The 54266-nt window shown below is 65.8% G+C and carries 55 protein-coding genes (1 of these 55 running past the window's edge); 24 read left to right on the top strand and 31 right to left on the bottom strand.

Annotated elements, in window-relative coordinates:
- From E8E91_RS20795 to E8E91_RS20780, 4 genes are all read right to left on the bottom strand, one after another.
- Positions 1 to 274: the 5' portion of a YbaK/EbsC family protein gene (locus E8E91_RS20795; protein ID WP_280378419.1), read on the bottom strand. The gene continues 194 nt to the left of window position 1, outside the view; only the first 274 of its 468 coding nucleotides appear in the window; its start codon is at positions 272 to 274; the stop codon falls past the left edge of the window.
- Between the two features lie 64 nt (positions 275 to 338).
- Positions 339 to 980 carry an oxidoreductase gene (locus E8E91_RS20790; protein ID WP_280378418.1) on the bottom strand — a complete coding sequence of 214 codons (642 nt, stop codon included), beginning with the start codon at positions 978 to 980 and terminating at the stop codon, positions 339 to 341.
- 28 nt (positions 981 to 1008) lie between these two features.
- Entirely contained in the window at positions 1009 to 2736 is a 1728-nt protein-coding gene (locus tag E8E91_RS20785) for a C13 family peptidase (RefSeq protein WP_280378415.1), read from the bottom strand.
- Positions 2737 to 2820: 84 nt separating this feature from the next.
- Positions 2821 to 3276: a MaoC family dehydratase gene (locus tag E8E91_RS20780; protein WP_151131679.1), complete on the bottom strand. Its 456-nt coding sequence runs from the start codon at positions 3274 to 3276 to the stop codon at positions 2821 to 2823.
- Positions 3277 to 3492: 216 nt separating this feature from the next.
- On the opposite strand from E8E91_RS20780, the gene E8E91_RS20775 reads away from it, so the two are divergent.
- The 3 genes from E8E91_RS20775 to E8E91_RS20765 are packed head-to-tail and all read left to right on the top strand — an operon-like array spanning position 3493 to position 5168.
- Positions 3493 to 3855 (top strand): CidA/LrgA family protein, encoded by a 363-nt coding sequence (locus E8E91_RS20775; RefSeq protein WP_280378412.1) that lies wholly within the window; start codon positions 3493 to 3495, stop codon positions 3853 to 3855.
- The gene (locus tag E8E91_RS20770; protein WP_280378411.1) at positions 3852 to 4568 is read left to right on the top strand and encodes an LrgB family protein; all 717 of its coding nucleotides are present in this window, start codon (positions 3852 to 3854) and stop codon (positions 4566 to 4568) included. Before E8E91_RS20775 ends, E8E91_RS20770 begins: the two co-directional genes overlap by 4 nt.
- Before the next feature lie 9 nt (positions 4569 to 4577).
- Complete coding sequence (locus tag E8E91_RS20765) at positions 4578 to 5168, top strand: LON peptidase substrate-binding domain-containing protein (protein WP_280378409.1); 591 nt, start codon at positions 4578 to 4580, stop codon at positions 5166 to 5168.
- A 16-nt stretch (positions 5169 to 5184) separates the two neighbouring features.
- Here E8E91_RS20765 and E8E91_RS20760 read toward each other — a convergent pair whose 3' ends face one another.
- Positions 5185 to 6501, bottom strand: coding sequence for a bifunctional DedA family/phosphatase PAP2 family protein (locus E8E91_RS20760; protein ID WP_280378406.1), 1317 nt, complete (start codon positions 6499 to 6501; stop codon positions 5185 to 5187).
- Positions 6498 to 7208 (bottom strand): DNA-3-methyladenine glycosylase, encoded by a 711-nt coding sequence (locus E8E91_RS20755; RefSeq protein WP_280378404.1) that lies wholly within the window; start codon positions 7206 to 7208, stop codon positions 6498 to 6500. The genes E8E91_RS20760 and E8E91_RS20755 overlap by 4 nt, the downstream gene beginning before the upstream one ends.
- A 115-nt stretch (positions 7209 to 7323) precedes the next feature.
- On the opposite strand from E8E91_RS20755, the gene E8E91_RS20750 reads away from it, so the two are divergent.
- Positions 7324 to 8169 carry a class I SAM-dependent methyltransferase gene (locus tag E8E91_RS20750; RefSeq protein ID WP_280378401.1) on the top strand — a complete coding sequence of 282 codons (846 nt, stop codon included), beginning with the start codon at positions 7324 to 7326 and terminating at the stop codon, positions 8167 to 8169.
- A gap of 74 nt (positions 8170 to 8243) precedes the next feature.
- Here E8E91_RS20750 and E8E91_RS20745 read toward each other — a convergent pair whose 3' ends face one another.
- Positions 8244 to 9473, bottom strand: coding sequence for an alpha/beta hydrolase (locus E8E91_RS20745; protein ID WP_280378399.1), 1230 nt, complete (start codon positions 9471 to 9473; stop codon positions 8244 to 8246).
- 270 nt (positions 9474 to 9743) lie between these two features.
- Here E8E91_RS20745 and E8E91_RS20740 point away from each other — a divergent pair, with 270 nt between their 5' ends.
- The 11 genes from E8E91_RS20740 to lipB all read left to right on the top strand — a co-directional run bounded on the left by E8E91_RS20740 (position 9744) and on the right by lipB (position 19794).
- Complete coding sequence (locus E8E91_RS20740; protein ID WP_280378396.1) at positions 9744 to 11009, top strand: glutamate-5-semialdehyde dehydrogenase; 1266 nt, start codon at positions 9744 to 9746, stop codon at positions 11007 to 11009.
- Positions 11009 to 11653: a nicotinate-nucleotide adenylyltransferase gene (nadD, locus tag E8E91_RS20735; protein WP_280378395.1), complete on the top strand. Its 645-nt coding sequence runs from the start codon at positions 11009 to 11011 to the stop codon at positions 11651 to 11653. The genes E8E91_RS20740 and nadD overlap by 1 nt, the downstream gene beginning before the upstream one ends.
- A 22-nt stretch (positions 11654 to 11675) precedes the next feature.
- Positions 11676 to 12029 carry a ribosome silencing factor gene (rsfS, locus tag E8E91_RS20730; RefSeq protein WP_280378393.1) on the top strand — a complete coding sequence of 118 codons (354 nt, stop codon included), beginning with the start codon at positions 11676 to 11678 and terminating at the stop codon, positions 12027 to 12029.
- 12 nt (positions 12030 to 12041) lie between these two features.
- The gene (rlmH, locus tag E8E91_RS20725) at positions 12042 to 12509 is read left to right on the top strand and encodes a 23S rRNA (pseudouridine(1915)-N(3))-methyltransferase RlmH (protein WP_044872302.1); all 468 of its coding nucleotides are present in this window, start codon (positions 12042 to 12044) and stop codon (positions 12507 to 12509) included.
- Between the two features lie 9 nt (positions 12510 to 12518).
- Entirely contained in the window at positions 12519 to 14417 is a 1899-nt protein-coding gene (gene mrdA / locus E8E91_RS20720; RefSeq protein WP_280378391.1) for a penicillin-binding protein 2, read from the top strand.
- The gene (gene rodA, locus E8E91_RS20715; protein ID WP_271470062.1) at positions 14414 to 15559 is read left to right on the top strand and encodes a rod shape-determining protein RodA; all 1146 of its coding nucleotides are present in this window, start codon (positions 14414 to 14416) and stop codon (positions 15557 to 15559) included. The genes mrdA and rodA overlap by 4 nt, the downstream gene beginning before the upstream one ends.
- A gap of 35 nt (positions 15560 to 15594) precedes the next feature.
- Positions 15595 to 16584: a lytic murein transglycosylase B gene (gene mltB, locus E8E91_RS20710; protein ID WP_271470116.1), complete on the top strand. Its 990-nt coding sequence runs from the start codon at positions 15595 to 15597 to the stop codon at positions 16582 to 16584.
- Positions 16585 to 16587: 3 nt separating this feature from the next.
- Entirely contained in the window at positions 16588 to 17592 is a 1005-nt protein-coding gene (locus E8E91_RS20705) for a septal ring lytic transglycosylase RlpA family protein (protein WP_280366689.1), read from the top strand.
- Positions 17593 to 17648: 56 nt separating this feature from the next.
- Positions 17649 to 18812, top strand: a complete 1164-nt coding sequence (locus E8E91_RS20700; protein ID WP_190826777.1) for a D-alanyl-D-alanine carboxypeptidase family protein — start codon at positions 17649 to 17651, stop codon at positions 18810 to 18812.
- Between the two features lie 74 nt (positions 18813 to 18886).
- Complete coding sequence (locus E8E91_RS20695; RefSeq protein ID WP_280378389.1) at positions 18887 to 19168, top strand: DUF493 domain-containing protein; 282 nt, start codon at positions 18887 to 18889, stop codon at positions 19166 to 19168.
- Positions 19168 to 19794: a lipoyl(octanoyl) transferase LipB gene (lipB, locus tag E8E91_RS20690; protein ID WP_280378387.1), complete on the top strand. Its 627-nt coding sequence runs from the start codon at positions 19168 to 19170 to the stop codon at positions 19792 to 19794. Before E8E91_RS20695 ends, lipB begins: the two co-directional genes overlap by 1 nt.
- Positions 19795 to 19883: 89 nt before the next feature.
- Here lipB and lipA read toward each other — a convergent pair whose 3' ends face one another.
- The 6 genes from lipA to leuS form a co-directional block, all read right to left on the bottom strand.
- The gene (lipA, locus tag E8E91_RS20685; RefSeq protein WP_280378386.1) at positions 19884 to 20936 is read right to left on the bottom strand and encodes a lipoyl synthase; all 1053 of its coding nucleotides are present in this window, start codon (positions 20934 to 20936) and stop codon (positions 19884 to 19886) included.
- Between the two features lie 139 nt (positions 20937 to 21075).
- Positions 21076 to 22383: a lytic murein transglycosylase gene (locus E8E91_RS20680; protein ID WP_280378382.1), complete on the bottom strand. Its 1308-nt coding sequence runs from the start codon at positions 22381 to 22383 to the stop codon at positions 21076 to 21078.
- Positions 22384 to 22438: 55 nt separating this feature from the next.
- Positions 22439 to 22597 (bottom strand): alternative ribosome rescue factor ArfA, encoded by a 159-nt coding sequence (gene arfA / locus E8E91_RS20675; protein ID WP_190826787.1) that lies wholly within the window; start codon positions 22595 to 22597, stop codon positions 22439 to 22441.
- A 72-nt stretch (positions 22598 to 22669) separates the two neighbouring features.
- Positions 22670 to 23707: a DNA polymerase III subunit delta gene (gene holA, locus E8E91_RS20670; protein ID WP_280366704.1), complete on the bottom strand. Its 1038-nt coding sequence runs from the start codon at positions 23705 to 23707 to the stop codon at positions 22670 to 22672.
- A gap of 39 nt (positions 23708 to 23746) precedes the next feature.
- Positions 23747 to 24355 carry an LPS assembly lipoprotein LptE gene (gene lptE, locus E8E91_RS20665; RefSeq protein ID WP_190826791.1) on the bottom strand — a complete coding sequence of 203 codons (609 nt, stop codon included), beginning with the start codon at positions 24353 to 24355 and terminating at the stop codon, positions 23747 to 23749.
- Between the two features lie 60 nt (positions 24356 to 24415).
- Positions 24416 to 27037 carry a leucine--tRNA ligase gene (gene leuS, locus E8E91_RS20660; protein ID WP_280378380.1) on the bottom strand — a complete coding sequence of 874 codons (2622 nt, stop codon included), beginning with the start codon at positions 27035 to 27037 and terminating at the stop codon, positions 24416 to 24418.
- A 254-nt stretch (positions 27038 to 27291) separates the two neighbouring features.
- On the opposite strand from leuS, the gene E8E91_RS20655 reads away from it, so the two are divergent.
- Both E8E91_RS20655 and E8E91_RS20650 read left to right on the top strand, forming a co-directional pair.
- Positions 27292 to 27729, top strand: a complete 438-nt coding sequence (locus tag E8E91_RS20655) for a hypothetical protein (RefSeq protein WP_280378378.1) — start codon at positions 27292 to 27294, stop codon at positions 27727 to 27729.
- Positions 27730 to 27753: 24 nt separating this feature from the next.
- Positions 27754 to 28515 (top strand): YdcF family protein, encoded by a 762-nt coding sequence (locus E8E91_RS20650; RefSeq protein ID WP_280378376.1) that lies wholly within the window; start codon positions 27754 to 27756, stop codon positions 28513 to 28515.
- Positions 28516 to 28580: 65 nt separating this feature from the next.
- Here E8E91_RS20650 and lnt read toward each other — a convergent pair whose 3' ends face one another.
- The 5 genes from lnt to miaB form a co-directional block, all read right to left on the bottom strand.
- Complete coding sequence (lnt, locus tag E8E91_RS20645; protein ID WP_280378373.1) at positions 28581 to 30101, bottom strand: apolipoprotein N-acyltransferase; 1521 nt, start codon at positions 30099 to 30101, stop codon at positions 28581 to 28583.
- Between the two features lie 115 nt (positions 30102 to 30216).
- Positions 30217 to 31056: an HlyC/CorC family transporter gene (locus E8E91_RS20640; protein ID WP_280378372.1), complete on the bottom strand. Its 840-nt coding sequence runs from the start codon at positions 31054 to 31056 to the stop codon at positions 30217 to 30219.
- A 21-nt stretch (positions 31057 to 31077) separates the two neighbouring features.
- The gene (ybeY, locus tag E8E91_RS20635; RefSeq protein ID WP_280378369.1) at positions 31078 to 31542 is read right to left on the bottom strand and encodes an rRNA maturation RNase YbeY; all 465 of its coding nucleotides are present in this window, start codon (positions 31540 to 31542) and stop codon (positions 31078 to 31080) included.
- A complete protein-coding gene (locus E8E91_RS20630) occupies positions 31535 to 32551 on the bottom strand; it encodes a PhoH family protein (RefSeq protein ID WP_280378368.1) in 1017 nt (338 codons plus the stop codon). Before E8E91_RS20630 ends, ybeY begins: the two co-directional genes overlap by 8 nt.
- 91 nt (positions 32552 to 32642) lie before the next feature.
- Positions 32643 to 33983, bottom strand: coding sequence for a tRNA (N6-isopentenyl adenosine(37)-C2)-methylthiotransferase MiaB (gene miaB / locus E8E91_RS20625; RefSeq protein WP_280378444.1), 1341 nt, complete (start codon positions 33981 to 33983; stop codon positions 32643 to 32645).
- 136 nt (positions 33984 to 34119) lie between these two features.
- Here miaB and E8E91_RS20620 point away from each other — a divergent pair, with 136 nt between their 5' ends.
- Positions 34120 to 34443 carry a DUF1820 family protein gene (locus E8E91_RS20620; RefSeq protein ID WP_151131710.1) on the top strand — a complete coding sequence of 108 codons (324 nt, stop codon included), beginning with the start codon at positions 34120 to 34122 and terminating at the stop codon, positions 34441 to 34443.
- 22 nt (positions 34444 to 34465) lie between these two features.
- On the opposite strand, the gene E8E91_RS20615 is transcribed toward E8E91_RS20620, so the two are convergent.
- The 5 genes from E8E91_RS20615 to E8E91_RS20595 all read right to left on the bottom strand — a co-directional run bounded on the left by E8E91_RS20615 (position 34466) and on the right by E8E91_RS20595 (position 38063).
- Positions 34466 to 35014, bottom strand: a complete 549-nt coding sequence (locus tag E8E91_RS20615) for a tetratricopeptide repeat protein (protein ID WP_151131711.1) — start codon at positions 35012 to 35014, stop codon at positions 34466 to 34468.
- A gap of 93 nt (positions 35015 to 35107) precedes the next feature.
- On the bottom strand, positions 35108 to 35320 hold the full coding sequence (locus tag E8E91_RS20610; protein WP_280378365.1) for a hypothetical protein: 213 nt from the start codon (positions 35318 to 35320) through the stop codon (positions 35108 to 35110).
- Positions 35320 to 36609, bottom strand: coding sequence for a glutamate-1-semialdehyde 2,1-aminomutase (gene hemL / locus E8E91_RS20605; protein WP_280378363.1), 1290 nt, complete (start codon positions 36607 to 36609; stop codon positions 35320 to 35322). Before hemL ends, E8E91_RS20610 begins: the two co-directional genes overlap by 1 nt.
- 30 nt (positions 36610 to 36639) lie before the next feature.
- Positions 36640 to 37269, bottom strand: a complete 630-nt coding sequence (thiE, locus tag E8E91_RS20600) for a thiamine phosphate synthase (protein WP_280378360.1) — start codon at positions 37267 to 37269, stop codon at positions 36640 to 36642.
- Positions 37266 to 38063 carry a hydroxymethylpyrimidine/phosphomethylpyrimidine kinase gene (locus tag E8E91_RS20595; protein WP_280378358.1) on the bottom strand — a complete coding sequence of 266 codons (798 nt, stop codon included), beginning with the start codon at positions 38061 to 38063 and terminating at the stop codon, positions 37266 to 37268. The genes thiE and E8E91_RS20595 overlap by 4 nt, the downstream gene beginning before the upstream one ends.
- A 252-nt stretch (positions 38064 to 38315) precedes the next feature.
- Between E8E91_RS20595 and E8E91_RS20590 the strand changes: the two genes are divergently transcribed.
- The 3 genes from E8E91_RS20590 (at position 38316) to E8E91_RS20580 (ending at position 43136) form a co-directional block, all read left to right on the top strand.
- A complete protein-coding gene (locus E8E91_RS20590; protein ID WP_280378356.1) occupies positions 38316 to 40712 on the top strand; it encodes a hybrid sensor histidine kinase/response regulator in 2397 nt (798 codons plus the stop codon).
- 125 nt (positions 40713 to 40837) lie between these two features.
- A complete protein-coding gene (locus E8E91_RS20585) occupies positions 40838 to 41485 on the top strand; it encodes a TetR/AcrR family transcriptional regulator (protein ID WP_280378353.1) in 648 nt (215 codons plus the stop codon).
- Position 41486: 1 nt separating this feature from the next.
- Entirely contained in the window at positions 41487 to 43136 is a 1650-nt protein-coding gene (locus E8E91_RS20580; RefSeq protein ID WP_280378351.1) for an acyl-CoA dehydrogenase family protein, read from the top strand.
- A 44-nt stretch (positions 43137 to 43180) separates the two neighbouring features.
- On the opposite strand, the gene E8E91_RS20575 is transcribed toward E8E91_RS20580, so the two are convergent.
- Positions 43181 to 44335: an MFS transporter gene (locus tag E8E91_RS20575; RefSeq protein WP_280378349.1), complete on the bottom strand. Its 1155-nt coding sequence runs from the start codon at positions 44333 to 44335 to the stop codon at positions 43181 to 43183.
- Between the two features lie 441 nt (positions 44336 to 44776).
- On the opposite strand from E8E91_RS20575, the gene amn reads away from it, so the two are divergent.
- The gene (amn, locus tag E8E91_RS20570; protein WP_280378347.1) at positions 44777 to 46294 is read left to right on the top strand and encodes an AMP nucleosidase; all 1518 of its coding nucleotides are present in this window, start codon (positions 44777 to 44779) and stop codon (positions 46292 to 46294) included.
- Positions 46295 to 46422: 128 nt separating this feature from the next.
- Here the strand turns inward: amn and E8E91_RS20565 are convergent, their stop codons facing one another.
- Positions 46423 to 47469, bottom strand: a complete 1047-nt coding sequence (locus tag E8E91_RS20565; protein WP_280378345.1) for an MBL fold metallo-hydrolase — start codon at positions 47467 to 47469, stop codon at positions 46423 to 46425.
- A gap of 144 nt (positions 47470 to 47613) precedes the next feature.
- Between E8E91_RS20565 and E8E91_RS20560 the strand changes: the two genes are divergently transcribed.
- Positions 47614 to 48180 carry a pseudouridine synthase gene (locus E8E91_RS20560; RefSeq protein ID WP_190827825.1) on the top strand — a complete coding sequence of 189 codons (567 nt, stop codon included), beginning with the start codon at positions 47614 to 47616 and terminating at the stop codon, positions 48178 to 48180.
- Between the two features lie 46 nt (positions 48181 to 48226).
- Here E8E91_RS20560 and E8E91_RS20555 read toward each other — a convergent pair whose 3' ends face one another.
- From E8E91_RS20555 to E8E91_RS20530, 6 genes are all read right to left on the bottom strand, one after another.
- Entirely contained in the window at positions 48227 to 48430 is a 204-nt protein-coding gene (locus E8E91_RS20555) for a DUF2788 domain-containing protein (RefSeq protein ID WP_190826826.1), read from the bottom strand.
- A gap of 178 nt (positions 48431 to 48608) precedes the next feature.
- A complete protein-coding gene (locus tag E8E91_RS20550; RefSeq protein ID WP_016490763.1) occupies positions 48609 to 49088 on the bottom strand; it encodes an Lrp/AsnC family transcriptional regulator in 480 nt (159 codons plus the stop codon).
- 337 nt (positions 49089 to 49425) lie between these two features.
- Positions 49426 to 49845 (bottom strand): MAPEG family protein, encoded by a 420-nt coding sequence (locus tag E8E91_RS20545; protein ID WP_280378344.1) that lies wholly within the window; start codon positions 49843 to 49845, stop codon positions 49426 to 49428.
- Between the two features lie 59 nt (positions 49846 to 49904).
- On the bottom strand, positions 49905 to 50792 hold the full coding sequence (locus E8E91_RS20540; RefSeq protein ID WP_280378341.1) for a cation diffusion facilitator family transporter: 888 nt from the start codon (positions 50790 to 50792) through the stop codon (positions 49905 to 49907).
- On the bottom strand, positions 50789 to 50971 hold the full coding sequence (locus E8E91_RS20535; protein ID WP_280378338.1) for a hypothetical protein: 183 nt from the start codon (positions 50969 to 50971) through the stop codon (positions 50789 to 50791). Before E8E91_RS20535 ends, E8E91_RS20540 begins: the two co-directional genes overlap by 4 nt.
- A 1-nt stretch (position 50972) precedes the next feature.
- Positions 50973 to 51392, bottom strand: a complete 420-nt coding sequence (locus tag E8E91_RS20530; protein WP_280378336.1) for a polyribonucleotide nucleotidyltransferase — start codon at positions 51390 to 51392, stop codon at positions 50973 to 50975.
- A 127-nt stretch (positions 51393 to 51519) separates the two neighbouring features.
- Here E8E91_RS20530 and hrpB point away from each other — a divergent pair, with 127 nt between their 5' ends.
- The gene (gene hrpB, locus E8E91_RS20525) at positions 51520 to 54042 is read left to right on the top strand and encodes an ATP-dependent helicase HrpB (protein ID WP_280378334.1); all 2523 of its coding nucleotides are present in this window, start codon (positions 51520 to 51522) and stop codon (positions 54040 to 54042) included.
- The last annotated feature ends 224 nt before the right edge of the window (positions 54043 to 54266 follow it).

Raw genomic sequence — 54266 nt, 5'->3', positions numbered from 1 at the left:
TGGTCAGGGATTCCACCGTCTCGGCATCCAGCATCTTGGCCTTGGCGCCGAAGGTTTCCTTGAACTTGCGGTTGTCGATCCGCGCGTCGCCACGGGCCACCACCAGCACGGCGTCCTCACCGACGCGGAAGGCCAGGGTCTTGGCGATGCGGCCAGGCTCGACGCCATGGGCTTCAGCGGCCAGTGCGACGGTGGCGGTGCTGGTGTGCAGTTCGATGATGTCGATTTCCGGCGCCTTCCCGGCAAAGAAGGCGCGGACCGATTCAAGGCTCATGGGCGATCCCTTCTGGTAAAGGTACGAATCCTTGTGCAGGCGCAGGGCCTGCGTCAATCCGGATTCAGCGGCCCAGCCGGCGCAGTTCGTCCGACTCGATGATGCGAATTCCGTCCTGTTCCTCCAGTGCCAGGCGCCAGAGGGCGCGGGCCAGGGTGCAGACGTCGATACCCCGGTACTTGCCTGGCAGCCAGCGCATGACGGCCGCCGCGATGCGCTCGCCGAAGCGGAATTCGTTGCGCGGCCCCATCAGCAGGGAGGGGCGCGCGATGGTCAGCTGCGGCCAGTCCATGGCTTTCAGGGCTTCTTCCATCTCGCCCTTCACCTTGTTGTAGAAGATCGGCGACGACTGGTTGGCGCCGAGGGCGCTGATCACGATGAAGTGCCGTGCGCCCAGTTCGCGGGCACGGCGGGCGGCGGCCAGGACCAGGTCCAGGTCGACCGCGCGGAAGGCTTCCTGGGAGCCGGCCTGGCGGATGGTGCTGCCCAGGCAGCAGAAGGCGACGTCTATCCGGCCTTCCAGTTGCGGCAGCATTTCGACCAGGGGGCCGACGGGATTTTGCAGGTGCGGGTGCTCGGCCAGAGGGCGACGGGTCGGCGCCAGGACCCTGGCGACGGTGGGTTCGTTGAGCAGGCGGTCGAGCAGGTGCTCGCCGGTCAGTCCAGTGGCGCCGGCGAGCAGTATGTGCTGGGGCGTCAAATGCATGTTGTGTCTCCGCTGATACACGCTGAGCTTAGTGGTTGCGCGCGGTTTTGTCGGTGTTTGCGCTGCTCTGCGCGGTCAGGGCCTGCTCCGCCTGGTGTTCGCGAAGCGCCCGCCAGTGAGCGGTCACGGCCTTCGGCGCCCAGATTTGCGGTTCCGACGCTTCGAAATCGTCGGCCTTCTCTCGCTCGGCGACTTTCTCCTTGGCGATGCCGAAGGCGCGTTCCAGGTCATCGGTCTCGCTGAAGGCGTCGGCGAACAGGGCGCGACCGAAGTAGGTGAAGTCGTTCTCTTCGGAGCAACCGAAGGACACGCGATCGGAGCGGGCGGCGGTCATGATCAGGGTCTTCTCATCCTTCAGGGGTGGAATGAAACCACCGGAGAAACAGGCAGAAATCACCAGCACCTTGTACCTGTCCTTGAGAGGGTCGAGCAGGTTCGCGAGTTCCTGTGCCGGCAGGTGGCCCAGCTGCAGGCCGGGCTGCTCCAAGGCCAGTTCGTGGGTTGGCGAGCCGTGGCTGGTGAGGTAGATGAACACCAGGTCTTCCGGACCGCTGCGTCGGGCGACCGCCTGGATGGCTCGGGCAAGGCTTTCGCGGGTGGCCAGGGGGCGGTCGGCCATGTGCTCGCGGTGGTTGACCAGGGTGATCTGGCCATGGGCGCCGAAGCGTTCGGCCAGGAGCCTGGAAACATAGTCTGCTTCGCGCAGGAACACGCTCTGGCGTCCGTCGCCGGCGAGGCTGATGGAGTAGAGCTCCACTTCCGGGGTGGAGGCCGGTACGGCGTCTATGGCCCGTTGGAGCAGGTCGCCCTGGGCCAGCAAGCCAATTTCCAGGGGATCGGGCAGGGCCTTGCCCTGTTCGTCACGGATGCGTGTGCCGTCCTGCCAGACGCCTCCTTCATGCTTGCCGTCCGCCAGCGTCAGCTTGCCGGTGCCGCTGTAGAGGCCGTCGTTGAAGTGCCCCTGGTAGCGGCTGCCGTCTGCCAGGGAAAGCTTGCCTTCACCCTGGTAGCGCCAGTGCTTGAAGTGGCCCTGGTAATGACTGCCGTCAGCGCCGATGAATTCGCCTTCGCCAACCAGATTGCCTTCCTTGAACCGGCCGCTCCAGACATCGCCGTCGGCACTGCTGAAGCGACCCTTGCCATCGAACAGGCTGTCCTTGAACTCGCCGATGTAGTGGGAGCCGTCTTCGCCCTGATAGGCGCCCTGGCCCTGGAGCTGGCCGCGCTTGAATCGACCGCTGAAGCGGTTGCCGGCCTCGTCGGTGCGGACCCCTTCGCCGTCCGGCGCACCGGCACTGAAGAGGCCCTGATAGTTGCTGCCATCGGGCCACTCAAGGCTTCCGAAGCCCTGGTACTTGTCATTGCGGAACTGGCCGCGATAGGTGACGTCGCCCTGGCGCAGGGTGCCTTCGCCATCGAACTGGTTATGGGCGAAGCCGCCCTCGTAGGTGGTGCCATTGCCGTAGGCGAGGCGGCCCTGGCCGTGGAACAGGCCGGCCTTGAATTCGCCGCTGTAGACCAGGCCATTGGGGCCGTGCCATTCGCCCTGGCCGTCGGGTTGGCCATCCTTGAACTGGCCCTCGAACCAGGTGCCGTTGTTGTAGTCCAGACGCCCCGGACCTTGCAGCAGGCCGTCGACCAGATCGCCGCGATAGCGGGAGCCGTCCGGCAGGCGAGCGTCTGGCGGGGTCAGGGGTTCTCCTTCGCCGCAGGCCGCAAGAAGCAGTGCGAGCGTGAGGGGCAGAAGCGGCTTCATCGGGTGTCCTTTTCCTTGCATCTGCCCTTCAGTTTGGCGCAAAAAAGCCCGCTGCTGCGGGCTTTTTTGTGGCCTGGCTACGGCTTAGACGAAGCAGAGGCTCAGGGATTCGGCGATGTAGGCGGGCTTCTGCTGGCCTTCGATTTCCAGGGTGCAGAGGGCCTTGATCAGCCATTGGCCGGGGTTCTTCTCGTTGACGTCGATGACCTTCACGGCCAGGCGCACGCGGGAATCCACCTTCACCGGCTGGATGAAGCGCACGCTGTCGAGGCCGTAGTTGACGACCATCTTCGCGCCTTCAGGCAGAACCAGCAGGCCGTCGATCAGCTTCGGAATCAGCGACAGGCTGAGGAAGCCGTGGGCGATGGTGGAACCGAAGGGGGTCTGCTTGGCGCGCTCAGGGTCGACGTGGATGAACTGGTGGTCTTCGGTGCATTCGGCGAACTGGTTGATGCGGTTCTGGTCGATGCTGATCCAGTCCGAGTGGCCCAATTCCTTGCCAACGTAATTCTTCAGTTCCGCTACTGGTACGTACGCCATACGTCATCCTCCGTGGATGCAGTGTTGTAATTTTTCTGGTCCGGGGGGCTTGGCCCCTCGTTTGCGTGCCCGGCGTAGATCAACACGCCGGAGGAGGTCGGTCAAGACGGCATGCCCCCTGCGAATGGCGGGTTATAGCGCGGCGGCGGGCAAGCCTATAATGCCCCCCGTCCCGGCCGAGGCTCGCCTGGCCGGACCTGACCCGTGGAGAACCTCATGCTGTTGCGCGGACTGACCTGGCTGGTGCTGTTCCAGCTGATCGGTAGCGGGCTCAATGCCCTGTTCCTGTCCATGCTGCCCGGGCCCATCATCGGCCTGGTGCTGCTCTTCCTCTATCTGCTGGTGCGCGGCGAAGTGAGCGAGCCGCTGAGCCTGGCCGCCAGCAGCCTGCTGCGCTACCTGCCGCTGCTGCTGGTGCCGCCAGCGGTGGGTGTGATGGTCTACGCCCAGGCCATCTGGGCGGACTTCTGGGCCATTGTCGGGGTGCTGGTGCTGTCCCTGCTGACCGCTTTCCTTTTCTGTGGCTGGCTGATGCAGAAGCTCATCGATCGTCAGGCGCGCCGTAAGGAGGATGCATGAACCTCGACTGGCAAGCCGCCGTGCAGGCGGTGGTGCATCACCCGCTGTTCGGCTTCGGCGTGACCCTGGCGGCCTACCAGTTGGCCCTGGCCGCCTACGAGAAGACTCGCTGGGTGTTCCTGCAGCCGGTGCTGCTGTCCATGTTGCTGCTGATCGGCGTATTGCTGGCGTTTGGTATCACCTACCAGGAGTACCGCCAGAGTACCCAACTGCTGACGGTATTCCTCGGCCCGGCGACGGTGGCGTTGGCGGTGCCGCTGTTCCTCAACCTGCGACGGATTCGCCAGCTGTTCTGGCCCACCCTGCTGACGCTGGTGTTCGGCGGGCTCTTCGCTACGCTGTCGGTAGCGGCGCTGGGCTGGTGGTTCGGCACTGAGCAGATGGTGCTGATGACCCTCTTGCCGAAGTCGGTGACCTCGCCCATCGCCATGCTGGTGGCCGAGCAGCTCGGTGGGGTGGCCGCCCTGGCGGCGGTGTTCGTGCTGATCACCGGCGTGCTCGGCGCCATACTCGGGCCTGAGCTGCTGCGCCGTTGTGGTGTGCACCATCCGGCCGCCCAAGGCATGGCCCTGGGGCTCACCGCCCACGCCGTGGGTACTGCGCGGGCGTTGCAGGAAGGCGAGGAGTGCGGTGCTTTCGCCGCCCTGGCGATGAGCTTGATGGGCGTTGCCACCGCGGTGCTGCTGCCGCTCGCCGTTGCCATGATTGCTTGAGGTCGATGCATGAAGCTGCCGCTGTTTCCGCTCAACACCGTGTTGTTTCCGGGCTGCACCCTGGATCTGCAGATCTTCGAAGCGCGCTACCTGGACATGATCGGGCGCTGCATGAAGCAGGGCGAAGGCTTCGGTGTGGTGTGCATCCTCGAAGGCCAGGAAGTGGGCGAGGCCGCCAGCCGCTTCGCCGCCATCGGCTGTGAGGCGCTGGTCCGCGATTGGCAGCAACGCCCAAATGGCTTGCTGGGCATTCGCGTGGAGGGCGGCCGGCGCTTCCATGTGAGCAAGGCGGAAGTGCTGCGCGACCAGCTGACTCTGGCCGAAGTGGAGTGGCTGGATGACGAGCCCGAGCGGCCGTTGCGCCCGGACCACGCCGACCTCGCGGCCCTGCTCAATGCCCTGGCCGAGCATCCGATGGTCCAGGGGCTGGGCATGGGTGGCGTGGTGCACGGGCAGCAGGCGCTGGCTAACCAGCTGTCCTATCTGCTGCCCTTCCATATCAAGGAAAAGATTCACCTGCTGACCCTGAGCGATCCGGACGAACGCCTGGATTTCCTCCAGGGGTTGCTGGATCAGCTGCAGGGCGAATCCATCGCCTGATGTGGGATTCAGCAGGTCAGTAGCTGTAGCGCGCCAGGGCCTCGGGCAGCGCCCAGACAGCGGCACCGCCTAACAGGGCCAGGCAGGCCGGCAGTACCACCAACCAGATACGCGGCGCCATTGCAGTGAGCGGTGCGGCACGCTGCATCAGCGCCAGGCCCGCCGCTGCGATGCCACCCGCCAGGAGGGCGCCGGCGAGGATGTCGGTGGGCCAGTGCACGCCGAGGTAGACCCGCGATAGCGCGATGGCCAGGGCCGGCAGGCAAGCCAGCAGCAGCCAGGTCAGGCGCAGGCGTCCCGGCTGCCCGCGACCGGCAAGAATCCCCAGTACCAGGAAGAAGGCGAAGGCCGCCGAGCTGTGCCCGCTGGGGAAGCTGAAGGTGGTCAGGGGCTCGGCGAGCACTTCTGGCCGCGCCCGCGCGAAGAGCTGCTTGAGTCCGGTATTGGCCAGCGCGGTCGCCACCAGGGTGCCGATGGCGAAGCAGGCGGGGCGCCATTGGCGCAGCAGCAACAGCAGACCACCGAGCAGGGCGCCGGCGAGGAGCTGGGTAGTGAAGTCGCCGAGGCGGGTGACCAGCACCATCAACTGGTCGAGGCTGGCGTGGCGCTGTTCCTGAACCAGCGCCATCAGGCCCTGGTCCAGAGCCTGCAGGTGCGGCCAGCCGATCAGCAGGGCGCCCAGCGCCATCAGGCTCAGGCCTGCCGCCAATGGGTTGGCCCAGCGCTTTTCACGCAGCGTGCTGTGGACGATCAGGCCGAGCATGGCCACTACCGCCACTATCACCACCCCGGCTTCGCCCCAGAAGCCTTCCGGCAGCGGCAGGCGCAAGGCGGCGCCGGTGGCCCAGCCGGGGACCAGGTAGGCCACGGCCCATCCGGCGGCGGCCAGCATGCTGACGGCGACGAAACGTGGGAAGGGCATGTCCAGCATGCCGGCTACCATCGGCAGCATGGGCCGCAGCGGGCCGATGTAGCGGCCCACCAGCAGGCTGGCGACGCCGTAGCGCTGGAAGTAGTTCTCGGCGCCGCTGATCCATTCCGGGTGGTCCCGCAGCAGCGGCAGGTTGCGGATGTTCTGGTGGAAGCGACGGCCCAGGCCGTAGGAGATCATGTCGCCCAGCAGTCCGCCGGTGTAGGCCAGCAGCAGGGTTTCCCAGAGCTCCAGCGCGCCGCTGCCGGCCATCACGCCAACGGCGAACAGCAGGGCGACGCCCGGTACCACGATGCCGGCGATGGCCAGGCATTCAATGCAGGCGATCAGGAAGATGGCCAGGCCCAGCCATTCCGGATTGGCGCCGAGCCAGGCGGTGACCTGGTCGAACCATTGACTCATGGGTGAATGTCCTCGATCAGCGTGAAGTCGCGTCCTTCGACCTGCCCGCGGCGCAGCGGATTGCGCGTGCAATGGCGAGCGTAGGCGGCGTCGACGAAGCGGTAGGGCAGGTGTTCGTCGCGGCCGTGGGGAATTCCCAGGCGCGCGGTCTGGATGATGGTGGCGGGGCGCTCGCCGACGTCTTCGACGAACAGGCGCTGCCAGTCGAAGCGCTGACCGTCCCAGTCGGGCACCTTGAGGCCGAGGGAGCGGCACAGCAGGGTCTGGCCGGCGCAGAGGCGTTCGGCCGGGCGCGGCCCGCCCTGGGCGTCGGGGTTGTTGCCTTGCATGGCGGCCAGCGCGTCGGCGGGGGAGATGTTGTCCACCCAGGGGTGGCCGGACTTGATCAGTACTGCATTGCCGGCCCCGTGGGCGCTGAAGTTGAGCGAGTCGCCGCCCCGGGCGTAGTACATATAGATGTGCCCGCCATCGAGAAAGAGTGCGCGGCGCTTGTGGGTGTAACCGAGGGAAGCATGGCTGCCCTTGTCCACCAGGTAGTAGGCCTCGGTCTCGATGATGCGCGCGGACAGCCAGCGACCGTCGACCCGGTGGCGGATGACCTTGCCCAGCAGCTCGCGGGCCACTTGCTGGGCGTCGCGGTCGAAAAAGGCATCGGTCAGCGGGCGGGCACCAGGCCAGGGCAAACTAAGGATGGGATCGCAGGACATGGGGCTGTCGCAGGGTTACGGGTCGGAATAGGCTCGCGATTATACGGAAGCACGCTGAGCCGAAGCTGAATGCCGGCGTCGGAATCGTCACGCAAAATAACAAGAGCCCGTTGCCATGTCCCGAGCCGCTCGCGTCGACAGTGCCCACATCACCCCCAGTGCGCACTACACCGGTTATGTCTGGTATCGCCACCAGCTCGCCGAGGAACCCTTCGTCACCCCCTTCGGACGTTTCGCCCACGGCGTGCTGGCGCCGGTCAGCTGGGGCGCGCGTGTGGCTTTTGGTCTGGATGTTGAGCATTTCCTGTTGCAGCGCCACCTGTTGATCGACGCCCTGTTGCGCGAGGCCATCGAGCAGCGCGGGGTGCGCCAGGTGGTGGAGATCGCCTGCGGCCTGTCGCCCCGGGGGCGGCGTTTCTGTTCCCGTTACCCGCAATTGCGCTACCTGGAAGCCGACCTGCCGCCCATGGCTGCGCGCAAGCGCCTGCTGCTGCATGAAGAGGGCTGGCTGGATGCCCGGCATCAGGTGCGCCCTGTGGATATCCTCGCCGAGCAGTGCGCGAACGACCTGCAGGCGCTGTTCTCCGGGCTGGATCGGGAAGAGCCGGTGCTGGTGATCACCGAAGGGCTGGTGAACTACTTCGAGCTACCGGTAATAGAAGGCTTCTGGGCTCGCCTTGCGGCGCAATTGCGCCAATTCCCGTCCGCCACCTACCTCACTGATCTCTATCCCGACCTGCGCGAGCACCCGCGCTACCGGCAATTGCGCTGGGGCATTGACCTCGTGGGCCGATTGACCCGTGGCCGCTATCACCTGCACTACCGGGGCGACGACGCCATTATCGCGGGCTTCGAAGGTTGCGGCTTCGGCGAAGTCCGGGTGCATGACCCGAAGGAGCTGGAGGCAGCACCGGCGGATGCCTGGCCGGCGCTGGTGCGGGTGGTGGAGGGGCTAACCTGAGGATGGACTTCTGATGTGGGAGCGAATTTATTCGCGAATGAATTCGCTCCCACAATAACGGCGGCAGTCTGTGATCAGGCGTAGGCCACCTCTTGCGGCTCGGCCTGCACCACCTGCGCCGCCAGCGCGTCGCTGGCCTGTGCATCGGTGTGGGGGAAGACCAGCGCGAGGCAATCGCCCTCATGGCGCAAGGGCAGGACATCCAGTTCCGGCAGTTCGCCGGCCTGCAAGCGCCAGCCACGCGAGGGCAGCGCGCGCGGCAGGTTGCCGGCCACCAGGCCGCCGAAGAATCCCAGTTCGCAGACATCCACCGACCATTCGCCCGCTTCAGCGTGCAGCAGCCGGCCTCGTCGGTTCAGCGGGGCCACGCGCGGTTCCTGGCGCCGCTCCAGGCGGTCCAGGCGATTGCGTGCCAGACGCGTGGCACCGGGGCTGACCAGGGGCAGGGCGGTGCCCTGGAGGAAGGGGCGATAGAAGCTGGCGCAGGCTTCGCGCTGCTCGAACTGGGCCAGGTGATCGCCGTTGTGGATAAGCGCGCAATCGGCATCGGCACAGGCGGCGGCGAAGCCCGCGTGCTCCCAGGGCTGGGTGAAATGGTCGTATTCGCCGGCCAGGACCAGGGTCGGGCAGGTCGGATGACGGGTGAATCCCGGGAAGTCGAGCAAACGGCGGCTATTTTGCAGGTATCGCTCGACTTCTTGCGGGGAAAGTCGCTGCATCTGCCGCAGAAGTGCCTTGCGGAAGACCAGCGAGACGCCGGTTTCATCCAGGCGCAGGGGATTGATCAGTCCGGTCAGGGCGCCTTGGGCGAAGCGCAGGACCTGGCCCTCGGTCAGCAGGTCCAGGCCTTCCTCCAGCATGCGCCGGGCGCCGGGCCGGCCGAAGGCGGTGATCCCAGCCAACAGCAGGCGCGCGCAGCGCTGCGGGTGGCGTACGGCGAACAGTGCCGCCAGGGCCGAGCCGTAGGACAGGCCGATGGGCATCAACGGTGGCAGGCGGAGCTCTTCGGCGAACGCGGCGATCAGGTCGGCCAGCTGTTCGAGCGAGAGCTCAGGCGCCAGTTGCAGGTTTGCGCCCTGACTTGGCAGGTCGAGGAGGATCACCGGGTGATGGGGCAGCAGTTCCTGCACCTCCGCGCCGAATGAGCGAAAGCTCTGGAAGGCGCCGCCGAGCATCAGGATCGGCTCGCGATTGTCCTCGGCGTGTCGGGAGAAGGCCTGGTAATGCAGGGTCCAGGCGCCGAGCTGGACGACGCGGGGCACATCGTTCAGGTGCTGTGGGGCGAAGTCGGTCTGGTAACGCATGGCGGGTTCTCCGGCGCCTGGGCGCTTCTTGTTCTTCTGCGACGACTGCGATTGGAAGGTAAACAGCGCGGTCACTTTTGTTTACCCAACCTTCGGGCGGGCGCTGGGGGCGGGTGTCACCGTCCCGGCTGCGGCCCGCCTGGGACTAGGCCCGTGCCGTTACCGGCGGCGCCTGTGGAATGGGCTGTCTACCATCCGCCCGGCGCCGCTGGGCGCGGACGAGCGCGGTCGCTATAATCAGCCGCTTTCCCTTCGCCAGAACACGAGACCATGACCGAGTCCGTTCTCGATTACATGACCCGCCTTGGCCGCGCCGCTCGCGCCGCCTCGCGCGTGGCCGCCCGTGCCAGCACCGCGCAGAAGAACCGCGCCCTGCTGGCTGCCGCCGATGCCCTGGACGCAGCTCGTGCCGAGCTGACCGCCGCCAACGAGCAGGACCTGGCCAATGGCCGGGCCAATGGCCTGGAGCCAGCCATGCTCGACCGCCTGGCGCTGACCCCGGCGCGCATCGACGACATGATCGAGGGCCTGCGTCAGGTCGCCACCCTGCCGGACCCCATCGGCGAAATCCGCGACATGCGCTACCTGCCGTCCGGCATCCAGGTTGGCAAGATGCGCGTGCCGCTGGGCGTGATCGGCATCATCTATGAGTCGCGGCCGAACGTGACCATCGATGCGGCCAGCCTCTGCCTGAAGTCCGGCAACGCCACCATCCTGCGTGGCGGCTCCGAGGCCATCCATTCCAACCAGGCCATCGCCGCCTGCATCCAGAAGGGCCTGGCCGACGCCGGCCTGCCCAGCGAGCTGGTGCAAGTGGTGGAAACCACCGACCGCGCCGCCGTGGGTGCGCTGATCAGCATGCCGGAGTACGTGGACGTGATCGTCCCGCGCGGTGGCAAGGGCCTGATCGAACGCATCAGCCGCGAAGCCAAGGTGCCGGTGATCAAGCACCTGGACGGCATCTGCCACGTCTATATCGACGTCGCCGCCGACCTGGACAAGGCGATCCGTGTGGCAGACAACGCCAAGACCCAGCGTTACGCACCGTGCAACACCATGGAAACCCTGCTGGTGCACGAAGGCATTGCCGCGCGCGTACTGCCGCCGCTGGCCGCCATCTACCGCGACAAGGGCGTGGAGCTGCGCGGCGACGCCGCTACCCGTGCCCTGCTGGGCGCCGATGTGCTGGAGGCGACCGAAGAAGACTGGCGTACCGAGTACAACGCGCCGATCCTCTCGATCCGCATCGTCGACGGCCTGGAGCAGGCCATCGAGCACATCAACACCTACGGCTCGCAGCACACCGACGCGATCATCACCGAGAACTTCAGTGATGCCCGGCGTTTCCTCACCGAAGTGGATTCCGCCTCGGTGATGGTCAATGCCTCGACCCGCTTCGCCGATGGCTTCGAATACGGCCTGGGTGCGGAGATCGGCATTTCCACCGACAAGCTGCACGCCCGCGGCCCAGTCGGTCTGGAAGGCCTGACCAGCGAGAAGTACGTGGTCTTCGGCGACGGTCACGTACGTACCTGATGGGCAAGCGCATCGGCCTCTTCGGCGGCACTTTCGATCCCGTGCATATCGGCCACTTGCGGGGTGCCCTCGAGGTGGCCGAGCAGTTCGGCTTCGATGAGCTGCGCCTGATTCCCAGCGCGCGCCCGCCGCACCGCGAAACCCCGCGGGTTTCGGCGGCTCAGCGCCTGGAAATGGTGCAGCTGGCGGTGGCCGGAGTTGCGCCGCTGGTGGTGGACGATCGCGAACTCAAGCGCGAGCGGCCGTCCTGGACCATCGAAACGCTGGAGTCCCTGCGGACCGAGCTGGCTGCTGATGACCAGTTGTTCCTGCTGGTCGGCTGGGACGCTTTTTGCGGCCTGCCGAGCTGGCACCGCTGGAGCGAGCTGCTGGACCATTGCCACATCCTGGTCCTGCAGCGTCCGGATGCCGACAGCGAGGCACCGGAAGACCTGCGCGACCTGTTGGCGGCGCGCAGCGCGGTCGATCCGCAATCGCTGCAGGGGCCGTCCGGGCAGATTGCTTTCGTCTGGCAGACGCCCCTGGCGATTTCCGCCACCCAGATCCGCCAATTGCTGGGGGAGGGGCGCTCGGTGCGCTTTCTCGTGCCCGATGCCGTATTGGCCTATATCCATGCGCACGATCTGTACCGTGCGCCGAACTGATTCACTGAGGTAGTTGAACCCGATGCAAAACGAAGAACTCGTCAAGGTCGCCATCGCGGCCCTGGAAGACCTGAAAGGTCAGGAAATCACCACCATCGACGTACGTGGCAAGACCAGCATCACCGATTTCATGGTGATCGCCAGCGGCACCTCCGGTCGTCACGTCAAGTCCCTGGCCGAGAACGTCCTGGAAAAGGCCAAGGAACAAGGCGTGCGCGCCCTGGGTAGCGAAGGTCTGGACGGCGGCGAGTGGGCCCTGCTGGACCTGGGCGATGTGGTGGTGCATGTGATGCAGGTCGCCACCCGCCAGTTCTATGACCTGGAGCGCCTGTGGCAAGGCGCCGAGCAGAGCCGTGCCCACCACAGCCACGAGTAAGCGGGGCGTCCCTTGCGTCTACGTCTGATCGCCGTTGGCACTCGGATGCCGCGTTGGGTGGAAGAGGGCTGGCACGAGTACGTCAAGCGCCTGCCTTCTGAGCTCAGCCTGGAACTGGTGGAAATTCCCCTGACCACGCGCGGCAAGAACGCCGACGTGGCGCGGATGATCCGCCAGGAAGGTGAGGCCATGCTGGCCAAGGTCCAGCCGGGGGAACGCATCGTCACCCTGGAAGTCCAAGGTCGGCCCTGGAGCACCGAGCAACTGGCGGCCGAACTGGACCGCTGGCGCCTGGATTCGCGCACCGTCAACCTCATGGTCGGTGGTCCGGAAGGGCTGGCGCCGGAGGTTTGTGCCCGTAGCGAGCAGCGCTGGTCGCTGTCGCCTCTGACGCTGCCGCATCCGTTGGTCCGCATCCTCATTGGCGAGCAGATCTACCGCGCCTGGACGGTGTTGTCCGGCCACCCCTACCACAAGTAAGCCCCGTCCATGCCGCAACCGATTCGCCTCAAAGATCACGAGAAGGACGCCCGTCTGGTACGCCGGCGCGTGATCGTGGGCGCGGCGGCGGTATTGATGCTGACCTGCGTGCTGATTACCCGCCTCTATTACCTGCAGGTGATCCAGTACGACTACCACTCGACCCTGTCGGAGAACAATCGCGTCCACGTGCAGCCGATTCCGCCCACCCGAGGGCTGATCTTCGACCGCAATGGTGTGATCATCGCCGACAACCGGCCCAGCTTCAGTCTCAGCGTGACCCGTGAGCGCGCCGGCGACTGGGAGCAGACCCTCGACGTGATAGTCGAAGTGTTGCAGCTGACCCCCGATGATCGTGCGTTGTTCGAAAAACGCATGAAGCAGGGGAGGCGCCCGTTCGAGCCAGTGCCCATCCTCTTCGAGCTGACCGAGGAGCAGATCGCCCGCATCGCGGTGAACCAGTTCCGCCTGCCCGGCGTCGAGGTGGTGGCGCAACTGGTGCGCCACTATCCGCAGGGCGCGCATTTCGCCCATTCCGTGGGCTACGTCGGCCGGATCAACGAGAAGGAACTCAAGCAGCTCGATCCGGTGAACTACAGCGGCACCCATCACATCGGCAAGACCGGCATCGAGCGCTTCTACGAAGACCAGTTGCACGGCGAGGTGGGTTACGAGGAAGTCGAGACCAACGCCCGCGGCCGCGTATTGCGTGTGCTCAAGCGCACCGACCCGAAACCCGGCAAGGATCTGGTGCTGACCCTCGATGTGCGTCTGCAAGAGGCTGCCGAACAGGCTCTGGCCGGCCGTCGTGGCGCTATCGTCGCTATCGAGCCGTCCAGCGGTGATGTGCTGGCCATGGTCAGCCAGCCGAGTTTCGACCCCAACCCCTTCGTTACCGGCATCAGCTTCAAGGCCTATGCCGAGCTGCGCGATTCCATCGACCGGCCGCTGTACAACCGCGTATTGCGTGGCCTGTATCCGCCGGGTTCGACCATCAAGCCGATGGTGGCCGTGTCCGGCCTGGATTCCGGTGTGGTGACGCCGGCCTCGCGGGTTTTCGATCCCGGCTTCTACCAACTGCCCAATTACGATCACAAGTACCGCAACTGGAACCGTTCCGGTGACGGCTGGGTGAACATGGAAACCGCGATCATGCGGTCAAATGACACCTACTTCTACGATCTTGCCCACAAGATGGGCATCGATCGACTTCATGACTACATGAGCCGCTTTGGCTTCGGTCAGCGCGTGGCCCTGGACATGTTCGAGGAGTCCTCCGGCCTGATGCCGTCTCGCGAGTGGAAGCGCGCGCGTTACCGTCAGGCCTGGTTCCCGGGGGAAACGCTGATCCTCGGTATCGGCCAGGGCTACATGCAGGCCACCCCGCTGCAACTCGCCCAGGCGGTTGCGCTCATGGCCAACCGTGGCAAGTGGATTCGCCCGCACCTGGCCAAGACCATCGAAGGCCAGCCGCCGCTGGACCCGAACCCGATGCCGGACATCGTCCTGCGTGACCCGAAATACTGGGATGCCGGCCGCAACGGCATGGAGCAGGTGGTCCACGGTGCCCGGGGTACGGCGCACAAGGTTGGCGCGAGCTCCGTCTACCGTATCGCCGGCAAGTCCGGTACCGCCCAGGTGGTGGCCATCAAGCAGGGCGAGAAGTACGACCGCTCCAAGGTGCAGGAGCGCCACCGTGACCATGCCCTGTTCGTCGCCTTCGCCCCGGCGGAAGACCCGAAGATCGCCGTAGCAGTGATGGTGGAGAACGGCGAATCCGGTTCGGGCGTTGCCGCGCCGGTGGTCAAGCAGGTCATGGATGCCTGGCTGCTCGGTGAAGACGGCCAGCTGAAACCCGAGTTCCGACCGCCGCAGCCGCTGGCGGAACAGCAGAGCGCCAATCGATGAACAGCAACTTCGACCGCACCATCTCCCAGGAGGACGTGCTCAAGCGCCGCGCCACGCTGCTGCAGCGCCTGCACATCGACGGCTGGCTGCTGCTGATCATCCTGATGCTGGCCGCCGGCAGCCTGTTCGTCCTTTATTCGGCGAGCGGCAAGCACTGGGACCTGCTGATGAAGCAGGCCAGCTCCTTCGGTCTGGGCATCGGCGCGATGATCGTCATCGCCCAGTTCGAGCCGCGCTTCATGGCACGCTGGGTGCCGCTCGCCTACGTGGTCGGGGTGGCGTTGCTGATGGTCGTGGAGATCATGGGCCACACGGCCATGGGCGCGACCCGCTGGATCAATATTCCCGGGGTGATCCGCTTCCAGCCCTCGGAGTTCATGAAGATCATCATGCCGGCGACCATCGCCTGGTACCTGTCGCGGCACAACCTGCCGCCGAAACTCAAGCACATCGCCATCAGCCTGGTGCTGATCCTCGTGCCCTTCGTGCTGATCCTGAAGCAGCCCGACCTCGGCACCGCGCTGCTGATCCTGGCCTCCGGCGCCTTCGTGCTGTTCATGGCCGGCCTGCAGTGGCGCTGGATCCTCGGTGCGGTGGCGGCCGTCGTGCCCGTGGCGGTAGCCATGTGGTACTTCGTGCTGCACGACTACCAGAAGCAGCGGGTTCTGACCTTCCTCGACCCGGAAAGCGATCCGCTGGGCACGGGCTGGAACATCATCCAGTCCAAGGCGGCCATCGGCTCTGGCGGGGTGTTCGGCAAGGGCTGGTTGCTGGGCACTCAGTCGCACCTGGATTTTTTGCCCGAAAGCCACACGGACTTTATCATTGCGGTCCTCGGCGAAGAGTTCGGCCTGGTGGGCGCCTGCCTGCTGCTGTTGGTCTACCTGCTCCTGATCGGCCGCGGCCTGGTGATTACCGCCCAGGCCCAGACCCTGTTCGGCAAGCTGCTGGCGGGCAGTCTGACCATGACCTTCTTCGTGTACGTGTTCGTCAATATCGGCATGGTCAGTGGACTCTTGCCGGTCGTGGGGGTGCCCCTGCCCTTCATTAGTTACGGCGGAACCCATCTGGTGACGCTGCTGTCTGGGTTTGGGGTGTTGATGGCGATCCATACCCATCGCAAGTGGATCGCCCAGGTTTGAAACGAGTGAGAGATTTGAAAGCACTGCGCACTTGGATGCGGTTGGGTGCCTCTGGGGCTGCCCTGGTCGGACTGCTGGGAGCAGCCGCACCGGCGCTGTCGGGGGATTACGAGGGATCGCCGCAGGTGGCCGAATTCGTCGCCGAGATGACCCGCGACTACGGCTTCGCCGGCGAGCAATTGGTGGATCTGTTCCGTGAGGTGGAGCGCAAGCAGTCCATTCTCGACGCCATCTCCCGCCCCGCTGAACGGGTCAAGCCGTGGAAGGAATACCGGCCGATCTTCATCACGCCGGCACGCATCCAGAAAGGCGTGACCTTCTGGAACCAGCACGCCGATGCGCTGGCCCGCGCCGAGAAAGAGTACGGCGTACCGGCCCAGGTGATCGTCGCGATCATCGGTGTCGAGACCTTCTATGGTGGCAATACCGGCAACTTTCGTGTGATCGATGCCTTGTCCACTCTGGGCTTCGATTACCCGCCGCGTGCCGACTTCTTCCGCAAGCAGCTCAAGGAATTCCTCCTGCTGGCCCGTGAGGAGCAGGTCGATCCGCTGATGCTCAAGGGCTCCTATGCCGGCGCCATGGGACTGCCGCAGTTCATGCCGAGCAGCTTCCGCGCCTATGCGGTGGATTTCGACGGCGACGGCCATATCGACATCTGGAACAACCCGGTGGATGCCATCGGCAGCGTCGCCAGCTACTTCAAGCGCCACGGCTGGGTGCATGGCGCCCCGGTGGTCAGTCGTGCCCAGGTTCGCGGCGAACGAATCGACGAAGGGTTGACCCAGGGACTGGACCCGGTGAAGAACGTCGGCGATCTTAGGACGCTGGGCTGGGCAAGCGGTGATGCACTGCGCGATGATGTGCCGGTTACGGCCTTCAGGCTGGAGGGTGATGAGGGGGCGGAGTACTGGATGGGACTGCCGAACTTCTACGTCATTACCCGCTACAATCGCAGCGCGATGTACGCCATGGCCGTGCATCAGCTTTCCGAACTGCTGGTCAACGCAAGGGGCGGGCGTTAACCGATGCCACAACCGATAAGAGTCGCCGTCTACGGCGCCGTAGCATTGTTGCTGGCCAGCTGCTCGAGCAGCCGCGCGCCGGAACCGATCCAGCCCGGCGGGCCGATCTCAGGCCCCGGCGACTACTCGCGTCCGCACAGGGACGGCGCTCCCTGGTGGGATGTCGACGTCTCGCGCATTCCCGATGCCGTACCCATGCCGCACTACGGCTCGGTGAAGGCCAATCCCTACACCGTGCTGGGCAAGACCTACTACCCGATGAACGATGCGCGCCGTTACCAGGCGGTGGGCACCGCGTCCTGGTATGGCACCAAGTTCCACGGCCAGGCCACCGCCAACGGCGAGGCCTATGACCTCTACGGCATGACCGCCGCGCACAAGACCTTGCCGCTGCCGAGCTACGTCCGGGTGACCAACCTGGACAACGGCCGTAGCGTGATCCTGCGGGTCAACGACCGTGGCCCGTTCTATTCCGACCGCATCATCGACCTCTCCTTCGCCGCCGCGAAGAAGCTCGGCTATGCCGAGTCCGGCACCGCCCGGGTCAAGGTCGAGGGTATCGATCCCCATGAGTGGTGGGCGGCCCAGGGTCGTCCGGTGCCCATGGTCCTGGCGCAGCCGAAGATGGCCGCCCAGCCGCAACCCAAGCCCCAGCCGGTCGCCCAGGTGGCCAGCGCGCCGATCGAGCAGTACACCCCGCCGCCGCAGCAACATGCCGCCGCCGTGCTGCCCGTGCAGATCGACGCAAAAAAAAACGATTCACTCGCAGCGTCTGGCCTGTATCTCCAGGTGGGCGCCTTCGCCAATCCGGACGCTGCGGAACTCCTCAAGGCCAAGCTGAGCGAGACGGTGACTGCCCCGGTCTTCATCAGCTCGGTCGTGCGCAACCAGCAGATACTGCACCGGGTACGCCTGGGGCCGATCGGAACTCAGGGTGAAGCCCAGCAGGTGCAGAACTCGGTTCGCCTGGCCAATCTCGGCCAACCCACCCTCGTGAAGCCGGACTGACGGCTTCGTTTTTGCCCGCAAGGGCCTGTTAGACCATTAGTTACATAGAGAGACGGATGAACATCTTCAGCTTCGCCAAACGCCTTCTACTGCCCGCAGCCCTGCTCATCGTCGCGCCGGTCTCCATGGCGGCCCAGCAGATCATCCCGTCGCCGCCGCAACTGGCCGCCAAGTCCTATGTGCTGATGGACGCCCAGAGCGGCCAGGTGCTGGTGGAAAACAACGGCGATCAGCGCCTGCCTCCGGCAAGTCTGACCAAGCTGATGACCGCCTACATCGCCACCCTGGAAATCCGCAAGGGCCAGATCGGCGAGACCGATCCGGTGACCATCAGTGAGCACGCCTGGCGTACCGGCGGTTCGCGCATGTTCGTCCAGGTCAACACCCAGGTGACCCTGAGCGACCTGCTGCACGGCATCATCATCCAGTCCGGCAACGACGCCAGCGTGGCTGTGGCCGAGCACATCGCCGGCAGCGAAGACGCCTTCGCCGACATGATGAACACCACTGCCGAGAAACTGGGCATGACCGGCAGCCACTTCATGAACGCCACTGGCCTGCCCAACCCGGAGCACTACTCCACCGCTCACGACATGGCGACCCTGGCGCGCGCGATCATCTACGAAGATCCGGCCCACTACGCCATCTACTCCCAGAAGGAATTCTTCTGGAACAACATCAAGCAGCCCAACCGCAACCTGCTGCTGTGGCGTGACAAGACCGTCGACGGCCTGAAGACCGGCCACACCGACGAGGCTGGCTACTGCCTGGTGGCTTCTGCTGTGCGTGACAACATGCGCCTGATCGCCGTGGTGTTCGGCACCAACAGCGAACAGGCCCGCGCCGCCGAAACCCAGAAGCTGCTGACCTACGGCTTCCGCTTCTTCGAAACCCAGACCTTCTACCAGAAGGGCGCGGAGCTGGCCAAAGCCCAGGTTTGGAAGGGCTCGGCCCGTGAGATCAAGGCTGGCCTCGGTCAGGACCTGACCATGACCCTGCCGAAGGGCCAGATCAAGAAGCTGCAGGCCAACATGACCTTGAATCCGCAGCTGATCGCCCCCATCAAGCAAGGCGACGTGATCGGCAAGGTGGAAGTCAAGCTGGAAGACCAGGTAGTCCACAGCGCCGATCTGATCGCCCTGGAGACCGTTGAGGAAGGTGGCTTCTTCCGCCGCCTGTGGGATAGCATCCGACTGTTCTTCTTCGGCCTGTTCAACTGACCTTCTGAGCCGATGCCTCGCGCCTTGCCTGGGCGCGGGGCGTCCGCCTCGCGGATCACGAGTCCGCCGCTGCCATGACTGATACTCCTGACGTACAACCCCCGAAAATCGAATTCCCCTGCGAGCGCTACCCGATCAAGGTGATCGGCGATTCCTTCGATGGTTTCGCCGACCTGGTGATCGAAATCATCCAGCGCCACGCTCCTGATCTCGACGCCACCACCCTGGTGGTGCGCGACAGCCGCAACGGCCGCTTCCTGTCGGTGCAGGTGTTGATCACCGCGACTGGCGTCGACCAGTTGCAGGCCATCCATGTGGACCTGCGCGCTACTGGCCGCGTGCACATGGTGCTCTAGTGGCACCTGCCGAACTCATCGTGCGCCATCTGGGGTTGGTGGATTACCTGCCGACCCTAGAGGCGATGCGCCGTCTGACCGTCGAACGTGACGAAAGGACCCCCGACGAAATCTGGTTGCTGCAGCATCCCCGGGTGTTCACCCAGGGCCAGGCCGGCAAGGCCGAGCACCTGCTGGCGCCGGGGGACATCCCGGTGATCCAGGTGGAACGCGGCGGCCAGGTGACCTACCACGGCCCCGGCCAGTTGGTGGCCTATCTCATGCTGGATCTGCGCCGCCTCGGATTGGGCGTGCGCGATCTGGTCACGGCCATGGAACAAAGCCTGGTCGATGTGATGGCCACCTACGGTGTCGAGGCCGCGCCCAAGGCAGATGCTCCCGGTGTCTATGTCGATGGCGACAAGGTCGCCTCGCTGGGACTGCGGGTCAGCCGCGGCTGCTCCTTCCACGGCCTGGCACTCAATGTGGACATGGACATGTCGCCCTTCTGGCGGATCAATCCCTGCGGCTACGCCGGGCTGAAGATGGTTCAGCTCAAGGACCTGATCGAGACGCCGCCTCAGCTCGATGAGGTGGCGCAGCGCCTGGAGCAGGCTCTTCGTCAGCGGCTGGGCTACACGCAGTAAAGAGACAGACCCGAAAAAGCGACGGCCCCTCTCCCGTTGGGAGAGGGGCCGTTTCGTTTATTCAGATTGCGGCTGAATGCCCGCTGTGATCAACCCAGGTTGAGTGTCGGAATGATGCTTGAGTCGACGGGCTGTCCCGGTACCGGAACTGGTGCGGCCAGGCCCAGGTTGTTCTTCTCGAACACGCGGTCGGCCCTGTAGCTGGAGCGCACCAGCGGACCGGCAGCCACTTCCATGAAGCCTTTCTCAAGGCCGATATCGCGGAAGCGGTTGAATTCCTCCGGGCTGACCCAGCGCTTCACCGGCAGGTGGTTGCGGGTGGGCTGCAAGTACTGGCCGAGGGTGAGGATATCGACACCAATTGCGCGCAGATCGTCCATGGTTTCGATGATTTCCTCGTCGGTCTCGCCCAGACCCAGCATCAGGCTTGTCTTGGTCAGGACGGTCGGGCGGTGGCGCTTGGCGTGCTCCAGTACGCGCAGGGTCTTCTCATAGCCTGCGCGCGGGTCGCGTACGACATGGGTCAGGCGCTTGACCGTCTCGACGTTCTGCGCGAACACCTCAAGGCCGGAGTCCACTACCCGTTCGATGGCTGCGTGGTCGCCGTTGAAGTCGGGCGTCAGGGCTTCCACGACTACCTGGGGAGTGTTTTCCTTGATGGCGCGTACACAGGCGGCGTAGTGGCTGGCGCCGCCATCGTCCAGGTCGTCGCGATCGACGGAGGTCAGCACGATATAGCGCAGAGCCATGAGCTCGACCGACTTGGCGGTGTTCTGCGGCTCTTCCAGATCCAGCCAACCGTTGGGGTTGCCGGTGTCCACGGCGCAGAAGCGGCAGGCGCGGGTGCACACCGAGCCCATCAGCATGATGGTGGCGGTGCCGTTGGACCAGCACTCACCCATGTTCGGGCAGTGGGATTCCTGGCACACGGTACTCAGGCGATGTTCGCCGACGTTGCGCTTGACCGCGTCGAAGCGGCTGCCGCCCGGTGCCTTGACCCGCAGCCACTTGGGCTTGGGCTCGAACACCTGGGGTTCGGCAGAATTGCGGCGCTTCTGGCCATCCTTGATCGCGGTGATGCCCTGCGCAGTACGGAACTTTTCGCCGCTGGCGACGTGTTTGGACGAGTCGATATCGGACATCGGAAATCTGGCTCCGCTGGTGGCTCCGTTGGCTGCCGCAGGGGCAAAAAGGGGTGGCGCAGTTTATCACAAAGGCGTTTGCACGAACCGGCGGCCGTCTGGAGGCGTGAGCCTGTAACGACCGCCGTGCAAGCGGGACTCAGCGTCCTTCACGCAACTGCTCGAGCAGCTTCACATTGGGGTAGCCGTCCGCCGGCCAGCCGAGGCGCTGTTGATAACCACGGATCGCCTTGCGGGTGTTGGCACCGATGATGCCGTCCGCCGTGCCCGGGTTGTAGCCGGCCGCTGTCAGCGACTCCTGCAGCTCCACCCGCTCGGTACGGCTCAGCGGGCGCTCGTCGCGTGGCCAGCTTCCGGTGAGCTGGCCACCGCCGTCGAAGCGTTCGCCCAGCAGGCTGACCGCAAGGGCGTAGGACGAGGAGTTGTTGTACTTGAGGATGGCGCGGAAGTTATCCAGCACCAGGAACGCCGGGCCGCGATGGCCGGCCGGCAGCAGCAGGGACGCGGAGTCGTTGGCGAGGCTCGTGGCCTGTGGTCCGGCCTGCACGCCCATGGCCTGCCACTGAGCTACGGATTTGCGGATATCCCCGTCGGCATGGGCATAGTCGAAGCCGTCGGGCAGCTGGACCTGGATTGCTGCAGGTTGTCCCTTGCGCCAGCCGGAGGCCTGCAGGTAGTGGGCGGCCGAAGCCAGCGCGTCGGCCGAGGAGTTCCAGATGTCGCGGCGGCCGTCGCCGTCGAAGTCCACGGCGTGGGTGTTGTAGGTGGTGGGGATGAACTGGGTCTGGCCCATGGCACCGGCCCAGGAACCGAGCATGCTGCCGGGCTGGATGTCGCCGTGCTGGAGGATCTGCAGGGCGGCCAGCAATTGCGCGTGGGCGAATTCGGGGCGGCGGCCTTCGTAGGCCAGAGTGGCCAGGGAGCGGATAACCGATTTGTCGCCCATGAACTGGCCGAAGCTGCTTTCCATGCCCCAGATGGCCACCAGGGGCTCACGGTCCACACCGAAACGCTGCTCGATGGCGTCCAGGGTTGTCGCGTTTTCCGCGATCAGGGCCTGGCCCTTGCGCACCCGGTACGGCGAGATGGCGCCTTCCAGGTATTCCCACACCGGTCGGGTGAATTCGGGCTGGCTGCGATCAGCGGTGATCACGCTGGCGTCGGGCGTTACGCCGGCGAAGGCTTGGTCGAAGAGGCTGGCGTCTATGCCTTGGGCCAGCGCTTCGCGGCGGAAACCGTCGCGCCACGCGCTGAAGCTGATGGTGGGCATCTGCACAGGAATCTGCGCGGGCGTTGCAGCGGGTTTACTGGCGGGCTGGGTCGCCTGAGGCAGGGGCGCGGTGGAGGGTTTCTGCGCAGGAGCGTCGGCGCAGGAGCTGAGCAGGGTGAGGGCGGAGGCCACGGCCAGGCTGCGGAACATCGGGCCGGGGGCGGGGGCATCGAACATACGCGAGTCTCGAGGCAGACGAATCGAGTCGCGACCTTAACACGTTCGAGCCTTTTCACGCCGCCATAAGCGACGAAGCCTCCCAATCGTGGGAGGCTTCGCGGCGGTAACTTCCTTTGCCTTTCTGGGGCTTCTCCTGGCGGCAGCGGAAGAGGGGTTGGGCTACCAGGGATTTGGCGCGGTTGGGCGCGCCTTGTTTGCGTTTCTTGGCCATGGCCGATCCTCGATTGGCGCCCGCACCAGCGCGGGCGGGCGCATCATCGGCCTGTGCTCAGAAATTGTCCAGTTATTCGGCGGACAACGGCAGGCGCTGGCCGGCCAGCAGCAGGGCAAGGCGTGCGAGGCCATTCCAGGGATCGCCCGGAGCCTGGCCCTTGATTTGCGCGTCGATGCGCTGGGCATCCTGCAGCAACTGGTTCCAGCGCGACGCCGGATGGCGTTGCAGCGCGCGAGTAACCAGCGGACGACGTTTGTCCCAGACCGGCGGGCGGGCTGCGGCAAAGGCCTTTTCCAGTGGCACGCCCTGGCTGTATTGCTGGGCCAGGCCGGCCAGCAGGCGCAGCTCCCTTGCCAGTGCCCAGAGGATCACCGGCGGTTCCACGCCTTCGCCGCGCAGGCCTTCCAGGGTGCGCAGGGTGTGGGCGGGTTCACCGTTGAGGGCGGCGTCGATCAGGCCGAAGACGTCGAAGCGGGCGCTGTCAGCCACTGCTGCCTGGACGGTCGCGGCATCCACCTGACCACCTTCGGCCAGCAGCTTGAGCTTCTCGATCTCCTGGGCGGCGGCCAACAGGTTGCCTTCGACCCGGGCGGCGATCAGGTCCACCGCTTCCTGGTTGGCGGCCAGGCCAGCCTGGGACAGGCGCTGGCGAATCCATTGCGGCAGGTTGTGGGACTCGATGGGCCAGATCTGGATGAACTGTGCATCCGCCCCATCGATCAGTGCCTTGGCCCACTTGGTTTTCTGGGTGCTGCCGTCGAGCTTGGGCAGGCTCAGCAGCAGCACGGTGTCTTCCGGCGGGCGGGAGAGGTATTCGAGCAGCGCGGCAGCGCCCTTGTCCCCCGGCTTTCCAGAAGGCAGGCGCACTTCCAGCAGACGCTTCTCGGCGAACAGCGACAAGCTCGCGCCGGCTTCCAGCAGCAGGCCCCAATCGAAGTTGGTTTCGGCGTTGAACACCTGGCGCTCGCTGAAATCCCGCGCGCGGGCGCTGGCGCGAATGGCGTCGCAGGCTTCCTGGCAGAGCAGAGGCTCGTCGCCACTGACGACGTAGACCGGTGCCAGAGGTCCCTGCAGGTGTTTACCCAGTTGTGCGGGGTTGAGTTTCATAGGCGGAAATGACTGGGGCCGCTGTGCGGCCCCGAGTGCTTACTGGATGGGCAGTTGCAGCGGCGACTGCTGCGGTTGCTGGGCCTTTTCGGCCTGGCGCGCGGCTTCCAGCGCTTCGGCTTCGGCCTTGGCCTTGGCTTCGGCGGTCTGTTGCAGCTGGTCGAGCTGGGCCGGGGTGATCAGCTGCAGGCGCATGATCATCTGCTGGACCATTTCCTGACGCATCTCCTGGCGCAGCTGGGCCGCTTCCTGGTCGGAGCCGATCAGGTTGTTGCTGTCATGCACGTAGTACTTCTGCACGGTCAGCTTGTCGTTCATCAACATCAGGTTGTTGTTGCCGCGGATTTCGTACTGCAGGGTCTGGGTCAGCTCGTACTCGGCGCTGCGCGCACCAGTGGTATAGCTGGCAGTGCGCTGGGTTTCGTCCTCGCGGGCCAGGACCAGGGTGTAAGGCGCGCCGGCATGGACGTTCACGCCATTGTCCACCAGGGCCTGGCGGACGGATTTGACGGTCTGGCCGTACAGGTTACGGGCAGTCACGTCCATTTCGGTCAGGGCGAACTTGGCTTCGCCAGTGCCGCGCAGGTGAAAACCGCACGCGCTCAGCAGCACGGTGAGGCCCAGGACCAGCAGATTCCGTTTCATCATTTCTTGCTTTCCCCTTGCAAACAGTCCGGCGCCACTCCCGGAGGAGGGCGCCGGCTTCGATCAGTTGGCGACGATATTGACCAGTTTGCCTGGCACCACGATGACCTTGCGGATGGTCAGGCCGTCGGTGAAGCGCAGCACGTTCTCGTTGGCGCGTGCGGTGGCTTCCACTGCTTCGCGGCTGGCGTCGGCCGGCACTTCGATATGACCGCGCAGCTTGCCGTTGACCTGTACCACCAGTTGCAGGCTGTCCTGCACCAGGGCGGCTTCGTCCACGGCCGGCCAGGCGGCGTCGATGATGGCGCCGGAGTGGCCCAGCTCGCTCCACAGCACGTGGCTGATGTGCGGGGTGATGGGGGCCAGCAGCAGGGCCACGGCTTCCAGGCCTTCCTGCAGCAGGGCGCGGTCCTCGGCGGTGGCCTGCGGGGCCTTCTCCAGGACGTTCATCAGGGTCATCACGGCAGCGATGGCGGTGTTGAACTTGTGGTACTGGCCGACATCCTGGCTGGCCTGCTTGATGGCCAGGTGGATGGAACGGTGCACAGCCTTCTGCTCGTCGTTCAGCGCGCTGCGGTCCAGGGCTGCCGGCAGGCCAGCGGCGACGTGGGCCTGGGCGAGGCGCCAGACGCGGCGGAGGAAGCGGCTGGCACCCTCGACGCCGGAGTCGGACCACTCGAGGCTCATGTCCGGCGGCGAGGCGAACATCATGAACAGGCGGCAGGTGTCGGCGCCGTAGGCGTCGATCATGGCCTGCGGGTCGACGCCGTTGTTCTTGGACTTCGACATCTTCTCGGTGCCGCCGATTTCCACCGGCAGGCCGTCGGTCTTCAGGCGGGCACCGATGACCTTGGCCTTGGCGTCACGCTCGACTTCGACGTCGGCCGGGTTGAACCAGTCCTTGCCGCCATTGGCTGCAACGCGGTAGTAGGTCTCGGCGACCACCATGCCCTGGGTGAGCAGGTTCTTGAACGGCTCGTCGGAGCTGACCAGTCCTTCGTCACGCATCAGTTTGTGGAAGAAGCGCGCGTAGAGCAGGTGCAGGATCGCGTGTTCGATACCGCCGATGTACTGATCCACGGGCAGCCAGTGGTTGGCTGCGGCCGGGTCGACCATGCCCTGGTCGTAGTTCGGCGAGGCGTAGCGGGCGAAGTACCAGGAACTCTCCACGAAGGTGTCCATGGTGTCGGTTTCGCGCTTGGCCGCGGTGCCGCACTTCGGGCAGATGCAGGAGTAGAACTCGGGCATCTTCGCCAGCGGGCTACCGGCGCCATCCGGCACCACGTCTTCGGGCAGGACGACCGGCAGTTGGTCTTCCGGCACCGGCACGTCGCCGCAACTCGGGCAGTGGATGATCGGGATCGGGCAGCCCCAGTAGCGCTGGCGGCTGATGCCCCAGTCGCGCAGGCGGAACTGGGTGCGGGCCTGGCCCAGGCCTTTCTTCTGCAGGGCCACTTCGATGGCGTCGAAGGCACCCTGGTAGTCCAGGCCGTCGAATTCGCCGGAGTTGATCAGTTGGCCGTGCTCGCCGTAGGCGTCCTGCCACGGGGCAGGGGTTTCGTCGCCAGCAGAGGTGCGGACCACTGCCTTCATCGGCAGGTCGTACTTGTGGGCGAAGGCGAAGTCGCGCTCGTCGTGGGCCGGCACGGCCATCACAGCGCCTTCGCCGTAGTTCATCAGCACGTAGTTGGCGACCCAGACCGGGAGCTTGTCGCCGGTCAGCGGGTGCTCGACGAACAGGGGAGTGGGCAGGCCCTTCTTCTCCTGGGTGGCGATGTCGGCTTCGGCGACGCCGCCGCGCTTGCATTCGTCGATGAAGGCCTGCAGTTCAGCGGCCTTGTCAGCCGGCAGCTTCTGCACCGCGAGGGCCGCCAGCGGGTGCTCGGCGGCGACGGCCACGTAAGTGGCGCCCATCAGGGTATCCGGACGGGTGGTGAAGACCTTCATTGCGCCGGCCTGGCCGATGCTGGCCTGGTCGTAGGGGAAGCTGACTTCCATGCCGCGGGATTTGCCGATCCAGTTGCGCTGCATGGTCTTGACCTGTTCGGGCCAGCCGTCCAGGTCGTCGAGGCTGCTCAAGAGTTCATCCGCGTAGGCGGTGATCTTGAAGTAGTACATCGGGATCTCGCGCTTCTCAACCAGCGCGCCGGAGCGCCAGCCGCGGCCGTCGATGACCTGCTCGTTGGCGAGGACCGTCTGGTCTGCCGGGTCCCAGTTGACGGTGCCGTTCTTGCGGTAGATCACGCCTTTTTCGAACAGTTTGGTGAACAGCCACTGCTCCCAGCGGTAGTAGTCGGGCTTGCAGGTGGTGACTTCACGAGACCAGTCGATGGCAAGACCCAGGCTCTTCAGCTGGGTCTTCATGTAGTCGATGTTTTCGTAGGTCCACTTGGCCGGCGCGACGTTGTTCTTCATCGCGGCGTTTTCCGCCGGCATGCCGAAGGCGTCCCAGCCCATGGGCTGCAGCACGTTCTTGCCGAGCATGCGCTGGTAGCGGGCGATCACGTCGCCGATGGTGTAGTTGCGCACGTGCCCCATGTGTAGCTTGCCGCTCGGGTAGGGGAACATCGACAGGCAATAGAAGGTGTCCTTGCCGGGCTGCTCACTCACTTCAAAGGATTTATGCGCGTCCCAGTGGGCTTGCGCGGCGGCTTCGATTTCGCGGGGCTGATACTGTTCGTGCATGGCTACTGGCGCTGGAAGATGGAGTTCCTTGGGGCTGGCGACGCTGGCCTTGGCTGCGTTGTCGGACCCTGGAGGAAACGGAAATTCAAGCGCCGTAGCATACATGACCCCCAACGGCCTAGGGAAACCCTGATTGCGCGGGCGGGCGTCCGTCGGCTATCCCGCCACCGTTTGTCGCAGGCACCTTGCAGCAGGGAAGCGAACGCTAAGCTTTTCATAAGCAACGCAAGCGTTTACGTGGTTCGAGGTGTTGGATGGGTGAGTTGCGGCGGACGGATTCAGGGAACGGGCTTTACGAGCGGTTATTGCATCGGCTGGCCCTGGCGCTGGATGAAGCGGATACGGCGGTTCGCTTGCGCGACGAGGAGCCGCTCGAATTGGAACTCAAGGGATTGACCCCTGCCGAGATGGAGTTGATTCGCGCCTATCTGGACCGCGATACGCGCTGGTTGCGGGGTTGGCACGCTGCCGCCGAGGAACTGGCCGCCATCGAGGCGCTGCCCCGGCGTTCGCTTCGTGGCGAAAGTGGCCCACCCAAGACTTTCGCTCTCAAGCCCAAACCCGCGTTCAAGCGCCGTCCGCAGCTTTGCTGCGCCATGTGCGGAACACCGGCCATCTGGCAGCGCGGCCAGGGTGTGCAGGCGTGCATGTCTTGTGGTTCTCAGCTTTTCCGCACGTCGAATCCCCGCTAGGCTCCGGGCACCCTGGAGGTGCCCATGCCGATTCGCTACATCATCAAACAATTCCTGCTGCCGCCTGGCGGCCTGTTGCTGTTGCTCCTGCTCGGGTGGTGGCTGCGTCGGCGCATGCCGCGCTTGTCCGCAACCTGCTTCGTGGCCGGGCTCGGTGGCCTGTGGTTGATGAGCCTGCCCATCGTCGTCGAGTGGTCGGCCAAGGTGCTGGAGCGCGAGCCGCCGCTGGCCGAAGCCGAGTGGACGCAACTGGCCGGGCGGGTGGATGTGATTGTGGTGCTGGGCGGTGGCCGGGACCGTGATGACCCTGCCTGGGGGGCGGATCAGCCTTCCCCGATGGCCCTGGAGCGGCTTCGCTATGCCGCACGCCTGGCGCGTGCCAGCGGCCTGCCCCTGCTGACCAGTGGCGGCCTGCACTTTGGTGAGCCTCCCTCCGAGGCGAAGATCATGGCCGATACGCTCAAGCGCGATTTCGGCGTGGACGTGCGCTGGCAGGAAGGGGAGAGCCGAACCACCTGGGAAAACGCCACCTTCAGTGCGAAGTTGCTCGAGCCTGCAGGCGTCCGTCGCGTGCTGCTGGTGACCCAGGCGTCCCACATGCCTCGGGCCCGCTGGTGTTTCGAGCGGGCTGGATTCGAGGTGGTGACGGCTCCCATGGGCTATCTCGGCGTACCCAATGGCCGCCCGGCGGGCGGCTGGTTGCCGGAGGCCAAGGCGGTCTGGCAGAGCGGGATGCTGCTCAATGAAGCGATCGGCCTGGTGGCCTATCCGTTGGCGTATGACTGAGCGTTTCCTGTAGGAGCGAGCTTGCTCGCGATCATTTCGCGAGCAAGCTCGCTCCTGCACGGGGCTTACACCGTCTTGGCGATTCGGCTGGCCATCAGCGCCCAGGCGAAGAGCAGGCCGCAGAGGATTACCAGCGGCCAGGCACGCCACTGCAGATAGGGCGTCAGACCCTGCATGGGCAGCACTTCGCCGTAGAGCACGCCCTGCTGGAATTGCGGGATGCCCTCGGTGACCTGGCCGAACGGGTCGATCAGCACGGTCACGCCGTTGTTGGTGGCGCGAATCATCCAGCGGCCCGCTTCCAGGGCGCGCATCTGCGCCATCTGCAGGTGCTGCAGCGGACCGATGGAGGTGCCGAACCAGGTGTCGTTGCTCACCGTCAGGAGGATGTCGCTCTGGGCGGCCAGGCTCGCGGCGAACTCGGGGTAGACCACCTCGTAGCAGATGTACGGGGCGATGCGGTAACCCTTGGCCATCAGCGGGCCCTGGCTGGAATCGCCGCGGGCGAAGTCGGACATGGGGAGGTCGAAGAAGGCGATCAACCCGCGCAGCACTTCCTGTAGCGGCACGTACTCGCCGAAGGGCACCAGCTTCTGCTTGAGGTAGGTGCCTTCGCCTTGGCCGACCACGGTGATGCCGTTGTAGTAGCGCTTTTCGCCGCGCTCATTGTTCTGCCGGATCGGCACGCCGGTAATCAGCGCGGACTGGCGATCATTGGCGAAGCGGTTCATCACGCCGAGGTAGCCGTCGACGAACTCCTTGAGCACCGGCACGGCGGTTTCCGGCCAGACGATCAGGTCGGCCTTCTGCGCGCTGAAGGTCATGTCGCGATAAAGCGCGAGCTGGGCGTTGAGCTGCTCCGGGTCCCACTTCAGATTCTGGTGGACGTTGCCTTGCATGGCCGCGACTTTCAGTGGCGCGCCGGCGGGCTGGGTCCAGGCGTGGCCCTTGAGTGCCAGGCCGATGGCCCAGGGGGCGATCAGCAGGACGACGCCGGCGCCGAGGAAGGCTGGGCGACCACGCAGGCGTGCGAGGTTCACCAGCAGGGCGGCGGTGAGCGCCAGGGCGAAGGACACCAGCCAGACGCCGCCTACTGGTGCCAGTCCAGCCAGGGGGCCGTCGAGCTGGCTGTAGCCGGCGTAGAGCCAGGGGAAGCCGGTGAGGAACCAGCCGCGGAACGCCTCCTGGGCGAGCCACAGTGCGGCGAAGGCCAGGGTGTCGGCCAGGGCTGCTTCGCTGCGGCGTATCCAGCGCGCCCAGACCAGCGCGGGCAAGGCGAAGAACAACGCCACGCCAGCACTGAAGCCGACAGTGAGGAAGGCGGCCAGGGGCACCGATGCCGCGCCGTAGTCGTGGATGCTGACGTAGATCCAGCCGGTGCCGGTCAGGAACAGGCCGAGGCCGTACCACCAGCCGCGCCAGAACGCAGCCTTGGGCGCCAGGTCGCGCAGGCCCAGGTAGAAGAGGGCGAGGGACAGCAGTTCCAGGGGCCAGAAATCGAAGGGGGCGAAGGCCAGGGGCGTCAGGGCGCCGGCGGCCAGGGCCAGCAGGTTGCCCGGCCAGCCGGGGCGGGTGATCCAGTTCATGCTCGGTCCTTGGGCGGATAGGGAGCTGGAGTAGCGTGCGAGGCGAGCCTTTTGTTGCCCGCTCGGGGCGCGATTATCCACGGGCGCCCCTCCGCTGGGGAGGGGCGCGCAGCCATCAATGGGATAGCGGAGAGAGACGCAGCAGGTGGATGCGGCGGCTGTCGGCGTTGAGCACGCGGAAGCGGAACTCACCGATCTCGGTGGTCTCATTGCGTTTGGGTAGGTGGCCGAAAGCACCCATGACCAGGCCGCCGACGGTGTCGAACTCGTCCTCGGAGAAGTCGGTCTCGAAGAACTCGTTGAAGGCATCCACCGGGGTCAGCGCCTTGACGATGAAGTCGCCGCTGGGGAGCGGCTTGATGTAGCTGTCTTCCTCGACATCGTGCTCGTCCTCGATGTCGCCGACGATCTGCTCCAGCACGTCCTCGATGGTCACCAGGCCAGCTACACCGCCGTACTCATCGATGACCACGGCCATGTGGTTGTGGTTGGCGCGGAACTCGCGCAGCAGCACGTTGAGGCGCTTGGACTCGGGCACGAAGGTGGCCGGGCGCAGCAGGTCCTTGATGTTGAACGGCTGGGCGCTGTCATGGAGGATCAGCGGCAGCAGGTCCTTGGCCAGGAGAATGCCCATGACGTCGTCGAGGCTTTCACCGATGACCGGGTAGCGGGAGTGGGCGGCGTCGATGATCGCCGGGAGGAACTCCTTCGGCGTCTGGGTGGCCTTGATGCTGATCATTTGCGAGCGCGGCACCATGATGTCGCGTACTTGCAGGTCGGCGACCTGGATCGCACCTTCGACGATCGACAGTGCTTCGCTGTCGAGCAGCTTGTTCTGGTGGGCTTCGCGCAGTAGCTCAAGGAGCTCCTGGCGGCTTTTCGGCTCATGGGCAAAGGCCTGGGTCAGCTTTTCCAGCCAGGACCTGTGCCCGTTGCTCGATCGATCTTCGCTCATATGTCCTTTGCTCGGTGCCTCTTATTGGTCTTCGTCGTCACGGTAAGGGTCGGGGTGGCCAAGTTCAGCCAGCAATTCCCGTTCCAGGGCTTCCATTTCCTCGGCTTCCTCATCCTCGATGTGGTCGTAGCCGAGCAGGTGCAAACAACCGTGGATCACCAGGTGCGCCCAGTGCGCCTGCAGGGCCTTGCCCTGTTCGACGGCTTCCCGTTCCACCACCGGTGCGCAGATCACCAGGTCGCCGAGCAGCGGGATGTCCAGCAGCTCGTCCGGTACGTCCGCGGGGAAGGAGAGCACGTTGGTAGCGTAGTCCTTGTGTCGCCAGGTGCGGTTCAGTTCGCGCCCTTCGGGCTCGTCCACCAGTCGGATGGTCAGCTCGGAGTCGGCGCTACGCTGGCGCAGGGCCAGTTCGCACCAGCGACGGAAGTCCGCCTCGCTCGGCAGGCCCAGGGCCGTGCTGGCGAGTTGCAGGTCAAGTTCAAGCATTGTCGTCTATGGCGCCTGGATCGTTGTCGGCGGGCTTCGCCTTCGGCTGCTGCTGTTGGCTGTCGAAGCGGTCGTAGGCTTCGACTATGCGCTGGACCAGCGGGTGGCGCACCACGTCATGGGACTTGAAGTGGGTGAAGCTGATGCCCGGTACATCGCGCAGTACGTCGATCACGTGGGTCAGGCCCGAACGGGTGCCGCGCGGCAGGTCGATCTGGGTGATGTCACCGGTGATGACGGCAGTGGAGCCGAAGCCGATACGGGTCAGGAACATCTTCATCTGCTCGACGGTAGTGTTCTGACTTTCGTCGAGAATGATGAAGCTGTTGTTAAGGGTGCGACCGCGCATGTAGGCCAGCGGGGCGACCTCGATCACCTGCTTCTCGATGAGCTTGGCTACGTGGTCGAAGCCGAGCATCTCGTAGAGCGCGTCGTAGAGCGGGCGCAGGTAGGGGTCGATCTTCTGGGACAGGTCGCCCGGGAGGAAGCCGAGCTTCTCGCCGGCTTCGACCGCCGGGCGTACCAGCAGGATGCGGCGCACCTGCTCGCGCTCCAGGGCGTCCACGGCGCAGGCCACCGCCAGGTAGGTCTTGCCAGTGCCCGCCGGGCCGATGCCGAAGTTGATGTCGTGATCGAGGATCGACTTCACGTAGCGCTGCTGGTTGGCGCCGCGCGGGCGGATATTGCCCTTGCGGGTGCGCAGGCTGACCGCTTCGGCCTTGGGGTTGACCTCGTCCATGCCGGTTTCGCGCAGGAACAGGTGAATCATGTCCGGCGACAACTCGCTGGCTTCGGTTTCGCGGTAGAGGCGGTGCAGGAGGTTTTCCGTGGTGCGGGTGCGTTGCGGGTCGCCGACCAGTTCGAACTGGTTGCCACGGTTGCGAATCTCGATGCCCATGCGCTGTTCGATCAGGCGAAGGTGCTCGTCGAATTGGCCGCACAGATTGGCGAAGCGGCGGGCTTCAAAGGGTTCCAGGGTGAAGCGGTGAAGATCCAGTGAGGCGTTCAATGTCGTGTGTTCGCCCTTGGGCGGAAAGGAAGGGATGACAGAAAGAATAACTCCGAGGGCCCGCCTGGAAAAGCGCGGGCCCGGAGGTTTGTCAGTGCAGGGCCCCTTCGATCAGGGTGCCGCGCAGCGAGTGGGGCAGGGCGTCGTCGATGTGCACGTCGACGAACTGGCCGATCAGCTGCGGGTTGGCGCTGCGGAAGTTGACGATGCGGTTGTTCTCGGTACGGCCCTGGAGCATGCCCGGGTCCTTCTTGGAGAAGTCGCTGACGAGGATGCGCTGGACGCTGCCGACCATTCGTCGGCTGATCTCGAAGCCCTGCTGGTGGATGCGGCCCTGGAGGATCTGCAGGCGCTGCTTTTTCACCTCTTCCGGGGTGTCATCCACCAGGTCGGCCGCCGGGGTGCCGGGGCGCGAGCTGTAGATGAAGGAGAAGGAGAAGTCGAAGCCGACGTCTTCCACCAGCTTCATGGTGGCCTCGAAGTCCTTGTCGGTTTCGCCGGGGAATCCAACGATGAAGTCCGAGCTGATGCAGATATCCGGCACAGCGGCCTTCAGCTTGCGGATGCGCGACTTGTATTCGAGCGCGGTGTGGTTGCGCTTCATGGCCGCGAGGATGCGGTCGGAGCCGGCCTGCACCGGCAGGTGGACGAACTTCACCAGTTCCGGCACTTCAGCGTGGGCCTGGATCAGCGCGTCGGAGAATTCCAGCGGGTGCGAGGTGGTGTAGCGGATGCGGTCGATGCCATCGACGGCGGCGACCACCCGGATCAGCTCGGCGAAATCAGCGATGCGGCCGTCATGGGTCTGGCCACGGTAACCGTTCACGTTTTGGCCCAGCAGGGTCACTTCGCGGACGCCGTTCTCAGCCAGGTGGATGACTTCGGCCAGGACGTCGTCGAACGGGCGGCTGACTTCTTCGCCACGGGTGTAGGGCACGACGCAGAAAGTGCAGTACTTGCTGCAGCCTTCCATCACCGAGACGAAGGCGCTGGGGCCGTCGACGCGCGGCTCGGGCAGGCGGTCGAACTTTTCGATCTCGGGGAAGCTGATGTCCACCTGGGGTTTGCGGGTGGTCCGTGCGGCATCGATCATTTCCGGCAGGCGGTGCAGCGTCTGCGGGCCGAACACCACGTCCACGTAGGGCGCGCGCTCACGGATGGCGGCGCCTTCCTGGCTGGCCACGCAACCACCGACGCCGATCACCAGTTGCGGGTTCTGCCGCTTGAGCTCGCGCCACTGGCCAAGTTTCGAGAACACCTTCTCCTGCGCCTTCTCGCGGATCGAGCAGGTATTGAGCAGGATCACGTCAGCCTCTTCGGCGTGTTCGGTGACCTCAAGTGCCTGATGTTCGCCGAGCAGGTCGACCATGCGCGAGCTGTCGTACTCGTTCATCTGGCAGCCGTGGGTTTCGATATAGAGCTTCTTGGCCATGCACTTAGGAATCAGGTGGTTCGAAGAACCGCGCATTATAGTCGCCATCCCCCGGTGTTCCTAGCGCCGACTGCCTGGCGGCTATGCTATGATTTGCGCCCTTCGAAATTCCCCCAAGACGGCCCGCCAATCTCCCATGAGCAAGTCCGACCCCATCTACAAGGTGATCTTCCTGAACCAGGGCCAGGTGTACGAGATGTACGCCAAGCAGATCTACCAGAGCGATCTGTGGGGCTTCCTGGAAGTGGAAGAGTTCGTCTTCGGCGAGCGCACCCAAGTGGTGGTCGATCCCAGCGAAGAGAAGCTCAAGGCCCAGTTCGAAGGCGTGGTGCGCAGTTTCCTGCCGATGCATTCGATCATCCGCATCGACGAAGTGGAGCGTCTGGGCACGCCGAAGATCAGCGAAGCCAAGGGTGGCGGTAACGTGATGCCCTTCCCGCTGCCGATGCCCGAGAAGTAAGGCCGGTTGGAAGCCTCTGCCGTCAGGGCAGGGGCGAGAAGGGCGAACCGCCGTCGGCGGCCTGCAGTTCCAGCAGGTAGTTGCGGAAAATCTGGCCCAGCACCTGGGTGGCGATTTCCAGCTCATCACTACGCATTTGCGCGGCCACCAGGTCGGCGCTGTCCATCGCTTCGTCCGAACCGTTCACCGCAGCCATTTTCAGCACGATGTAGGCCTGCACATTGTTGGCCGGTACGCCTTCGCCCCGGAAGAACATGTTGCCCAGGCGCAATTGGGCCTGGGCATGACCTTTCAGGGAGGCTTGCTCGAACCATTGCAGGGCCTGGGCCAGGTCGCGCGGGGTGCGTTTGCCGTCGTAGTAGAACTCGCCGAGCTCGTATTGGGCTTCGGCGTCGCCGCCCTTGGCGGCCTGTTGGCAGGCGGAAACGGCTTCCGAGAGGTTTTCCGGCAGGCTGTTCAGGTTGCAGCGGCCGGTCGCCGGGATCAGCAGGGAGTTACCGCCGGCATTGGCCAGCAGCGGCAGGAAAAGCAACAGGCTGCCCAGGATCAGGGTTCGGCCGGTGCGGTTCATGGGGATCACAGCGCCTCGGAAGCAATGCGGGCATCATGCCCGGCCGGCGAGAAACGCGCCGACCGTCACATTATGAAATAAGCCGGGGCGATCTTACAAAGCCTTTACTTTGTTTGCGTTCGGCTCGGTGCCGTGAAGGTACAGGAGCAGCCAGGTTATCAGCGGGTAGGCGGGGGTGAGCAGGGCGCAGAACCAGGCCGGCCGCTCCGTTTCGGCGAACGCCTTGCCCGCCCGGACCAGCGCGAAGGCGCTGACCAGGCTGGTGAGGGCGAGGATGCCGTCGGAGAGGGCGGTGCTGTATTGCATCAAGCCTGCTTGAGCTTGGCGAAGGCGCGCTCGGCTGCGTCCAGGGTGATCGCCAGCTCCTTGTCGCCGTGGGCGATGGAGGTGAAGCCGGCCTCGTAGGCGCTCGGCGCCAGGTATACGCCGCCTTCCAGCATCAGGTGGAAGAAGCGCTTGAAGCGCTCAGCATCGCTGGTCATCACGTCCTGGAAGGTGACGATGTCGTCCGCGCCGCTGAAGTACAGACCGAACATGCCGCCCGCCTGGGTGGTGACGAAAGGAATGCCAGCGGCATCGGCGCGCTGCTGCAGGCCGTCGAGCATGCGGGTGGTGTAGTCGGTCAGCTCGGCGTGGAAGCCCGGGCGGCTGATCAGCTTCAGGGTGGTCAGGCCAGCGGCCATCGCCAGCGGGTTTCCGGACAGGGTGCCGGCCTGGTAGACCGGGCCCAGCGGGGCGATGTGCGACATGATCTCGCGCTTGCCGCCGAAGCAGCCCACCGGCATCCCGCCACCGATGATCTTGCCGAAGGTAGAGAGGTCGGGGGTGATGCTGTAGTAAGCCTGGGCGCCGCCGAGGGCCACGCGGAAACCGGTCATCACTTCGTCGAAGATCAGCACCACGCCGTGCTTGTCACACAGGCTGCGCAGGCCTTCGAGGAAGCCTGGAGCCGGCGGTACGCAGTTCATGTTGCCAGCCACCGGCTCGACGATGATGCACGCCACTTCCTTGCCTACGTCGGCCAGGGTCTTCTCCACGGCGTCGATGTCGTTGAACGGCAGGGTCAGGGTGTGCTGGGCGAAGGCCGCCGGCACGCCCGGGGAGCTGGGTACGCCCAGGGTCAGGGCGCCAGAGCCGGCTTTCACCAGCAGGGAGTCGGAGTGGCCGTGATAGCAGCCTTCGAATTTGATGATGCTGTCGCGGCCGGTGTAGCCACGGGCCAGGCGGATGGCGCTCATGGTGGCTTCGGTGCCGGAGCTGACCATGCGCACCATCTCCATGGACGGCACCAGGGAGCAGACCAGGTCGGCCATTTCGACTTCCAGCGCGGTCGGTGCGCCGTAGGACAGGCCGTGGTCCAGTTGCTTGCGCACGGCGTCCAGCACGTCCGGATGGCTGTGGCCGAGGATCATCGGACCCCAGGAGCCCACGTAGTCCACGTAGCGCTTGTCGTCCTCGTCCGTCACGTAGGCGCCTTCCGCGTGCTTGAAGAACAGCGGGGTGCCGCCGACGCTCTTGAAGGCGCGGACCGGCGAGTTGACGCCACCGGGGATATGTTTCTGGGCGTTGGCGAACAGAGTTTCGGAACGGGACATGGCAGGTCTCTCTTTCAAGCGAATTCGGGGTCAGGCGGCGTCGAACAGGGCGTTGAAGGCTCGGGCGCGGCGTTCTACCTCGGCGGCCGAGTCGGCGCCGAACAGGGCATGGATCACCGCCACCATGCTGGCGCCGCGGGCGATCAGCTCCGGGGCGTTTTCCAGGCTCACGCCGCCAATGGCGACGATCGGCGACTGGAAGCGCTGTTTGGCCTGCTCCAGCAGGTCCAGGGTGGCGGCGGGTGCGCCCGGCTTGGTCTGGGAATTGTAGAAGCGGCCGAAGGCGATGTAGCTGGCGCCTTCCTTGATCGCGGCGGCGGCCAGGTCGAGGCTGGCGTGGCAGGTGCCACCGATGATGGCCTGGCGGCCGAGCAGGGCGCGTGCGGCCGCCAGGGAGCCGTCGCCCTGGCCCAGGTGCAGGCCGACGCCGAGGCGCGCGGCCAGTTCGGCGTCATCGTTGATGATCAGTTGGGCGCCGTAGCGGGTGCAGAGTTCGCCCAAGGCTTCCGCCTCGCGCAGGCGACGGGCTTCGTCACTGGACTTGTCGCGGTACTGCAGCAGCTTGGCGCCACCCTTCAGGGCCGCCTCGACATAGGGCAGCAGCTTGCCGCCAGCCAGCAACTGGCTGTCGGTGATGGCGTAGAGGCCGCGCAGTTTCATTGGCAGAAGTCCAGCGGCAGGCGGCGCGGCACGTACTGGCCGTGGCCGGGTTGTTCGGCGTCGCGCAGGGTGCGCCAGGTGTAGTCGAGGGCGCTGCGTACCGCGCTGGACAGCTCCTCGCCTAGGGCCAGGCGGCCGGCGAGGGCGCTGGCCAGGGTGCAGCCCGAGCCGTGGTAGCTGCCGGGCAGGCGCTGGCAGGTATAGGTGAAGCGCTGGCCATCCTGGGTGTACAGGCGGTTGTGCACTTCGTGCTCGTCGCCATGACCGCCGGTGATCAGCAAGTTGTGGCAGAAGGGCAGGAGCTTCTCCGCGCACTCGTCCGGGGTGCCTTCCGGCAGTTCGGCGAGGATGCGCGCTTCCGGCAGGTTCGGGGTGGCGATGGCGGCTACCGGGAGCAGGCGTTCGCGGATCGCGTAACCCACTTCGTCCTTGCCCAGCGCGCCGCCGCCGCCGGCACGCAGTACCGGGTCGCAGACCAGCGGTATGCCCGGCAGGGACTGCATGATTTCCAGCACGGTTTCGACCATCTGCACCGAGCCGAGCATGCCCAGCTTGACGGCGGCCACTGGCAGGTCGGCGATCACGGCATTGGCCTGGGCCAGCACCCATTCGCGATCGAGGACGCGGAAGTCGGAAACGTTGACGGTATCCTGCACGGTCAGGGCGGTCACTGCCGGGGCGGCGTGGCAACCTTGTGCGATCAGGGCTTCGATATCCGCCTGGAGGCCGGCGCCACCACTGGGGTCGTGGCCGGAAAGGCAGAGGACTACGGGGCGAGAGTTGGTCGTTTTCATGGTCGGCGAGCTTACCACTAATCACCTCGCCGGGCCGCACCGACGGCGCTATGCCTCAGGGGTGCCGGAAGTGGCGTCGAAAGATGGGCTGTAATGCCCGTAATAGAGCCATCCTGCTGTGATGGCAATGTGCGGCTTTCAGCCGCCTTGCGCTGTGCTAGAGTGCACTTTTCGAACAACCTGGCTCTGCATGGCGCGTCGGATAAGGAGGTGGGGCTCCGGGACGCGGTCAAGAGGCCATTGCGGGGCTGCATGCGTATCCTCCTTTTCCTGACCCTTTACCTGCTCGCGGGACTGGCCAACGCCGTGGAGTTCGACGAGCAGTTGCGCAGCCTTTCGCTGGGCCAGCACATGGACGTATTCGAAGACGTTCGTGGCGATGCCGAGATCGACGACATCACCTCTCCCGCCCTGGACAGCAGCTTCCGCCGCAATGAAAAACCCGTGCTCAACGCCGGCTATTCGCGCTCGGTGTTCTGGCTGCGTGTCGACCTGGACTACCGTCCGCGTGACCTCGGCGGCCAGCAGGACTGGCTGCTGGAGCTGGCTTACCCGCCTCTGGATCACCTCGACCTCTACCTGCCCGATGGCCAGGGCGGCTTCCGCCTAGCCCAGCGCACGGGGGATTCGCTGCCGTTCGACAGCCGGCAGATCAAGCAGAACAACTATGTCTTCAGCGTCGACCTGCAACCCAACCAGCCCACTCGCATCTACCTGCGCATGCAGAGCGAGGGTTCGATTCAGGCACCGTTGACCCTCTGGTCGCCCCGGGCCTTCCTCGAAGAGCAGCCGGAACGTGTCTACGTGCTCGGCATCATCTATGGCGTGCTGCTGGTGATGCTGGTCTACAACCTGTTCATCTATCTCAGCGTCCGCGACACCAGCTACCTCTATTACATCCTCTATATAGGCTCGTTCGGGCTGTACCAGATTTCGGTCAACGGCGCCGGAATCCAGTACCTCTGGCCGGACAACCCCTGGTGGGCCAATGCGGCGACGCCCTTCCTGATCGGATCGGCAGCGCTGTTCGGCTGCCAGTTCGCGCGCAGCTTCCTGCATACGGCCGATCACAGCCCCTGGGTCGACCGCGCCCTGCTCGGCCTCATGGCCCTGGGCGGGCTGGCGATGGTCCTGGCGCTGACCGCCAGCTACGGCCTGGCCCTGCGCCTGGCCACCTCACTGGCGCTGATCTTCACCGTGGTGATCTTTTCCGCCGGCGTGCTGGCCTGGCTGCGCGGCATGCGTGTGGCGCGCTACTTCATCATCGCCTGGAGCGCGTTCCTCCTCGGCGGCGCCATCAACACCCTGATGGTGCTGGGCTACCTGCCGAACATCTTCTTCACCATGTACGCCAGCCAGATCGGTTCGGCGCTGGAAGTGGGGCTGCTGTCCCTGGCCCTGGCCGACCGCATCAACGCCATGAAGGAGGAGCGCGCGCGAATCCTCCAGGATGCCGGACGCAAGCTGGAAGCGCTCAACCAGGAACTGGCCAACAGCAACCGCCTGAAGGACGAATTCCTCGCCACCGTCACCCACGAGCTGCGCACCCCGATGAATGGTGTCATCGGCTCGCTGGAACTGATGCAGACCCTGCCGCTGCACGAAGAGCTGGAGCAGTACCAGCGCACGGCGTCCGGCTCGGCGCGGGACATGATGCGGCTGGTCAACGACATCCTCGCGATGACCGAACTGCAGGCCGGCAAGCTTTATCCGCGACGGGAGCCGTTCAGTCTTCGTGGCCTGGCGGACAGCCTGCGGGTGCAGTACGGCCCGCGCGCGGAGGAGAAAGGTCTGGCTTTCGATCTGGAACTCGACCATCGCCTGCCGGATACCCTGGAGGGCGACGCTGGCAAGCTGGCGCAGACCCTGGGCTACCTGCTGGACAACGCCATCAAGTTCACCAGCCGCGGCAGCGTCGGCGTGAAGATCAGCGGCCAGGAGCCCGTCGATGGCAACCTGGCGCTGCGCATCGAGGTCACGGACACCGGCATCGGCTTTTCCGCCCCGCCGGACGGGCTGATCTATCGGCGCTTCTATCAGCTCGACGGTTCCATGACCCGCGAGTACGGCGGCCTCGGCATCGGGCTCGCCCTCAGCCAGCAACTGGTCGCGCTGCTCGGCGGCAAGCTTTCCCACCAGTCCCAGCCTGGTCGTGGCAGCACCTTTATCCTGGAGCTGGATGTTTCCTTGCCGGCCCAGGCCCAGGTCGTGCCCATGCGCCGCCCCGGCGGCCAGCCCCTTCGTCGACCGGAGCAGTGCACCGTGCTGGTGGTGGAAGACAACGCGATCAACCAGTTGGTGACCCGCGGCATGCTGCTCAAGCTTGGCTACCGCGTGCGTACGGCTGACAACGGCGCCGAAGCGCTGGAGCAGATTCGCCGCGAGCCCATCGATGCCGTGCTGCTGGACTGCCAGATGCCGGTGATGGATGGTTTCGCCACCTGCCGCGCCCTGCGCGCCATGCCCGGTTGCGCCGACCTGCCGGTGCTGGCCATCACCGCCCACAGCCACAGCGGCGACCGCGAACGATGCCTGGCGGCGGGCATGAGCGACTACATGGCCAAGCCGGTGAAGTTCGAAGAGCTGCGCGCCTTGCTCCACGACTGGCTGCTGTGCAAACCGGTCGAGTCCATCCGCTCAGTAACCTGAATGCCTGCCGCGCGGCTGGTTCGCCGCTGATCCGCGACGCAAATGCCATCAGGCGCGGCATTTATCCCGCTTTCTGCAAGGTCTGAATCCTGATTCACTGAATGAGGTGAATCAGGATTCAGACCATGGCCTACCGCACCACCGCTTCCCGAATCGACCGTGACCAGGCGCTACGCAGCCGCATCCTGGCCTGCGCCCATGCGCGGGTGGTGGAGGGCGGGTTCGCGGCGCTGACCATGCAGGCCCTGGCCGAGGACGCCGGCATCGCCACTGGCAGCCTGTACCGCCACTTCGGCAACAAGGGAGAGTTGGCGGCGGAGGTCTTTGCCCGCGCCAGCCAGTTGGAAGTGGACAGCCTGGCCGAGGTGCTGCGTGGTGAAGGTTCCGCCGCTGAACGCCTGGCTCGCGGCTTGCGCCAGTTCGCCGCGCGCGCCTGGCATAGCCGGCGGCTGGCATTCGCCCTGATCGCCGAACCGGTGGACCCGGAAGTCGACGAACAGCGCCTGCTCTATCGCGAGGCCTACGCTGAGTTGTTTTGCCGCCTGCTGGAGGACGGCCGCGCCCGTGGCGAATTCCAGGTTCCCTCGATTTCCCTGACCGCAGCCTGCCTGGTCGGCGCCATCGCCGAATCCCTGGTGGGCCCGCTGTCGCCCCCGGCCCGCGCCCTGCGTGAGGCTGGCCAAGGGCCGGACGACCTCGAAACCGTCTGCGCCAACCTCACGACCTTCTGCCTGCGCGCCCTGGGCGCCAGCCAATCTGCCCTGGAGACCTGAGATGAGCCTGCACGAGTTCGCCGAAACCCATGAAGTCATCAACCAGGTGCCGCCACTGGATGGCGCCAACCTCTATCGCGTCGACCTGCCGCTGCAGGAGTGGGTACGCCGTTACCACGGCGGCTGGGCCGAAGGCCGCCTGGACAGCTACGGTGCCCTGGCTGGCGGGCCGCTGATGGCGGCGGGCTTCCTCGCCAACGAGAACAAGCCGGTGTTCAAGAGCCATGACCGCTATGGGCACCGCATCGACCTGGTGGAGTTCCACCCGGCCTACCACGAGCTGATGCGTGCCTCCATCGAGAGCGGCATCCCGTCCATGCCCTGGACCGATCCGCGCGCCGGTGCCCAGGTGGCCCGCGCCGGCCTCAGCTACCTGCACAGCCAGGCCGAAGCCGGCACCGGCTGCCCGCTGACCATGACCTTCGCCAGCGTCCCGGCCCTGCGCCTGCAGCCGGATATCGCCGAGAAATGGCTGCCGAAGATCCTCTCCACCGAGTACGACCCGCGCAACCTGCCCATGGAGCAGAAGACCGGCTTGACCATCGGCATGGCCATGACCGAGAAGCAGGGCGGCACCGACGTGCGCGCCAACACCACCCGCGCCCATCCGGTAGGTGTTCCGGGGCCGGGCCAGGCCTACGAACTGGTCGGCCACAAATGGTTCTGCTCGGCGCCCATGTGCGATGCGTTCCTCACCCTGGCCTACACCGACAAGGGCCTTTCCTGCTTCCTGTTGCCGCGCCACCGCCCGGATGGCAGCCGCAACGAGTTCTATATCCAGCGCCTGAAGAACAAGCTGGGCAACTGGTCCAATGCCTCCAGCGAGGTGGAGTATCGCGGCGCCCTGGCCTGGATGGTGGGTGAGGAAGGGCGTGGCGTACCGACCATCATCGAGATGGTTGCGCTCACCCGCTTCGATTGCATGATCGGCTCCAGCGCGCTGATGCGTCAGGCGTTGACCCAGGCCGCTCACCACTGCGCCTATCGCAAGGTCGGCGGGCGTGTGCTGGCCGAGCAACCGCTGATGCAGAACGTGCTGGCCGACCTGGCCCTGGAAAGCGAAGCCGCGCTGGCGCTGACCATGCGCATGGGCCGCGCGCTGGACAACGCCCACGACGAGCAGGAAGACAAGTTCGCCCGTCTGGTCACCGCCGTCGGCAAGTACTGGATCTGCAAGCGCGCCCCCGCAATGATCAATGAGGCCGCCGAGTGCCTGGGCGGTGCCGGTTACGTGGAAGACACCATCCTCCCGCGCCTCTACCGCGAGGCGCCGGTGAACTCCACCTGGGAAGGTTCAGGCAACGTGCAGTGCCTGGACGTTCTGCGGGCCCTGTCCAAGGAACCGGGCGTGCTGGATGTCCTCTTCGCCGAGCTGGGGGATGGCCATGGCGATGCACGTCTGGCGTCCTTCATCGGCAACTTGAAGAAAGGCTTTGCCGACACGGCCGACATCCAGTTCCGCGCCCGTCAGCTCACCGAAGACGTGGCTGTGGCGCTGCAGGCCAAGCTGCTGCTGGAGGCCGGCAATGCCACTGTTGCCGACGCCTTCATCGGCAGTCGCCTGGCCGGTCATGGCCGTGTCTACGGCACCCTGCCGCGTGGCGCGGATGCCGAGGCGCTGTTGGCGCGCAGCACCCCGCACCTGGCCTGAGAGCCTTGCTGCGTTGAAAGCAGGCTCTGTGAACGGGCTCTGCGTCAGGCGGCGCGGGTGACGTAGCGCCGCCCACTGGTCAGCGCGGTCACCACGAACAGGGCTGCTGCCAGGCACAACGCCAGCGGCAGCCCGTTCGGGCCGAGCTCCATCAGCGCACCGCTGAACAGCGGGCCGACCAGGCTGCCAATGCCCCAGAGCATGCCCACGCAGGCATTGGCGGTAACCAGGTCCTGGCCGCTGAAACGCTCGCCGATCAGCACCAGGGCCAGGGTATAGACGCCGCCCGCCACCGCGCCGAGCATCACCAGCGCCGGCCAGAGCAAGCCGGGAACCTCCATCAGCCAGGGCAGCGCCACGCCGATGGCCAGCGCAGCCACGCCGCAGCACAGGTGCAGGCGGCTGCGCTCGGTCCGGTCGGAAAGCCAGCCCAGGGGCACCTGGCAGACCATGTCTCCCAGCAGGATCACCGTGACCATGAAGGCGGCAATGCCAACGCCGTAACCCTGGGCGCTGGCGTATACGGGAAACAGCGACAGCACCACCGCATCGAAGAAGGCGAAGAACAGCACGCCGGTGCAGAGCGCTGGGGCGACCCGCAGGAAGCCGGCCAGGGAAAAGGTTCGCACGTCATCCTCGGCGGCCTGCGCCCAGTCGTTCGGCAGGCTGTGCCAGACGAGTGCCAGGGCCGCCAGATTGGCCAGAGTCACGATCATCACCAGCCATGGGCCCTGGGTGCCGATCAGGCCGATCAGCGCCGGGCCACCCAATTGGCAGCCGGTGAAGCAGGCGGCGTAGAAGGCCACTACCTGACCACGCTTGTTCTCATCGCACAGTTCATTGACCCAGGATTCGCCGAGGATCACCGCCACCCCCATGCCGACACCCAGCACCAGGCGCGCCAGGGCCAGCAGGGTTCGCGACTCCGGCAGCCACTCCAGGGCGCTGGCACTGAGGGTGCAGAGGACGAAGCAGGCGAGATAAAGGGCTCGGCCGGAGAAGCGTCGGCACAACGGATGGACCAGGAAGGCGGCGAGGATCATGCCAGCCGCCGGCATGGCGCTGAGGATGCCGATTTCCAGCGTGGAGGCGCCGGCCTCCAGCAGGCGCAGGGAAACCAGCGGCAGGGTGGCGCCCATGCCGAGGCCAATGACCGACACGGCGAAGATCAGTACGCCCAGCAACCAACGATTGTTCATTCTCGACTCCTGCCCGAATTGAACGGCCCGGGCCAGGCCAGATAGCAAGGAAGACACCCGCGTGCGGACGGGGCGTCAGGGGATTCAGCGAAGGACGAGCCGCAGGAAGCGACTCAGGCGCGGAGGGCGGGAGGCGAGAAGGTGAAGGCGAAGAGCACGCTGCGGCGGCGCTTCTGTTTCGCGTCACGCGGCCAGGTGCGCGCCGACAGCGCCGGATCGGGCTGGACGGGACGGAGCTGGGGGGCGGGCGAGAACATCAAGTGAGCTTCGGTAGACAACGCGAGGGCGCGCAGTCTAAGTAGCCCGGCGCTCCCGGTCAACGCGGGACGGACGTGCTGCCGGCCGTCGTTGCGGCTCTATCTGGCACCTGGCCGTCGGGGGAATACGCCTCAGTCCGCTCGGGACAATGGTTGAAACCGAGGCTGGCTGACTCTCACATCCATGGAGCAAGATAGGGCCGAGTTCCCTGCCAGGAAGCAGACCGTGAGCAGCCCGTCGTTCAATGAATTCATCGTCGCCGCCACCGCCGAAGAGGCCGTTACCCGCCTCTCCGCCTACTACCATCGCGCTACCGATGCGCTGAGCCAGGCACTGAAGCGCTATCTCAAGGAACGAACCTTGCCCAGCGCCGCCGAGCGCGAACTGTTCCGCTATCCCGAACTGCGTGTCACCTACCACTGCCAGGGCGAGGTGCCGAGCACCGTGCGCGCCTACGCCAAGGTGCAGGTGCCCGGCACCTACAGCGTCACCGTGACCCAGCCGGAAGACTTCCGCGCTTACCTGCTGGACCAGCTGGGACCCCTCATGGAGGATTTCACCGTCACCGTCGAGGTGGGGGTGAGCCAGCAGAACATTCCCTATCCCTACGTGGTCGAGCAGGGCGATGAACTGGCCGGTTCCGGCGTCACCGCCGCCGAGCTGGCGCGGGTCTTCCCCAGCACCGACCTGTCCGCCGCCAGCGATGGCGTGGCTGATGGCCTGCACGACTGGGACGATTTCGATCACATGCCCCTGGCGCTGTTCGATGCGGCGCGGGTGGACTTCTCCCTGCGCCGCCTGGTGCATTACACCGGCAGTGACTGGCGCCACGTGCAGCCGTGGATCCTGCTGACCAACTATCACCGCTACGTCGACCAGTTCATCCGCTACGGCATCGACCTGCTGCATGAAGACTCGCGCTACGTGCGTATGGTGCTGCCGGGCAACGTGGTGGTGGAGCGTGGCATGGACGAGGGCGAGATGCAGGCCATCGTCGACGGCGTGGTCTGGCACCGCTACCAGATGCCGGCCTACCACCTGATCGCCGCCAACGGCCACGGCGTCACCCTGGTGAACATCGGCGTTGGCCCGTCCAATGCCAAGAACATCACCGACCACCTGGCCGTGCTGCGCCCGCACTGCTGGCTGATGATCGGCCACTGCGGCGGATTGCGGCAGTCGCAGACCATCGGCGACTACGTGCTGGCCCACGCCTACATGCGCCGCGACGGCATCCTCGACCGGGTGCTACCGCCGAACATTCCCTTGCCGGCGTTGGCCGAAGTGCAGCAGGCGCTGCAGGAAGCCGCCGCCCAGGTCACCGGCGAACGTGGCGAAGACCTCAAGCGCCGCCTGCGCACCGGCACCGTGCTCACCTACGACGACCGCAACTGGGAACTGCGCTGGGCCCAGGAACGCCCGCTCATCAACCTGTCGCGGGCGGTGGCGGTGGATATGGAAAGCGGCACCGTGGCTGCACAGGGTTATCGCCTGCGGGTTCCCTACGGCACCTTGTTGTGCGTTTCCGATAAGCCGCTACACAGCGAGATCAAGCTGCCGGGCTCGGCCAGTGCTTTCTACCAGCGCGCTGTCAGCCAGCACCTGCGCATCGGCATCGCCGCCCTGGATCTGCTGCGTTCCCAGCTCAACGCATTGCACTCGCGCAAGCTGCGCAGCTTCGACGAGCCGCCGTTCCGCTGATCGGGTGGCCCGTGCAGGCTTCTTGTGGGGGCGAATTCATTCGCCATGGACCGCAACGCGGTCCCGAAAGGCATCGCAGGGCAGACCTTTGGCCTGCTTGGCGAATGAATTCGCCCCTACAGGATTTGCTATCTCGCCACGGGCGGAATCACCCACTGATACCCCGGCGTCGGCACGCGGAAATCGTCCGCATCCACCTGCCAGTCCGTCAGCGCCTTGGCCAGGTCGCGGGGCGGGGCGAACTGGCCTTCGTCGGTGAGGTTGAAGGTGCCGAAATGGATGGCCAGGCTGTGCGCGGATTCCAGTTGCTTGTGGGCCTGGACCGCATCGTCCGGGTTCATGTGGTTGTCGCGCATGAACCAGCGCGGCGCGTAGGCACCGATAGGCAGCGCGGCGAAACGCATGGGGCCGAAGCGCTCGCGGATCAGGCGGAACTCCGGCCCCAGGCCGGTATCGCCGGGGAACAGGAAGGGGCCGTCCGGCGATTCGATCACGAAGCCCATCCACAAGGTTTCGTTGGTGTCGCTGCGGGTTCTTGCCGACCAATGCTGCACCGGTACTGAGTGCAGCTTCAGGCCGCCTTCCAGTGGCAGTTCCTGCCACCAGTCCAGCTCGATGACGTTCTTGAAGCCGGTTTCGCGGATCAGCATGGCATTGCCCGGCCCGCTGACCACCCTGGCCAGCGGAAAGCGCTCGGCCAGGCCGCGCAGGCTTTCCAGGTCCAGGTGGTCGTAGTGGTTGTGGCTGACCAGGATCAGGTCGATGGGGGGCAACTGGTCCAGTTCCAGGCCCGGCGGATGGTGGCGCCGGGGGCCGACAAAACTGAACGGACTGACGCGCTGCGACCAGACCGGGTCGGTGACGATGTTCAGCCCCCGATGCTGGATCAGCAGGGTGGCGTGATTGATGTAGGTGATCCGCAGCTCGTCGCCTTCCACGCGCGCGGGCACCTCCGGCGGGACGGCCGGGCCAGGCTGGTCGAGCCAGTCCGCCTGCTTCTCGCGGCTGAACTGCCAGCGCAGGAAGGAACGCAGGTCCTTGTGCGGCTTGGGTTCGATATTGCGAAAGCGGCGGCCGTCGAAATTGTCCGAGGCCGGGCCCCGGTAGGGCGCGCGGTACTGACCGGCGAGGGTCATCAGGTTGATCAGCCAGGTGGGGCGCAGGGCACGCGACATGGTGCATTCTCTTGCGGCTGGAAGGCAGTCAACCTAGCATGCCTCTCCCATTCCCATACCGCCAACCCGTTTCCAGGCATGTCGCGCCCAACTCGCCCCGTCCGTCCCGCTTCCCGCCGCCCCGGTCCCGCCGCACCACGTCGAGTGGCCAAGGCGCCGCCGGCCGAACCGCGCCTGCTGCTGTTCAACAAGCCCTTCGACGTCCTGACCCAGTTCAGCGATGGCGAGGGCCGCGCGACCCTCAAGGACTACATCCCCATTCCCGGCATCTATCCCGCCGGCCGCCTGGATCGCGACAGCGAAGGCCTGCTGCTGCTGACCAACGATGGCCGCCTGCAGGCGCGCATCGCCGACCCGAAGCACAAGCTGCCGAAAACCTATTGGGTTCAGGTGGAGGGGGAGCCCAGCGAGGAACAGCTCAAGCAGCTGCGTGAAGGCGTGGAACTGAACGACGGCCCGACCCTGCCGGCCGAGGCGCGGCAGATCGAAGAACCGGTGCTGTGGGAGCGCAATCCGCCGGTACGTTTTCGCAAGAGTGTGCCGACGGCGTGGCTGGAGCTGGTGATCCGCGAAGGTCGTAACCGCCAGGTGCGACGCATGACGGCAGCGGTAGGGCTGCCGACGCTGCGTCTGGTGCGGGTGCGTATCGGTCCCTGGAGCCTCGATGGGCTGGGGCTGGGAGAGTACCGCGAAGTGCCCGCTCAACTCTGAGCGGCAGGTTGAGCCCGCCTTGGCTGGCGGGCTCAGGAAAAGGGCCTTAGAAGCCTTCGAGGCCGCCGATTACCAGCGTCTTGATGACGAAGCCCAGCACGCCCAGGCCCAGGGCGAGGAACAGGATCATGGTGCCGAAGCGACCCGCCTTGGACTTCTTGGCCAGGTCCCAGACGATGAAGGCCATGAAGGCCACCAGGCCGGCGATCATCGCCGTCATCATCAACTCTTCGAATTTCTCCGGGCTCATCTCGCACCTCGTGGAATGAATACAGGCTGCACCCGCACGGCCGAAGGGCCGGGAGGAAAGCGGGGCGGTGCGCTTGTGATTCCGTGAGCGGGAGGGCTCTTTATATGAGGCGGGGCCACGCGGGGGTACAGCAAAGCGCGGCGATTATACGCCAAGCGAATCGCCGCGCGAGGGCCATTCAGCCGCGCAGATGGCCCAGGGGCAGCTCGGTGCTGCTCAGCACCTGGTTGAGCACGAAGCTCGAACGCACGCTGGTCACCCCCTCGATGCGCGTCAACTGACCCAGCAGGAACTGCTGGTAGTGATCCATGTCCGGTACCACCACCTTCAACTGGTAGTCCGCCTCCATGCCGGTCACCAGGCTGCACTCCAGCACTTCGGGGCACTGGCGGATCACTTCCTGGAAGTGCTCGAAACGCTCCGGCGTGTGCCGGTCCATGCCGATCAGCACGTAGGCGGTGAGACTGAGGCCCAGCTTCTTGCGATCCAGCAGGGCGACCTGGCGGACGATGTAGCCGTCATCTTCCAGTTGCTTGACCCGCCGTGAGCAGGGCGAGGGCGACAGTCCGATGCGTTCGGCCAGCTCCTGGTTGGAGATGCGCGCATCGCGCTGCAATTCGGCAAGGATCTTGAGGTCGTAGCGATCGAGTTTTTCCATTGCACCCGCCGTTGTTTGATTTGATTGCTGCAAATATTGCTACTTTGGAGATTAATTGCGCAAGTAGCCCTGTGGTGAGCAATATTCGCAATCATTCGTCGCGCAGCAAGACGTAAGATTTCTCTCAGTTTCACGGCCCGGACAGCAAGTCCACCCGACCCGCCCAATCAGGTGCGTCGGCGCCTCCGATCCAACCGGTTCGAGCAGGCCCCCGGGTCCGCACTGCCCAACCAGGCAGGCGATGAAAGCGGCGACAAAATCGCCAGCACAGGACGAATTTCCCGAAGGGGGGCCCGCAGTATGGGGCCTCCCTTTTTTATTGCGCGCGGATTGCGGGTCAGACCAGCGCCGCCAGCTTCAGCAGCCACCAGGCGAGGATCGCCAGCTGCACGAAGAACCCGGCGAACCGCAGCCAGACGAACAGCGCGCTGGTGCTGATCAGGTGCGCAATGCTCTGGAACAGGCGCGCGCCCAGCAGCAGTCCGGCCAGCGGATCGGTGATCGCGGTCTGCCCGGCGGCGATGGCGTAGAGCAGGACCGCCGCTTGCATCGGCAGGTTCTCCAGGGTGTTGGCATAGGCGCGCACCAGGCGTTTGCCGAAGGCGCTGGGGGTGTTGCTGCCGTCAGCGGCGAAGGCATTGACCTTCATCCGCCCGGCCATCACCAGCAGGCCGCGCTGGTTCACCAGCAGAAACACCAGCAGCAGACTCCAGGCTGCCAGCCCGAGCAGGGCAGCGGCAGAGGGGGACAGGGGCATTGCGGACTCCTCGTTCTTCTTATGGAATGAGCGAGTCTAGAAGTTTTAGAGCAATTGCTCTATCCGTGTTTCACCACGTCGCTCGGGTCCGCATGGACCAGCACTTCAGCGCGGGGATAGTGGCTGGTGATCGCCTGTTCAGCCTGCTCGCAGAGCGCGTGGGCGCGGGACAGCGTCAGCTCCCCTGGCAGTTCCAGGTGCAGTTGCACATACCAGTGATTGCCGGAAATCCGCGTGCGCAGGTCATGGGCGCCGAGCACGCCGGGTACCTCGCAGGCCAGGCGGTGCATGTCGGCGCTGATCGCCGGCGACAGTTCCTCGTCCATCAGCACCGAGATCGATTCCCGCGCGATGCCGATGGCGCTCCAGAGGATGTAACCGGCGATGCCCAGGCCGAACAGTCCGTCGGCCTGCTGCCAGCCCAGGCTCGCCAGCACCAGGGCGAGGAGGATGCCGCTGTTGAGCAGCAGGTCGGAGCGGTAGTGCAGCGAGTCGGCGCGGATGGCGGTGGAGCCGGTGGCGCGGATCACCCGGCGCTGCAGCATCAGCAGACCGGCGGTGAGTGCCAGCGACAGCAGCATCACGCCGATGCCCAGCATCTCCGCTTCCAGCGGTTGCGGATCGTTCAGGCGCTCGTACGCCTGGGCCGCCACCAGTACGGCGCTGACGATGATGAACAGCGCCTGGGCCAGGCCTGCCAGGGCTTCGGCCTTGCCGTGTCCGTAGCGGTGGTCGTCGTCCGCCGGCTTCAGCGCATAACGCACCGCCAGCAGGTTGAGCAGGGAGGCCGCACTGTCCATCAGCGAATCGGTCAGGCCGGCCAGCAGGCTGACCGAGCCGCTCATGGCCCAGGCGATGGCCTTGGCGATGACCAGGGTGATGGCGACAGCGAGGGAGGCGCGGGTGGCCAGGCGCAGCAGTTGCGCGTGCTGGCGGGGTGAGGTCATGCCGGCTCCGGCTTGAAGTGGATGAGGTCCATGGCCGAGATCGTGGCGCAAGCCTGGCCGGGGCGATAGCTGCTGTGCAGGCTGCCGAAGAGCAGCCTGCACGAAGCGCGGTACGCCGCATCAGCTACCTGTCGCAGGCTCTCCGGCAGGCGCTGGACGCGCCGCGCCAGCGGGTCCATCTCAGGCGGCCGGGCGCAGGCCGAAGGCGGCCAGTTGCTGCAGGTTGCCGCTGCGCTGGAGAAGCTGCGGGTTGTCCAGCGGCAGGTCGTGGCCGGTTTCGCGAGCGATGATCGACTTCAGGCGAATCGGGTCCACCTTGCCGTCGGCGCCGATGGCTTCCCGCAGCTTCTGGGGGGCGACCTGGGCGTGCTGGTCGGCGGGCAGGTAGATGGCGCCGGTGGCGAAGTCGACCGCGAAGGCGATCAGGCCGGGAATCACATAGAAGAGAATGCCGATGGCGTCCATGGCCGCGATGGCCGGGTCGATCTTGCCCTCGATCTGGCCGCGGCGGTCCGGGTAGAACAGCGTGCCGCAGGCGGTGAGCTGGGTAGTGAGGGCAGCGGCGACGACACCGCCGATCCAACGGGAAGCAATGCGCATAAGCGTCTCCTGGTCGAAATTTCGCAACTATAGCAAGCCGGCTATTTCAAAACTGCTCGGTGTATCTAAGACCCCGGCAAGGAACTGGCGGTTCGCCGGTATACTTTGGCGCCTGCCTGGAGTACCCATGAATCCGCTACCCATCGATGCCGTCCTGCCTGACCTGCGGGCCGCCCTGCAATCCCGCCACGAAACCGTTCTGGAAGCACCGCCCGGCGCCGGCAAGACCACCCGCGTGCCCCTGGCACTGCTGGGCGAGCCGTGGCTGGCCGGGCAGAGCATCCTGATGCTGGAGCCGCGCCGCCTGGCCGCCCGCGCCGCCGCCGAACGCCTGGCCAGCGAGCTGGGCGAGGCCGTGGGCGAAACCGTTGGCTACCGCATCCGCCTGGAGTCGAAGGTCGGGCCGCGTACCCGTATCGAAGTGGTGACCGAGGGCATCCTCGCCCGCCGCTTGCAGGAGGACCCGGCACTGGAAGGCGTCGGCCTGGTGATCTTCGACGAATTCCACGAGCGTAGCCTGGACGCCGACCTTGCCCTGGCCCTGTGCCTCAATGGCCGCGCGCTGCTGCGCGACGAACCTCCGCTGAAGGTGCTGCTGATGTCCGCCACCCTGGAAGGCGAGCGCCTGTCGCGCCTGCTGGCGGAGGCGCCCGTGGTGCGCAGCGAAGGCCGCATGTTCCCGGTGCAGCAACGTTGGGGCCGGCCAAGCCAGATCGGGGAGGCACTCGAACCCAGGGTGGTGCAGACCGTGCTCCAGGCCCTGGCTGACGAACCCGGCAGCTTGCTGGTGTTCCTCCCGGGGCAGGCTGAGATTCGTCGCGTTGCCGAGCAGTTGGCCGAGCGCCTCGATGGCCAGCCCGAGATCCTGCTCTGTCCGCTCCATGGCGAACTGGACCTGACCGCCCAGCGTGCGGCCATCGAGCCGGCGCCGACCGGCAAGCGCAAGGTAGTGCTGGCCACCAACATCGCCGAAACCAGCCTGACCATCGATGGCGTTCGCGTGGTGGTGGACGCTGGCCTGGAACGCGTGCCGCGCTTCGACCCGGCCAGCGGCATGACCCGCCTGGACACCCAGCGCATTTCCCGCGCCTCCGCGACCCAACGCGCCGGCCGGGCTGGCCGTCTGCAACCGGGCGCCTGCTACCGGCTCTGGTCCGAGGCCCAGCATGAACAACTGGCTGCCCACGGCAGCGCGGAAATCCTCCAGGCCGACCTCGCCGGTCTGGCGCTGCAGTTGGCGCGCTGGGGCGTTGGCGATCCCAACGAACTGGCCTGGCTCGACCCGCCCCCTACCGCCGCCTATGCCCAGGGCCGCGACCTGTTGCAGCGGCTCGGTGCCCTGGGCGAAGACGGCAGCCTGACCCGCCATGGCCAGGCGATGGCCGAACTGCCGGCTCACCCGCGCATCGCCCACCTGTTGCTGCGTGGACATGCCCTGGGGCTTGGCAACCTGGCCTGCGACCTCGCCGCCCTGCTGGGCGAGCGCGACATCCTGCGCGGCGGCGGCGCTGACCTGCACAGCCGCCTCGCCCTACTGGCGGGCGGAGATAAGGCCGCACGCGGCGCTCGCGGTGGCGTGCAGCGCGCCCGCCAGTTGGCGCGGCAGTTCCGCTCGTACCTGCGCGGCCCGGCCAGCGAACCGGTGACCGATCCGGATCACCCGCGCTGGCTCGGCTGCCTGCTGGCCTTCGCCTACCCGGACCGCATCGCCCAGCAACGCCGCCCCGGCGGCGCCGACTACCGCCTGGCCAACGGGCGTGCGGCGACCTTCGGTGAACCGGACGCATTGATGAAGGAACCCTGGCTGGTGATCGCCGACCTCGGCAGCCGCCAGGGCCAGCGGGAGGAGCGCATCTATCTCGCCGCCGACCTCGACCCGGCGCTGTTCGACGGCCCTCTTGCGGAGCAGGTGAGCCGCCACGACCTGCTGGACTGGGACGAGCGCGAAGGTGTGCTGCGCGCCGAGCAGCAAGTGAAAGTGGGTGAGCTGGTGCTGGCTCGCGAAGCCCTGGCCGAACTGGATGACGAGGCGCGCTCGCGGGCGCTGCTCGGTCTGGTGCGGCGCAAGGGGCTGGAGCTGCTGCCGTGGAATCCCGAACTGCGCCAGTGGCAGGCGCGGGTGGCGCTCCTGCGCCGGCTGGACCTGGCCGACAAGGGGGCCAGCGAATGGCCGGACCTGTCCGACGCGGCCCTGCTGGCCAGCCTGGAAGATTGGCTGCAGCCCTGGCTGGGCAAGGTCAGCCGCCTCAGCCATTTCGCCAACCTCGACCTCGCCGGCATCCTCCAGGGGCTGCTGCCCTGGCCGCTGCCGCAGCGGCTCGACGAACTGGCGCCGCGTACGCTGGAAGTCCCATCCGGGTCCCGCATCCGCCTGGACTACAGCGACGAGATGCCGGTGCTCGCCGTGCGCCTTCAGGAGCTGTTCGGCCTGGCCGATACGCCGCGCATTGCCGGTGGCCGGCAGGGCGTCAAGTTGCACCTGCTGTCCCCGGCCCAGCGCCCGGTGCAGGTTACCCAGGACCTGGCGAGCTTTTGGCGCAATACCTATGCGGATGTGAAGAAGGATCTGAAGGGGCGCTACCCCAAGCACTATTGGCCGGAGGATCCGCTGGTAGCCGAGCCGACCGCGCGGGCCAAGCCAAGGAAGTAGAGGAATCCCGTCGTAGGGTGCGCCATGTGTTCAGCCGGGGGACATAGGTAACGGGTGTCGGGAGACATAGGTAACGCATTTACGCTTACGGGATCCGTCGAATGAGGAGTTCGAGCGATGCCGTGGCAGGAGTGCACCACCATGTCGATTCGGCGTGAATTTGTGTGGTTGGCCGAACAGCCGCAGAGCAATGTCCGCGAGCTGTGCCGACGCTATGGCATCAG

This window comes from Pseudomonas sp. BN515 (assembly GCF_029873155.1).
In the GTDB taxonomy this organism is placed as follows: Bacteria; Pseudomonadota; Gammaproteobacteria; order Pseudomonadales; family Pseudomonadaceae; genus Metapseudomonas.
This window is presented reverse-complemented; position numbering and strand designations above follow the sequence as displayed.

What these genes read in the sequence shown, in the direction of transcription:
- E8E91_RS20790 (WP_280378418.1), bottom strand. Translation starts at nt 980, where the DNA reads ATGCATTTGACGCCCCAGCACATACTGCTCGCCGGCGCCACTGGACTG.
- E8E91_RS20785 (WP_280378415.1), bottom strand. Translation starts at nt 2,736, where the DNA reads ATGAAGCCGCTTCTGCCCCTCACGCTCGCACTGCTTCTTGCGGCCTGC.
- E8E91_RS20780 (WP_151131679.1), bottom strand. Translation starts at nt 3,276, where the DNA reads ATGGCGTACGTACCAGTAGCGGAACTGAAGAATTACGTTGGCAAGGAA.
- E8E91_RS20775 (WP_280378412.1), top strand. Translation starts at nt 3,493, where the DNA reads ATGCTGTTGCGCGGACTGACCTGGCTGGTGCTGTTCCAGCTGATCGGT.
- E8E91_RS20770 (WP_280378411.1), top strand. Translation starts at nt 3,852, where the DNA reads ATGAACCTCGACTGGCAAGCCGCCGTGCAGGCGGTGGTGCATCACCCG.
- E8E91_RS20765 (WP_280378409.1), top strand. Translation starts at nt 4,578, where the DNA reads ATGAAGCTGCCGCTGTTTCCGCTCAACACCGTGTTGTTTCCGGGCTGC.
- E8E91_RS20760 (WP_280378406.1), bottom strand. Translation starts at nt 6,501, where the DNA reads ATGAGTCAATGGTTCGACCAGGTCACCGCCTGGCTCGGCGCCAATCCG.
- E8E91_RS20755 (WP_280378404.1), bottom strand. Translation starts at nt 7,208, where the DNA reads ATGTCCTGCGATCCCATCCTTAGTTTGCCCTGGCCTGGTGCCCGCCCG.
- E8E91_RS20750 (WP_280378401.1), top strand. Translation starts at nt 7,324, where the DNA reads ATGTCCCGAGCCGCTCGCGTCGACAGTGCCCACATCACCCCCAGTGCG.
- E8E91_RS20745 (WP_280378399.1), bottom strand. Translation starts at nt 9,473, where the DNA reads ATGCGTTACCAGACCGACTTCGCCCCACAGCACCTGAACGATGTGCCC.
- E8E91_RS20740 (WP_280378396.1), top strand. Translation starts at nt 9,744, where the DNA reads ATGACCGAGTCCGTTCTCGATTACATGACCCGCCTTGGCCGCGCCGCT.
- nadD (WP_280378395.1), top strand. Translation starts at nt 11,009, where the DNA reads ATGGGCAAGCGCATCGGCCTCTTCGGCGGCACTTTCGATCCCGTGCAT.
- rsfS (WP_280378393.1), top strand. Translation starts at nt 11,676, where the DNA reads ATGCAAAACGAAGAACTCGTCAAGGTCGCCATCGCGGCCCTGGAAGAC.
- mrdA (WP_280378391.1), top strand. Translation starts at nt 12,519, where the DNA reads ATGCCGCAACCGATTCGCCTCAAAGATCACGAGAAGGACGCCCGTCTG.
- rodA (WP_271470062.1), top strand. Translation starts at nt 14,414, where the DNA reads ATGAACAGCAACTTCGACCGCACCATCTCCCAGGAGGACGTGCTCAAG.
- mltB (WP_271470116.1), top strand. Translation starts at nt 15,595, where the DNA reads ATGCGGTTGGGTGCCTCTGGGGCTGCCCTGGTCGGACTGCTGGGAGCA.
- E8E91_RS20705 (WP_280366689.1), top strand. Translation starts at nt 16,588, where the DNA reads ATGCCACAACCGATAAGAGTCGCCGTCTACGGCGCCGTAGCATTGTTG.
- E8E91_RS20700 (WP_190826777.1), top strand. Translation starts at nt 17,649, where the DNA reads ATGAACATCTTCAGCTTCGCCAAACGCCTTCTACTGCCCGCAGCCCTG.
- E8E91_RS20695 (WP_280378389.1), top strand. Translation starts at nt 18,887, where the DNA reads ATGACTGATACTCCTGACGTACAACCCCCGAAAATCGAATTCCCCTGC.
- lipA (WP_280378386.1), bottom strand. Translation starts at nt 20,936, where the DNA reads ATGTCCGATATCGACTCGTCCAAACACGTCGCCAGCGGCGAAAAGTTC.
- E8E91_RS20680 (WP_280378382.1), bottom strand. Translation starts at nt 22,383, where the DNA reads ATGTTCGATGCCCCCGCCCCCGGCCCGATGTTCCGCAGCCTGGCCGTG.
- arfA (WP_190826787.1), bottom strand. Translation starts at nt 22,597, where the DNA reads ATGGCCAAGAAACGCAAACAAGGCGCGCCCAACCGCGCCAAATCCCTG.
- holA (WP_280366704.1), bottom strand. Translation starts at nt 23,707, where the DNA reads ATGAAACTCAACCCCGCACAACTGGGTAAACACCTGCAGGGACCTCTG.
- lptE (WP_190826791.1), bottom strand. Translation starts at nt 24,355, where the DNA reads ATGATGAAACGGAATCTGCTGGTCCTGGGCCTCACCGTGCTGCTGAGC.
- leuS (WP_280378380.1), bottom strand. Translation starts at nt 27,037, where the DNA reads ATGCACGAACAGTATCAGCCCCGCGAAATCGAAGCCGCCGCGCAAGCC.
- E8E91_RS20655 (WP_280378378.1), top strand. Translation starts at nt 27,292, where the DNA reads ATGGGTGAGTTGCGGCGGACGGATTCAGGGAACGGGCTTTACGAGCGG.
- E8E91_RS20650 (WP_280378376.1), top strand. Translation starts at nt 27,754, where the DNA reads ATGCCGATTCGCTACATCATCAAACAATTCCTGCTGCCGCCTGGCGGC.
- lnt (WP_280378373.1), bottom strand. Translation starts at nt 30,101, where the DNA reads ATGAACTGGATCACCCGCCCCGGCTGGCCGGGCAACCTGCTGGCCCTG.
- E8E91_RS20640 (WP_280378372.1), bottom strand. Translation starts at nt 31,056, where the DNA reads ATGAGCGAAGATCGATCGAGCAACGGGCACAGGTCCTGGCTGGAAAAG.
- ybeY (WP_280378369.1), bottom strand. Translation starts at nt 31,542, where the DNA reads ATGCTTGAACTTGACCTGCAACTCGCCAGCACGGCCCTGGGCCTGCCG.
- miaB (WP_280378444.1), bottom strand. Translation starts at nt 33,983, where the DNA reads ATGGCCAAGAAGCTCTATATCGAAACCCACGGCTGCCAGATGAACGAG.
- E8E91_RS20620 (WP_151131710.1), top strand. Translation starts at nt 34,120, where the DNA reads ATGAGCAAGTCCGACCCCATCTACAAGGTGATCTTCCTGAACCAGGGC.
- E8E91_RS20615 (WP_151131711.1), bottom strand. Translation starts at nt 35,014, where the DNA reads ATGAACCGCACCGGCCGAACCCTGATCCTGGGCAGCCTGTTGCTTTTC.
- E8E91_RS20610 (WP_280378365.1), bottom strand. Translation starts at nt 35,320, where the DNA reads ATGCAATACAGCACCGCCCTCTCCGACGGCATCCTCGCCCTCACCAGC.
- hemL (WP_280378363.1), bottom strand. Translation starts at nt 36,609, where the DNA reads ATGTCCCGTTCCGAAACTCTGTTCGCCAACGCCCAGAAACATATCCCC.
- thiE (WP_280378360.1), bottom strand. Translation starts at nt 37,269, where the DNA reads ATGAAACTGCGCGGCCTCTACGCCATCACCGACAGCCAGTTGCTGGCT.
- E8E91_RS20595 (WP_280378358.1), bottom strand. Translation starts at nt 38,063, where the DNA reads ATGAAAACGACCAACTCTCGCCCCGTAGTCCTCTGCCTTTCCGGCCAC.
- E8E91_RS20590 (WP_280378356.1), top strand. Translation starts at nt 38,316, where the DNA reads ATGCGTATCCTCCTTTTCCTGACCCTTTACCTGCTCGCGGGACTGGCC.
- E8E91_RS20585 (WP_280378353.1), top strand. Translation starts at nt 40,838, where the DNA reads ATGGCCTACCGCACCACCGCTTCCCGAATCGACCGTGACCAGGCGCTA.
- E8E91_RS20580 (WP_280378351.1), top strand. Translation starts at nt 41,487, where the DNA reads ATGAGCCTGCACGAGTTCGCCGAAACCCATGAAGTCATCAACCAGGTG.
- E8E91_RS20575 (WP_280378349.1), bottom strand. Translation starts at nt 44,335, where the DNA reads ATGAACAATCGTTGGTTGCTGGGCGTACTGATCTTCGCCGTGTCGGTC.
- amn (WP_280378347.1), top strand. Translation starts at nt 44,777, where the DNA reads ATGGAGCAAGATAGGGCCGAGTTCCCTGCCAGGAAGCAGACCGTGAGC.
- E8E91_RS20565 (WP_280378345.1), bottom strand. Translation starts at nt 47,469, where the DNA reads ATGTCGCGTGCCCTGCGCCCCACCTGGCTGATCAACCTGATGACCCTC.
- E8E91_RS20555 (WP_190826826.1), bottom strand. Translation starts at nt 48,430, where the DNA reads ATGAGCCCGGAGAAATTCGAAGAGTTGATGATGACGGCGATGATCGCC.
- E8E91_RS20550 (WP_016490763.1), bottom strand. Translation starts at nt 49,088, where the DNA reads ATGGAAAAACTCGATCGCTACGACCTCAAGATCCTTGCCGAATTGCAG.
- E8E91_RS20545 (WP_280378344.1), bottom strand. Translation starts at nt 49,845, where the DNA reads ATGCCCCTGTCCCCCTCTGCCGCTGCCCTGCTCGGGCTGGCAGCCTGG.
- E8E91_RS20540 (WP_280378341.1), bottom strand. Translation starts at nt 50,792, where the DNA reads ATGACCTCACCCCGCCAGCACGCGCAACTGCTGCGCCTGGCCACCCGC.
- E8E91_RS20535 (WP_280378338.1), bottom strand. Translation starts at nt 50,971, where the DNA reads ATGGACCCGCTGGCGCGGCGCGTCCAGCGCCTGCCGGAGAGCCTGCGA.
- E8E91_RS20530 (WP_280378336.1), bottom strand. Translation starts at nt 51,392, where the DNA reads ATGCGCATTGCTTCCCGTTGGATCGGCGGTGTCGTCGCCGCTGCCCTC.
- hrpB (WP_280378334.1), top strand. Translation starts at nt 51,520, where the DNA reads ATGAATCCGCTACCCATCGATGCCGTCCTGCCTGACCTGCGGGCCGCC.